The organism is Psychroserpens sp. BH13MA-6 (assembly GCF_052983595.1).
Genome location: NZ_JBRJGE010000003.1, coordinates 57,672 through 115,342 on the forward strand (window position 1 = coordinate 57,672; position 57,671 = coordinate 115,342).

The following is a 57,671-nucleotide window of genomic DNA, read 5'->3' on the forward strand; positions in this document are numbered from 1 at the left end:
TGGAAATTGTTCTCACACACGATGATTTCTGCATCGTTTTCAGAGATCCCCTTGACTTCATAAGCCCATTTTCTACAGATTTTTAAAGCTGTCTCTACAGCTTCAGCTCCTGTATTCATTGGTAGTAACTTGTCAAAATGAAAATATTCAGAAGCGAATTTTTCATATTTCCCTAACATATCGTTGTAGAATGCTCGAGAGGTTAAACTCAAGGTCTTTGCTTGTTCTGTCATCGCATTAACAATCTTCGGATGACAATGTCCTTGGTTAACCGCAGAATAGGCAGAAAGAAAGTCATAATATTTTTTTCCTTCAACATCCCAAACATACACACCTTCTCCTCTACTCAGTACAACTGGTAACGGATGGTAATTATGTGCACCATACTTTTCTTCTAATTCTATCGCTTGTTGCGAAGTTAATTGGTCTAAAACAGCCATTTTAATTTATTTTTATTGTGAATAAAACAACCATTCCTTCATCACCTTTATTCTTTCAGAGAGCCTGAAAAAGCAGCGTGGGAGAGAAATCATCCCTGGAGTTTGCAAATTAATGATTTTAACTAAGGCTTAAAAATCTTATTTCGAAATTTTTCCAGACAAAAATGAAATCTGCAACTCTAAACGTTTGATTTCTCGCACCAAAGCATTCTTGTGAATTTGCATCCAAGCATAGATTTTCAACATGCTCATGGTGAGGAAACAAAAGAAAAAACCGCCAATCCACAGCATCAGGTCATTCGTGTTTTCAACATCAAAAGTTTGTATCAAACAATAAATCATGAACCCGAAGGCAACTATATTTATGATTTGCATAATTACTGTGAGCCACACGTTTTTTCCTTTAAACAATCCACCGAGCATCCCTAAAAAGTTCTGTTCGTCTAAATCATCATAGAATTTTGCCTCTTCTTCAGTTAATGTCTCTTTAATTAATTGATCAATGTCTTCTATTTTATTTTTCATCTTTTTGGTTTTAAATAACAGATTATATTTTGTCAAATTGTGATTTTAAAATTAGTTTCAGTTTTTCTCTTGCATGAAACAACCTAGATTTTGCAGTGCCTATAGATATTTTCAATAAAGCGCTTATTTCCTTCAGCGAGTAATCTTCCGTGTAAAATAGTTTTATGACCTCTTGCTGCTTTTCAGGCAGTTCTTTTAATGCCTTCAATAGCGCCGTTTTATAGTCTTTGAAATCGTCATCTACAGCTACTTCGGAAATTTTAGATGTCACAAATTCCGTCTTTTTCAATCGGATGTGTTGTTGCGCTCTTAAAGCATCCAAAGATTTTGTATACACAATGCGCAATGCCCAACTTTTAAATCGGTTTGGATTTTCTAAAGTATGTAGTTTCATCATTATAATTTGCCAACTTTCCTGAGCAATGTCTTTTGATGCACTCGCATCCTTGACCAACCAAAAGGCCTTTTTACAAAAAACCACATGCCAACGTTTTACAAGAATGGCCATAGCCTTTTTATCACCAGCGAGATAGGCTTCTACCAATTCGGCATCTTTATGTCCTTCTGTTTTCAATGAGATGGGTTACTAATTAAAATTTCGTTTCAAATAACTATTAAAGCGTTACAGCATGCTTTATCGCTCTATTTATTAAGAAAATATTTTGCCTATTTTTCCTATAATGATGACAACACTTACACCTTAAAGACGTGTAAAAATCAAAAAGGTTCATTTTATTTTGAAGTTTTCTAAATATAATTCTATTTACGAACATTTTATCTTTGACGATTATTATTTTTGCATCATGGCAAGACGAAAAAACAAAAGACAAATTTTCGAAAATATCGAGGTCATTGATGCTGGTGCAAAAGGAAAAACGATTGCTAAAGCTCCTGATGGTCGCGTGATTTTTCTTTCCAATACCGTTCCTGGTGATGTGGTGGATGTACAGACCTTTAAAAAGCGAAAAGCTTATTTTGAAGGTAAGGCTATCAAATTCCATAAATATTCAGACCAAAGAACAACACCGAAATGTGAACATTTTGGTGTATGTGGTGGTTGCAAATGGCAGGACATGGCATATGAGCATCAATTAGCTTACAAACAAAAGGAAGTCACTAATAACCTCATAAGAATCGGTCATTTAGATGTACCTGAAGTCACACCTATCCTCGGAGCTCCTGAACCTTTTTTTTATCGTAATAAGATGGAATTCTCTTTTAGTGATAGCCGATGGTTAACACAGCAAGAAGTAGACTCGGATGCCGACTTGGGTGATAGAAATGCTTTAGGGTTTCATATTCCGGGAATGTGGGATAAAATTCTAGATATTAATAAATGTTGGTTGCAAGAAGACCCTTCCAATGCCATCAGAAATTCTGTAAAGTCTTTTGCTGTTGAAAACGGCTTGGAATTCTTCAATACAAGACAACAAACAGGCTTATTGCGCACAATGATGATCAGAACATCGTCTACAGGTGATATCATGGTATTGGTGCAGTTTTTTAAGGATGATAAAGAAAAACGAGATTTATTATTAAACTTTATCGAGACATCTTTCCCACAAATTACATCACTATTATATGTGATTAACGAAAAAGCGAATGATACCATTTATGACCAAGAGGTCGTTTGTTATAGTGGTCAGGATTATATTTTCGAAGAAATGGAAGGCTTGAGATTTAAAATAAATGCCAAGTCATTCTATCAAACAAATTCGGCACAAGCTTATGAACTATACAAAATCACTCGCGATTTTGCTGGACTCACAGGCGAAGAATTAGTGTACGATTTATATACAGGCACGGGAACGATTGCACAGTTTGTGTCGAAAGAAGCGAAACACGTTGTTGGTGTGGAAGCTGTTCCTGATGCGATCTTAGCTGCTAAGGAAAATGCACAATTAAATGGCATTGATAACGTTGACTTCTTTGTAGGTGACATGAAGCAGGTATTTAATGAACAATTTATTTCAGAGAATGGTTTGCCAGATGTGATTATTACTGATCCTCCAAGAGATGGCATGCATAAGGATGTGGTTCAGCAAATATTGAACATTGCTCCAAATAAAGTGGTTTATGTAAGTTGTAACAGCGCGACACAAGCAAGAGATTTAGCCTTAATGAAATCGGATTATCGCATCATCAAAACACAAGCCGTAGACATGTTTCCTCAAACGCATCATGCAGAAAATGTTGTACTTTTAGAAAAAATAACACCGAAAAAATGAATCCCTTGAATTTGAAACAACTGATAGCGTCTCTAGTCTTTATGGCATCTATTACCTTGATTGCCTTTAGTTGTGAGCGCGATGATATTTGTCCGGAGGACGTCTCCACAACACCTCATCTAATTATAAGGTTTTATGATATTGAAAACCAAAATGAATTTAAATCGGTCAGACAATTAAAAATTACTGGGATCGATGAGGACGGCACGATTCTTCCTGAAATCCCTGTAAACCAAACGAATCCCGACTCCATCGTCTTACCTTTACGATTTCAAGAAGAAGCGACATTTACCACAACGCGATTTCAATTGGAAAAAGATTCTGATTTTGCAGAAAATGAAAACCCTAATAATGATTCCAATATTGATATCCTTACAGTCACTTATACACCTGAATTCATCTATGTGTCTCGGGCTTGTGGCTACAAAAGTATCTTTGAGCTAACACCTATATCAGGTGTTTCAAGAGAGAATGACGACGACAACTGGATTTCCAGTGCAGAAATTATTAATCAAACTATAGTCAATGAAACTGAAGCGCACGCCATTATTTATCATTAATATAATATGTGTGATGTTGCTTCCTTTAGCGTTGCAATCACAGAACGATACCAATGAAACCAAAGCTGATACGCTCATCTATAAGCAAAAGTATGGTATTCGACTTGGTGGCGATATTGGAAAAATTGCGCGATCATTAATTGATGAAGATTATACAGGATTTGAAATTAATGGCGACTACCGATTAACGAAAAAGTTATATCTAGCTGGAGAACTTGGCACAGAAGAACGAAGAATTGCGACAGACTATTTAGATGTCACGGCAACAGGGAGTTACTTTAAAGCAGGTATCGACTATAATACATACACGAACTGGTTAGACATGCAAAACATGATTTACACTGGATTTCGAGTAGGTTTATCCAGTTTTAGTCAGCAATTAAACAGCTATACCATTTATAATACAGATCAATACTGGAGTTTGCCATCAACGGCGAATCCTAATCAAGAATTCAACGGACTTTCAGCTATTTGGGCAGAATTGGTGATAGGTCTTAAAGCAGAATTATTCACCAACCTTTATGCAGGATTAAACATTCAATTAAAAAGTATGATTACGCAAGACCAACCCGATGGTCTAGAAAACTTGTATGTGCCAGGATTTAATCGAACCTATGATAGTGGTCGCTTCGGATTGGGATTTGGGTACACCATCTCCTACTTAATTCCTATTTATAAAAAAGATAAAAAAGTGGTGGTTGAAAAAGAAAAGAATTAAGCTTACGCGTTATTATTGTACTTAGCTTTTTTACTGCCTTCATACATCACATATTTGACGAGCCTCGATTCCAGCTTTGCATTAAATAAATGAATTTTTCTCGAAGGTCTTAAGCCAACATGTTTTAAAGCTTCTAGATTGGACGTGATAAACCATGCGTTGGTGCCAGGATACCCTTGTTTCAAGGTATCACCAATAGCTTTATAAAAACTCTCCATATCGATATCCAATCGCTCTCCATAAGGCGGATTGAACAACATGTGCAACTTCTTATCCCCTTCTTTTTCAGTTTTAAAAAAGTCCTCATGAGAAACGCTTATAAATTCTTCCAAATGCGCGTTTTTTATATTTGCTTTGGCTTTGGCAATCGCACTTGGTGACTTATCGTAGCCAATCATTTTATGATGAAAATCTCTCGTTTTTTTCAACAAGGATTCCTCTATCTTCTCAAATAGATCAACATCCCAATCCTGCCAGCGTTCGAAAGCAAATTCCTTCCGCATTAAATTAGGCGGAATATTACAGGCAATCATGGCAGCTTCAGCTAAGATGGTACCACTTCCGCACATGGGATCCATAAAATCGCACTGACCATCCCAACCTGAAAGCATCACTAATCCAGCGGCTAAAACTTCATTAATTGGAGCGATATTAGTGGCCGATTTGTAACCGCGTTTATGTAGCGATTCTCCTGAAGAATCCAAAGAAATCGTACAAGTTTGTCGGTCTATATGAACATTAATTTTTACATCTGGAAAGCGCAAATCAATATTAGGGCGTTGACCATCTGTATTTCTGAATTTATCGACAATCGCATCCTTGGTTTTTAAAGCGACGTATTTCGAATGCGTAAAATTCTTTGAATGTACCGTGGCATCAATAGCGAGGCTTCCCGTAGGTTTTAAGTATTTGTCCCAAGACATTTTATAAACTTGATCGTAAAGATCTTGTTCAGTCATAACGCGGAAAGATGTAATAGGCTTTAATATTTTTATAGCAGTCCGTAGCGCCAAATTAGCTTTATACATAAATCCTAAGTCACCCACAAAACTCACGTTACGAACACCTTTTTTGACATCCATTGCTCCTAATTGAATGAGCTCTTTTTCCAATAAATCTTCAAAACCAAATAAGGTTTTGGCTACCATTTTATAATTATTCTCCATGCTGTACAACCAATAGATTGCAAAAATAAAGTATTTTTGTGGCTTATAAGAAGAATTGAAAATGAGTTTCTTCTGATTCAGGATTTTAAAATGACAAAACAAGCGAAACAATGGTATGCCTCCTGGTTTGATACACCATTCTACCATATGTTATATAAAGATAGAGACCATAATGAAGCACAGCAATTTATGGATAATCTCACCGAGTATTTGAACTTGCCAGAGCATGGAGAAATATTAGATCTAGCTTGCGGTAAAGGACGACATTCTATATATCTCAATAGCTTAGGCTACAATGTTACAGGCGTTGACTTGTCGGAAAACAGTATAGCTTTCGCAAAGCAATTTGAAAATGAAACTTTACATTTTGAAGTCCATGATATGTGTCAACCTTACAGCAAGCAATTTGATGCTGTATTTAATCTGTTTACAAGTTTTGGCTATTTTGACGATGAAACGGCAAACCTCGAAACGATTAAAGCCATAAGCGCTAATTTAAACGATTTTGGATTTGGGGTCATTGATTTTATGAACAGTGATTTTGTAATTGATCATCTCGTTGTGGAAGATTCAAAAACTGTAGATGGTGTCACCTTTCATCAAAAAAGACGCTTTGAAAACGGGTATATTATAAAAGATATTAAATTTAATGCCGATGGTGAAGACTACGAATTCACAGAACGTGTTAAAGCATTTAGCCTATCAGATTTTGAAACGCTATTTGAAAAAGCAAATGTTCACCTATTAGACGTGTTTGGCGATTACAAACTGGGAAAATTTGATTCAAAAACTTCAGAACGCTTAGTCATGATATTTAAATAATGCAGTCCTATCTATTACCCATATTAGCTGTTATCATTGGTATTTTACTGGCACTTAGTACCAAACAAAAAAAACCAATTTACACCAAGCTACTACTTTCTTTTAGTGGTGCTTTTTTATTGGCCCTTACGCTTTTTGATCTCCTACCTGAAGTTTATGAGCATCTGGAAACTAAGAAGACAGGGCTATTCATTATGTGTGGGATTTTACTACAAATCATTTTAGAGTTTTTTTCAAAAGGTGCTGAACATGGTCATGTACACATCCACAAATCGGATACTGCCTTTCCTTGGCTGCTGTTTCTCAGTTTATGCCTGCATAGTTTTCTAGAAGGATTTCCCATTCATGAGCATAACGATATGGTATATGGTGTTTTGATTCATAAAATTCCTATTGCTGCTCTAGTCGCTACGTTTTTACTACAATCTAGTTTCAATAAAATGCAGATTATTGGATTTCTGTCTGTTTTTACGATAATGACACCTTTGGGTACCTATATTTCCAATGCAACACATATTCCAGAAGATTATCTTACGATGATTAATGCTTTAGTGATTGGAATCTTCTTTCATATTTCAACGACCATATTGTTTGAAAGTAGTGAAGGCCATAAATTTAACCTTTCAAAACTTGTGGCCATTATATTAGGTATTATGATAGCTTATATGATTTAACGATGTTTTCTAAAGAAGAGAGCCGCATATTACGACAAGAATTCTGGACCAGTTTTGGCAAATCGTTTCCTAGAAAATGGATTCTTTATGATACGAAGATCAAAGGGTTCTCTTTCAAATTTCATTTTGACACAAAAAAAGCGCTTGTGGCCTTAGATTTAGAAGATGACTTGGACAACCGGATCACCTATTGGGAAAAACTGACGGCACTTAAAACCATTATCACCAACGACTATTTGCCTGAGGCTATTTTTGAAGAGGAATACTATTTAGAGAATGGAAAGGAAATCTCTAGAATATATGTCCTTTTAGATGAAAAGGTCTCCATTCACAATAAAAATACTTGGCAAAAGGTGATGGTTTTTTTTAACGAGACCATGACTAAGTTTGAAGATTTTTACGATTCATACCGTGACTATTTAGACACGTAACATTTTTGAATAAATAAGAGACAACAACTAGAAGAATTCCAATAAATACTATATATTAGTAAGGAATCAAATTGATAGTCTATAATGAAAAACAGCTTTTACCTTCTACTTTGTTCTCTTATTGTTTTAAGTTGTGTTAACACGGAAGAATCTGAGAGTATTCACGCTGAAAATTGGAGCAAAAGGTATACGGATGTGTCAGTCAAAGATTCCTTGGAATTTGGTAAATCATACCTTTCTATTTATTCCCAAATTTATAGTATTTCTCAGCACAAAACCCACAACTTGACTGCCATGGCTAGTTTAAGAAATGTAAGTGACTCAGATACCATTTATTTGACCAAAGCAGTTTACTATGATACTCATGGGAAGCTACTAAGAACCTATTTTGATCATGCTATTTATTTGGCACCTTTAGAGACCACGGAAATTATAATTGACGAAGTAGATACAGAAGGTGGTACAGGATCCAATTTCATTTTTGAATGGATGATTCCTCAGGATTGCCCTGAACCGCTATTTGAGGGTGTCATGAATTCCACTGTCGGGCAGCAAGGCCTTTCTTTTACAACAAAAGCCGAGCGTATACAATGAAAGAAATTATTGTTTCTGTTTTCTTACTTATTGCTGTGATAGATCCGATAGGAACGGTTCCAGTATATTTAGAAGCCACGAAAGAATTTGATCGCCTTCATAAACGAAAAATTGCACTTCGTGCATCTGTCATTGCATTTATAATTCTATTATTTTTTATTGTCATCGGTCAGATTATTCTTGAAACTATGGAGGTGTCTTTAGAGGCCTTTCAAATTTCAGGTGGACTGATTCTTTTTCTATTTGCATTGACTATGGTTTTTGGAGATGGAAAGCCAGAACGTGAGAAAAGTCAAATTACCGATTTTAAACATGTTACTGTATTTCCTGTAGCAATTCCGTCCATAGCATCACCTGGAGCGATAATGGCTGTGGTCCTAATGACAGATAATCACATCTACACCATCCAACAGCAAACAGTCACGACATTTTTAGTTTTAATAGTGGTTGCATTAACTTGTGTACTATTACTTATCGCTAATACTATTCAAGAAAAAATAGGCAGTTATGGAATTACAGTCATTAGTAAGATTATGGGATTGATATTAGCATCGTATGCCGTGCAAAGTATTTTAAGTGGCATCAGCAATTTCTTTATGAAGTGATTGTAATCCATATTGGATGACATTCAATAAAAGTATAACTTTAAAAATTTTAGATACAATGAAACTTGGTGTGTTTTCAATTAGCTTAGCAGTAAAAGATCTCAAAGCGTCTAAAGCATTTTATGAAACGCTTGGATTTTATGTGTTTGCAGGACAAATAGAGCGTCAATACCTAATCATGAAAAATGATAAAACACTTCTTGGACTTTTTCAAGGTATGTTCGAGAATAATATTTTAACCTTTAATCCGGGTTGGGATGAAAACGCTCAAACCTTAGAAGATTTTGAAGATATAAGAACCATTCAACAGCATTTAAAATCTCATGGACTCAAATTACATTCGGAAGTTAGCGCATCCACTTCTGGGCCAGGAAGTCTAACGGTTATTGATCCTGATGGTAATGTCATTTTGATTGACCAACATGTTTAAATGACATAATAATACACCATAAAAAAGTGGCAAATAGCACCGCCTAACACAAACAAATGCCAAATAACGTGATTAAATGGTATTTTTTCGAAAACATAAAACACAATACCAACAGTATAAAAGGCGCCTCCAGCAAACAATAGATATAATCCATTGTCTAGAAGTCGCTCAGATAAGGTGCCATAATCAAAAACGATCAACCAGCCCATCACCAGATAAAGAAGTGTTGAAAACGTTTCGAATTTTCCCGTAAAGAACAATTTCAAAACCACTCCAAATAAAGCAATTCCCCAGACAGTCCAAAATAAGGTCCAACCCAAACTATCTGGAAGTACAATTAACAATACAGGTGTGTAAGTCCCAGCAATGAGTAAATAAATACTAATATGATCTACAATTCTAAAATAATGTTTTCGCTTTTCACCTGTTACGGCGTGATAAAAGGTAGAAGCCAAAAACAGGGTAATTATTGAAATGCCATACACGATAACACTAAATAAGGCATATGGTGTCTCCTTACTTAAAAAGACAATTAGCAAAATTAATCCGGCAATACCGAGAGCCGCTCCTATGCCATGGCTCCAAGCATTCAAACGTTCTTCTAAAGGGGTTTGTATGCGCATTAATTTTTAGTTTCAGCAGTTTCGCCTTGATATAACCATTTATCACTGAGGTCATAATAATCAAAATCAATTGCAGGTTCTTGACGTATTAACTGACGATTTTGAAAGGCACGCTCCAAGATATCCTCTATGTAAAAATCCTCTTTCACATCCATGGGATTGAATTCCATTTTTAATGAGATATCAAACAAACTTGCCGTGCTATTGAACCAAAAAGCACGCCAACCACTGCGTAACTCTTTAATTAATTGAAAGGTGGTTTTACCTGTTTGTCTATGAATTAGTTTTACCAATATCTGACCTTCCGTTTTGGTTAATTTTTTTAGCTCTGCTGAAAATTCATCCTCAATATACTTTTGAACCATTTTCGCATATTTCTTTTTCTTTCGTTTGCTATCCAAGGATTCCAAACGCTCATTCAAACTAGTGAGTCGTTCTGCTGCCAATTTCGCATACGGATAGACTTTAATGGTCTTTCGTCTTAATATCAAATACTTAATGCGTTCTTCCTTAGTGGCAAATTTCAGTTTATTCAATAATAGAACTTCATCCAAATCTATGGATGTCTTAGGGATAGAATCACCTTCAACATAGATATATTGGACTAAAGTTGAATCCTGCTTAACAGGCCCCTCCTGAGCAAATAAGCCTATAGGCAAACATAGTATCAATCCGAAAAATAATTTCATAGGTAACTGTATATCCAAAACTATTCCAATTCTAATTCAAAATTAATTATTTACACATTCATAACCCTCTATTTCCTGTTAATATTATGTATAAGTCATCATAAATTCTCAAATAGCAAATACAGTGCTTACGAATGCGCTTCCATTCCAATTAGAAATTAAGACGATATTTAGAAAAAGTTCTCTGAAGCCATTAAAATGACAATAAATCCTATTATTTTTACAGAAATAGAAACAAATTATTACAGATGGCAAAAAAAAGTATACTGAATAAAAAATCCCTAGATTTTCTTGAGAAATATTTGAATAACGCATCACCTACCGGTTATGAATGGAGCGGACAAAACCTATGGATGGATTATCTAAAACCTTATGTTGATGAATTCATTACAGATACCTATGGGACTGCGGTTGGTGTTATTAATCCGAAAGCAAAATACAAGGTGGTGATTGAAGGTCATGCAGATGAAATCTCTTGGTATGTTAACTATATTTCAGACAATGGCTTAATTTATGTTATCAGAAATGGTGGTAGTGATCACCAAATTGCACCCAGTAAGATTGTTAACATACACACTAAAAATGGTATTGTAAAAGGTGTTTTCGGCTGGCCAGCCATACACACACGTAATAAATCTAAGGAAGAAGCTCCGAAACCAGATAACATATTTATCGATTGTGGTTGTGCTAATAAAGAAGAAGTTGAAAAACTAGGCGTCCATGTAGGCTGTGTCATCACATATCCAGACACATTTCACATCTTAAATAAAGATAAGTTTGTATGTCGCGCTTTAGATAATAGAATGGGTGGTTTTATGATTGCCGAAGTCGCTAGACTTCTTAAAGAGAATAAGAAAACATTGCCCTTCGGACTTTATATTACCAATTCTGTACAAGAAGAAATAGGATTACGTGGTGCCCAAATGATTACTGAACGTATCAAGCCCAATGTGGCCATCGTGACAGATGTGACACATGACACTACAACACCTATGATTGAAAAGAAAAAAGAAGGTCTACTTGAAATGGGTAAAGGACCAGTAGTGGCCTATGCACCAGCAGTGCAGCAAAAACTGCGAGATCTTATTACGGATACCGCTGAATCTAAGAAAATTCCATTCCAACGCTCTGCCTTATCAAGAGCTACTGGTACCGATACAGATGCTTTTGCGTATAGCAATGGTGGTGTGGCATCAGCACTCATTTCATTACCACTGAGGTATATGCATACCACCGTAGAAATGGTGCATCGTGATGATGTTGAAAATGTCATTAAAATGATTTATGAGACATTGCTACAAATTAAAGATGGTGATACCTTTTCGTATTTTGACTAATTAATAATATGAAAACAGCCTCTTCTGGAGGCTGTTTTTGTCTATGGAAGAACTTATTGACATTGTTGACCATCAGGGGAATCCAACAGGACATTCCGCTCCTAAAACGGAAATTCATGCCTTAGGACACTATCATAATACGGCACATGTTTGGATTTACAATGCAGCGGCTGAAATTCTCTTACAACAACGTGCCGCAACTAAAACCATTTGCCCCTTGCTATGGGATGTATCCGTAGCAGGTCATGTCGATGCAGGTGAAACGATTGAAGCAGCAGCTATCAGAGAAGCTCGTGAAGAAATTGGCATCATAATGGATAGCTCCGAATTAAAAAAAATTGGAACATTCAAATGTTTTCAAAGCTATCCGAATGGTATCAGAGACAACGAATTTCATCATACATTTATAGCAAAAACGAATCTGGCTATTCGTGATATGGTGATTCAAAAAGAAGAAGTTGAAGCACTCAAATTTGTGTCAATTCCTTTATTTAATGAGCTATTGAAAAATAGCAAAACCAATAATCATTTTATTGCCAGTAATAGTGACTACTACAAACAAGTTATTGAAGCGATAACATTGGCTTTAGATTAAAAAAAGACTATTTTTACGACCATGTTGAATCTACTGATTTTAGCTATTGCTCCTATTTTTATCATCGTCACTTATATCTATTTTAAGGATAAATATGATAAAGAACCTATAAAATTATTAATTGCCAATTTCTTATTAGGTGCTGTTGTAAGTATTATCGTTACAACAATTCTTTACTTAGGTTTTGACATACTTCTACCACTAAAAGATCAATTCAGTGTACCACAGCAGTTTGTAAAAGCATTTATAGTAGTTGGGCTCACAGAAGAATTTAGCAAGTATATCATCGTTAGATTCTTTGCTCAACCAAAGAAAGCATTTAATGAACCCTATGACGGTATCATGTATGCTGTCATGGTGTCTATGGGATTTGCCGCCACTGAGAACATATTATATGTGATGCAAGGCGGCTATGCGACAGGTATTTTAAGAGCATTCACTGCTGTCCCAGCACATGCCACCTTTGGCATATTGATGGGTTATTTTATGGGAAAAGCGAAGTTTTCCAAAAACCGAATTAAATTTAATCTTCTAGGCCTATTATTGGCGATTGTTTTTCATGGGTGCTATGACTTTTTCTTATTTATTGATTTTATACCTGGCATTTGGATAGGTGCATTCGTATCCTTAGCATTAGGGATCATCCTTTCTCATAAAGCCATAAAAAGACATCAGAAAGATTCTCATTTTAAGCCTGAAGACTCATAATTTAGAAACAAAATATATAAGTTAGAACTATCGAGATTCGGTATTACGAAAACGTTATAATTTATTACCTTTATAACGAATCTAAAACACGATTAAATGAGTCAATCATTCAAAGTGAATATCAACGAATCCTTTGATTTAGATATTTCAGAAACAGATATTTCAAACCTTAATGCTATTGAGGTTTCTCCTTCCGAATTTCATATATTATACGATAACATATCTTATAGAACAGAAATTGTTACCTCAAATTTTAATGAAAAAACATTTAAAGTAAAAGTTAACAATAATACTTATAACATAAACTTATTTAATGAGTTAGATATTCTAATAAAAGAAATGGGATTTGAGTTAGGGGCTTCGAAATTAGTGGATAACATCAAAGCACCAATGCCTGGCTTAATTCTTGAAATTAACGTGGAGATTGGACAAGAAGTCCAAGAAAATGACAGCCTTTTGATTTTGGAAGCTATGAAAATGGAAAATGTCATCAACTCACCAAGAGATGGTATTATAAAATCGATAGCTATTAAAAAAGGAGATGCCGTTGAGAAGAACCATTTATTAATTGAATTTGAAGCGTAGCACGTTTCTTCTGCAGATGCTTTATCAAAAGCATCCATTCTAAAACTATTTTCTATGAATAAAATTCTTGTTGCTAATCGTGGAGAAATTGCCATTCGAGTGATGCGTTCTGCTAAAAAAATGGGCATTAAAACTGTGGCCATATATTCTACTATTGATAGGCAATCGCCACACGTAAAATATGCTGATGAAGCGGTCCTAATTGGAGAAGCAGCTTCCAGCGAGTCTTATTTAAGAGGTGATAAAATTATTGAAGTGGCTAAGTCTCTAAATGTAGATGCCATTCATCCTGGTTATGGGTTTCTTAGTGAAAATGCAGATTTTGCTGAACTTTGTGAATCGAATGGTGTGACATTTATTGGTCCGAAATCCAAAGCCATTAAGATTATGGGTAGCAAACTGGCCGCTAAAGAGGCTGTAAAAAAGTACGATATTCCAATGGTACCAGGTACAGATGAGGCGATTACTGATATCCCTGAAGCTAAAAAAATTGCCCAAGAAATTGGATTCCCTATCCTAATAAAAGCATCGGCTGGTGGTGGTGGCAAAGGCATGCGTATTGTAGAAAAAGAATCTGAATTCGAATCTCAAATGAATCGTGCCATTAGTGAAGCCGTGAATGCTTTTGGAGATGGATCTGTATTTATTGAAAAATACGTCACATCGCCAAGACATATAGAAATCCAAGTTATGGCAGACACTCATGGAAATACCATTCATTTATTCGAACGAGAATGTAGTATTCAACGTAGACACCAAAAAGTGGTTGAAGAAGCACCATCAAGCGTCTTAACACCAGAATTAAGAGCCAAAATGGGTGAAGCTGCCATTAAGGTAGCTAAAGCTTGTGATTATGTAGGTGCTGGTACCGTCGAGTTTTTATTAGACGATCAACACAATTTTTATTTCTTAGAAATGAATACCCGCTTACAAGTAGAGCATCCAGTTTCAGAACTCATTACCAATACAGACCTAGTGGAAATGCAAATAAGAGTGGCGCGAGGTGAAGTACTTCCCTACTCCCAAGATGATTTATCAATCCACGGACACGCCCTAGAACTTCGCGTTTACGCTGAAGATCCTTTGAATGATTTTCTACCTAGTGTAGGTACACTTTCTACCTATCAACTACCTGTTGGAGAAGGCATACGGGTTGATAATGGTTTTGAGCAAGGTATGGATATTCCAATTTATTACGATCCAATGCTGTCCAAATTAATTACTTACGGAAAAACGCGAGAGGAAGCGATCGGACTGATGCTCAAAGCGATTGACGATTATCATATTGAAGGCATAGAAACCACACTACCGTTTGGCACCTTTGTCTGTGAACATGAAGCTTTCCGAAGTGGTAATTTTGATACGCATTTCGTAAAACGGTATTATGCACCTGAACAATTACTTGAACAGCAAAAAACTGAGGCTAAAATTGCCGCACTTCTCGCAGTCAAAAATTATTTAAAAACACAACAACAACTCCGCGTTCCTAAAAACTAGATAACAACTATGGATTCTAAAATAAAACAACTCAATGATAAATTAGAACAAGCCTATCTTGGTGGCGGACAATCGAGGATTGACAAACAACATCAAAAGAAAAAATTGACGGCTCGTGAGCGCGTCATGTACCTTTTAGATGAAGGGTCGTTTGAAGAAATTGGTGCCTTAGTAACCCATCGAACTAAAGATTTCGGGATGGAAAATCAAAAATTCTATGGTGATGGTGTTGTCACAGGATATGGTACAGTAGACGGTAGGCTTATCTATGTGTTTGCCCAAGATTTTACCGTTTTTGGCGGCTCACTTTCTGAAACCCATGCTGAAAAAATATGTAAGGTTATGGATTTAGCGATGAAGGTTGGCGCTCCAATAATTGGACTTAATGATTCGGGTGGTGCTCGAATTCAAGAAGGTGTGCGTTCCCTTGGAGGTTATGCCGATATTTTTTACCGAAATGTAAGTGCCTCTGGCGTTATTCCACAGATATCTGCCATCATGGGACCGTGTGCTGGTGGCGCCGTGTATTCTCCTGCCATGACTGATTTTACGATTATGGTAGAAAACACAAGTTATATGTTTGTTACAGGACCAAACGTGGTCAAAACAGTCACTAATGAAGAAGTGACAAGCGAAGAACTAGGTGGCGCTAGTACCCATTCAACGAAATCAGGCGTTGCACACAAAACATCCTCTAACGATATTACTTGTTTAGAAGATGTAAAAAAATTATTGAGCTATTTGCCTCAAAATAATACAGAAACTCCTAAAATGCTACCATATGACCTTCAGGATGAAGTTAGAGATACTTTAGCATCTATCGTTCCTGAAAACCCGAATAAGCCGTATGATATGCATGAGGTTATTCAAGGGATTATCGATTCGGATTCCTTTTATGAAATTCATAAAGATCATGCCGAAAATATTATTGTTGGATTTGCACGACTTGGAGGACGAAGCATTGGCATAGTGGCCAATCAGCCTATGTTTTTGGCTGGTGTTCTAGACGTGAATAGTTCCAAAAAAGCCGCGAGATTTGTAAGGTTTTGCGACTGCTTTAACATCCCGCTATTAGTGTTAGAGGACGTTCCGGGATTTTTACCGGGAACAGATCAAGAATGGAACGGTATTATCGTACACGGTGCCAAATTACTCTATGCTTTTAGTGAGGCAACCGTCCCTAGAGTGACGGTCATTACTCGAAAAGCTTATGGTGGTGCTTATGATGTTATGAACTCTAAGCACATTGGAAGTGATATGAATTTTGCTTGGCCTAGTGCTGAAATTGCTGTTATGGGTGCCAAGGGAGCTGCAGAAATTATTTTTAAAAAGGACATCAATTCAGCAGAAGATAAAGAAGGGAAATGGAAAGAAAAAGAAGCTGAATATGCCCAGCTTTTTGCAAACCCTTACAGTGCCGCTGAACGCGGTTTTGTAGATGAAGTGATCCTACCAAAAACCACAAGACGCAAGCTTATCAAGGCCTTTGCGATGCTTGAAGACAAACAAGTACAACGGCCAAATCGTAAACACGGTAACATTCCATTATAATTCAATTTTTAGTACCTTTAGTTGCACAACCAATGAATCATATACAATGAAAAAATTACTCACAACATTTGCTTTACTCCTAGTTATTTGTTCTGTAACTGCACAAAGCAAAGATGAAATGAAAGCGTTAAAAGAAAGTATGACGCCTAGTGAACAGCACGAATGGTTAGCGTCATTTAACGGAAAATGGAGTGCTAAAGTCCAAATGTGGATGGACCCAAGCCAACCGCCTAGCATCTCGAAAGCCACCACCGAAAATGAAATGATTTTAGATGGTCTCTACCAGCGCTCTAGTCACAAAGGAACGATGTTAGAAATGCCATTCCATGGTGAAAGTATTATGGGCTATGACAACATCAAAAAGAAATTTGTATCGACTTGGATTGATAATTTTGGAAGTGGTATTATGATGCTTTCTGGTGACTTTGACAAAGAATCAAAAACCTTAATTCTTGAAGGCTCCATGGCCGATCCAATGACTGGAAAAGATTTGTGGGTTCGAGAAGTGTTGACCAAAATATCGGATGACGAACATAAATTCGAAATGTTCATGGTAACCCCTGAAGGTAAAGAAACCAAAACCATGGAAATTTATTATAAAAGAAAAAAGTAATCTTAAAAAAAGCTCCTTAATTAGGAGCTTTTTTTTCATTTAACTGTAAACGATTCCCTCAAAATTTTGAGTGATCTATTTTATTTATAGAGACATGTGATAATTGTATAGCAGCAATTCCATAGTCGTCCTAATTGAACTATTTTTGCAGCATGCAAAACAAGCCTTCCTTTAAGATTGAATTTATAGCGCTTATGGCATCTTTGATGTCTATTGTTGCCCTATCCATTGATGCCTTACTACCTGCCCTTCCAGAAATAGGTGAATCTTTAGGAGTTACGACCAATCATGATAACCAATTATTGATTACCATGATATTTTTAGGCTTAGGGTTTGGTCAATTAGTTTTTGGTCCTTTATCTGATAGCTTTGGAAGAAAACCAATGGTGTACTTTGGTTTTGGGCTTTTTGTGATTGCTAGTATCATCTGCGTTAATACTAATAGTTTTGAGATAATGATTGTAGGTCGCGTGCTTCAAGGAATTGGATTGTCTTCTCCGAGAACAATCGCAATCTCAATGACGCGCGATACGTATAGTGGTGACTTTATGGCAAAAATTTTATCTATCATCGTGATGTTCTTTATTTTGGTGCCCATTGTAGCACCAACGTTCGGACAATTATTATTAGATTTTTTTGATTGGAAAGCTATATTTAATGCCAACTTAATTATTGGTTTAATCATTGTGCTTTGGTTCTGGAAAAGGCAACCAGAAACCCTAAACGAAAAACATCGTGTAAAATTTAGACCTGCCATTTTCATTACGGGTACCAAAGAATTTTTAAAATATAAGGAAGCTGTGGCTTATACCTTGGTATCTGGTTTTATTACCGGATCATTTATGGTGTATTTGAGCACCTCACAACAAATTTTTCAAGATCAGTATCAATTGGGTGAAATGTTCCCATATATCTTTGCTAGTACAGCATTCTCCGTGGGTTTTGCCACATTTACTAACAGCCGACTCGTTATTAAATTTGGCTCTTTTAATATTGCTTATTATGCAACGATTGCATATGCAGCTATATCATTGCTGTATGTCCTATTGTTTCATACAGGTCAGAACCCAAGTGTTCATGTCTTAGTAACCTTTTTCTTAATGCAATTCTTTGCCGTTGGATTTCTTTTTGGAAATTTGCGTTCCTTAGCCATGGAGCCCTTAGGTCATATTGCTGGAATCGGTGCTGCTATAAACGGCTTCGTTTCCACTGTCCTAGCTGTACCGATAGCGAATTACATTGGAAGTTTTGTAAAAACCTCGGTACTTCCCTTGTTTATTGGGTTCTCTATTTTCGGCATCTTGTCCTTAATTATATTTCTATATTTAAAACAAAGGCGCCACATTTTGAAAGTCACAACCTAGAGCGTAAATAGCATTTACTCTTCAGGAATTAATTGATTAGGAGTTTTACAACGTCAGATTGCTCCAATCGTGCTTCCAATGATCTCACTGCCGATTGTGACAGGTATCGTCCGAATGGAATAAATAACTCATCCTAAAGAAGGAATAAAGTTCTCTCTTAAAGTCTTTCAATTTTAAGACGTGCAATCAAGTTTTTTGAAATGTCATTAGATAATCTATTCATTTTCAAACTAGCCACACTGAGACATAAAGCTATATCATTTTAGCAATTAGATGATAAATCTCAGATCGATTCGTGTAAATTTTCAATACATTAGTAAGATGAAGAATACCATCGCCGAACGTATATTCGATTTTCTTAAAGACTTTCCGCCTTTTGAGGTCTTGACACAAGAGCAACTATTTAAAATTGCCTCGCAAGTCAAGGTGATATATTTAGAAAAAGACAAAGTTGTTTTTAAGGAAAATGAACCTGTTCATGAGGCTTTCTATGTTGTGAAAGATGGTGCCATTGGTGTTTATAGAGACCTTACGCTGGTCGACCAATGTGATGAAGGTGATATTTTCGGATTGAGAGCAATTATTAGAAAAGACACTTATCTACTAGAGGCCAGAGCCATTGAAGAAAGTATCATTTACAGCATTGCCTCCGACGTTTTGGAAGACATCATCATTCATAATACGGAAGCCAATCAATTTTTAATAGCCAGTTTTGCAACAAATACGCGGAATCCTTATTCCAAAGATGATAAAGGCACCTTGTTCGCCAATGAAACCATATTACATTCCGTACAGGATAGCTTTACGGAAGTCCAATCAGCCAACTTCTCCAAAAATCCCATAACTTGCAACAACCATACGCTTATTGAAGATGCCGCCAAAGTGATGTCGAAACATCAAGTGGGCTCTATTGTCATTACTGAAAACAAACGACCCATAGGCATTATCACTGACAAGGATTTGAGACATAAAATCGCGACTGGATTGCACCACATCCACGAACCTGTGGCAACCATTATGTCTCAACCGGTCATCACGTTTCCTGAAAATATAACAGTGGCCGAAGCACAAATTGCCATGCTGCGTTATGGTATTTCCCATTTATGCATTACCAAAGACGGTACGGTACAATCGGAATTGGTTGGTATCCTTTCTGAACATGATATTATTGTAGTTCACGGAAATAACCCTTCCGTTTTAATCAAGGAAATCAAACGTGCGACCTCGGCAGAATACTTGAAGCACATTCGAGAAAAGGCCCAGTTATTACTTCAAAATTATATCACACAACACATCCCCATTTCATTTATCGCAAACATTATTTCAGCCATCAATGAGGCCATCACCAAACGCATCATCGATTTGAGTATTTTAGAAGCCAATCAACAACCTCCAACTACTTTTGCTTGGCTAGCCATTGGAAGTCAGGGTCGAAAAGAACAATTGCTGCTCACCGATCAAGATAATGCCTTGGTTTACGAAGATGCTGCTGATGACGCTATAGCAAAAGCGTATTTTATAAAATTAGCTGAAAACATTAACAAGAAACTCCATGTCGTCGGATTTGAGCTTTGTCCGGCCAACATGATGGGAAGCAACCCCAAATGGTGTTTATCGGTCTCGCAGTGGAAAGCACAATTCAGAAATTGGATAACCCATCCCGATGAGGATAAAATAATGCTCTGCAACATATTTTTTGATTACGACATGGTTTATGGCAACCACGACTTGGTTGAAGATATGTCTGAAAGCATCTTCGATGCGATTGATAGCTATGAAATATTTCTAAATTTCATGGGGCAAAACGCACTTAAGAATCCGCCTCCATTGAGTTTCTTCCGTAATTTTTTAGTGGAAGATTCAGGTGAACACAAAGACCAATTTGATATCAAAGCCAGAGCCATCATGCCTTTAGTGGATGCTGCGCGATTATTGGTGCTTTCCGAAAACATCAAAGACATAAACAGTACAATCGCACGCTATAAAAAAATGGCCGCGCTGGAACCCCAAAACGAAGACCTCTACGAATCCTGTATAGATGCCTTTAGAATTCTCTTACGCTTTAGAACACAACAAGGCCTTAAGCATAAAGACTCAGGTCGGTTTATTGATGTACAACGATTGAGTAAATCTGACCGACTGAAATTAAAAGGCTGCTTTAAACCCGTGAAGGACATTCAAGAATTAATCAAAGTTCGTTTTAAACTCTCCCAACTATTGTGATGCACTGGTTCAAAAATCATAACTATCCCGATTTTTACGAATCCTATTTGGAAACGTTCAAAAGCAAACCAACATCCTTGGAATCGACGAGATTTGTTGTGTTTGACACAGAAACCACAGGCTTAAACACGCAAACAGATCGCCTTCTGTCAATTGGCACTGTTGGGATTACCAATTTCCAAATTGATATTGCCGATCAATTGGAGTGCTATATCAAGCAAGACCACTTCAATCCGAATACTGTAGAAATACATGGCATTCTTAAATCTGGCAACATTACAAAAATTGAGGAATCACACGCAATCAAACACTTTTTGGATCATATTAAAAATGCCGTACTTGTCGCCCACCATATCGCATTTGATGTAGCGATGATCAATGAGGCCCTCAAGCATATGCACCTGCCCAAGCTCAAAAACAAAATAATCGATACAGGTGCACTCTACAAAAAGACCAAGTACTTAAAAGACCACAAACATTACAGTCTTGATGATTTATGTGAGACATTCTATATAACCAAGCACGATAGACATACAGCCTCTGGTGATGCTTTTTTGACAGCGCTTTTGTTTTTAAAACTCGCCGCCAAGCTTAAAGAAAAGAAAGGATCACTGCGCTTAAAGGACTTCTTTGACTGGATATGACGTTTATTTTAAAAAAAAAAGCACCAAGAACATTTCTGGTGCCATTTCTTTAAAATTGCTGGCTTCACAGCGCATTGTCCATGATATCCTGCACCACTTCCGGATTCAAAAGCGTACTGGTATCACCAAGATTACTGGTGTCCTTTCCGGCTATCTTACGCAAAATTCGTCTCATAATCTTACCACTTCTCGTTTTTGGAAGCCCCTGAGTAAACTGAATCTTATCCAATTTGGCGATGGGACCAATCTGCTCAGTAATCAACTGATTAATTTCCTTGCGAAGGTTATCGTGATTTCTACTTTCTCCTGTCTCCTTCAATGTGACATAACCATAAAGCGCATTTCCTTTGACATCATGCGGAAATCCGACAATAGCACTTTCGGCCACGGCAGGATGTTCATTAATAGCGTCTTCAATAGGTGCCGTTCCAAGATTATGTCCCGAAACAATAATGACATCGTCTACACGACCGGTAATTCGGTAGTAACCAACTTCATCGCGCAAGGCGCCATCTCCTGTAAAATACTTGTTCTCATATGCCGAAAAATAGGTGTCTTTATAGCGCTGATGATTTCCCCATATCGTTCGCGCCATACTCGGCCACGGAAATTTCACACATAGACGTCCGTCTACCTGATTCCCTTTTATTTCTTGTCCATTTTCATCCATAAGTGCAGGCTGGATACCAATAAATGGTAAAGTCGCATAGGTTGGTTTTGTAGGCGTCGCAAAAGCGATAGGTGTGATCATGATGCCTCCCGTTTCAGTTTGCCACCAAGTATCAACAATAGGTGCTTTTTTCTTACCTACATTATCATCATACCAATGCCAAGCTTCTTCATTAATTGGTTCCCCAACCGTCCCCAAAACCTTTAAGGTGGACAGATCATGTTTTTCAAGATGCTCTACCCCTTCTTTGGCTAAGGCTCTAATGGCTGTTGGCGCAGTATAAAACTGATTGACTTTGTGTTTCTCCACAATTTGCCAGAAACGACCAAAATCAGGATAGCTCGGCACGCCTTCAAACATAACTGTAGTAGCTCCATTACATAGCGGACCATAGACAATATAGCTATGTCCAGTAATCCAGCCAATATCCGCCGTACACCAATACACATCGGCTTCACGATATTGAAACACATTTTTGAACGTATAGGCCGTATACACCATATAACCTGCTGTGGTATGCACCATCCCCTTGGGTTTCCCAGTTGAACCCGACGTATATAATATAAATAATGGGTCCTCTGCATCCATAATTTCTGGTGTGAAGTGTGTATCAGCCTTGTCTAAAAGCGGTTGTAACCAATGGTCACGACCTTCTTTCATCTGTACATCAGAATTGATACGTTTAGCCACCAAAACAGCATTGACACCGTCACACTCCAACAAAGCTTCGTCAACAATTCCTTTCAAATCGATAGTTTTAGCTCCGCGATAAGACCCATCGCTAGTAATGACCATCTTGCAATCGGAATCGTTAATTCGAGTAGCCAAAGCGGTTGACGAAAAACCTGCAAACACGACCGAATGAATTGCTCCAATTCGGGCGCACGCCAAGACAGAAACTGCTAATTCGGGAATCATCGGCAAATAGATGCACACGCGATCTCCTTTTTTAATTCCTTGATTTTTTAATACATTGGCAAATCTGCAAACGCGTTCATGTAAAATCTTATAGCTGATATATTGCGCTTCCTCATCTGGATTATTAGGCTCAAAAATAATAGCCGTTTTGTCGCCACGTGTATATAAATGACGGTCGATACAGTTTTCAGTTATATTCAGTTTTGCGCCTTCAAACCATTTGACTTCGGGTTTGGTAAAATCCCAACTGAGGACATTATCCCATTTTTTTCTCCATAGGAAATGTTCTTCAGCAATTTCCTCCCAAAAAGTTTCGGGATTCCTGACCGATTTTCGATAGACTTGATAGTATTCTTCTAAATGTTTGATATGGTAATTACTCATGATTTAAGTTATTTTAATTATGAATTCCAATATGATGGGTTTGATATACGGCTTTAATTTCATCGATAATTGCAGTATCATCAATCGTTGACGGGATACTATACTGCTGTTCATCGGCGATATGACGCAATAATTTACGAAGAATTTTTCCACTTCGCGTTTTTGGCAATCGATTAACCACCAAAACATCCTTGAAAGATGCTACTGCACCTATTTCTTTGCGCACTTGTTTGATAATGTCTTTCTGAATGGCACTTTCATCCAAAAGCGCTCCAGATTTCAGGACTACGAGTCCGAGTGGTTTCTGACCTTTCAAGTCGCAATGCACACCAAATACGGCGCATTCGGCGACAGCCGCATTTGAAGCCACGACTTCCTCCATTTCCGCAGTAGACAAACGATGTCCGGCCACATTGATGATATCATCGACACGACCTGTAATAAACACATAGCCATCTTCATCCTTATAACCGCCATCCCCAGAAAAATAGTAACCCGGAAATCGCTCTAAGTACCCAGACTTAAAACGATTAGGGTTTCCCCATAAATTTTTAAGCGTGCCTGGTGGCATTGGCAATTTTACAGCCACGTAGCCTTCAACACCATTAGCCACAGGATGCCCTTCTTCGTTTAATATTTGGATATCGTAACCACAAACCGGAAAACCAGCAGAACCAGGTTTTACTTCCTGCAACTCCACGCCAACCATATTTGCCAACATAGGCCAACCACTTTCGGTTTGCCACCAATGATCAATTACCGGAACTTTCAGCTGTTGCTCTGTCCATTTTAAGGTTGCGACATCACAGCGTTCTCCCGCGAGAAACTGATAGGACAAACAACTGAGGTCGAACTGTTTCAACAGCATGCCATCAGGGTCTTCTTTTTTTATGGCTCTGATAGCCGTTGGAGCCGTGAACATAACTTTGACACGATGCTCGCTAATCACACGCCAAAAGGTGGAGGCATCAGGTGTTCTGATGGGTTTCCCTTCAAACAAAATAGTGGTATTTCGATTCAATAATGGTCCATAGGCAATATAACTATGTCCCACAACCCAACCGACATCACTGGCCGCCCAAAAAACGTCCCCTTCATCAACACCATACACATATTTCATACTAAATTTCAAGGCCGTGGCATAACCTCCTGTATCCCTAATAATTCCTTTGGGAGTACCAGTTGTGCCCGATGTATATAATATATACGATGGATGTGTCGACGCCACAGGAAGCGCTTCCGCAGCTGTTGCTGATGCTACGAGTTCGGTATAATCCATATCGTAAGGCATCGAAGGAATCTCTACACCCAATTTCCTGTCGAATACAATGACATGCTCAGGTTTACTTTCCGCTTTCACAATAGCTTCATCAACAAAAGGCTTGTATGGAATGATACGGTCAATTTCTATGCCATTCGACGCCGTTATAATAGCCTTAGGCTTGCAATCATCAATACGAATCGCCAATTCATGTGGTGCAAAACCACCAAAGACTACGGAATGGATAACGCCAATCCTAACACAGGCGAGCATCGCATAAAGCGCTTGTGGAATCATCGGCATATAGATAATACAGGTATCTCCTTTCTCAAGTCCCAAACGTTGTAAGCCACCTGCCAATTTAGCAACCTCGTTATGTAATTGACTGTAGGTGATATGTTGCTTTGTATTAGTAACTGGAGAGTCATAAATAATGGCATTTTGATGACCATAGCCGTCTTGAATGTGCTTATCGACACACAGATAACTCAAATTAAGTTGTCCATCCTCAAACCATTGGTCATAGTCATTTGGATCTTTGGAACATATGGTTTTAGGCATTTGATACCAGTCAATAGCTTTAGCTTGATCCAACCAAAAGGCTTCAGGTTGCTGAATACTTTGTTTATAAAAGGAATGATAGTTCATGACTTCGGTTTTTTAGAATTAAATAAACCGAACCAATTGGGGTTGAGTACCTTGAGCTTGATTAGCGCCCAAATTATAAGGACAAAACACAGACCCATTACTATTGATAGCACAGGACTTATAGGTGTTTGATTTTCAAACTTAAATCTGAGGAATAGTGTGACAACAACGTAGATACTAATGATAATATCAGACGTTAAAGCGTTCATGCGAAGTTTCATGTCTCTTCATTTAAATTAAACATTGTTTGTTTGCACACAAAATCAATATTCAAAAGACTCGAAAGACATTCTTTAAGTCAAGAGTTCCAGAATTTCTGAAACTATTTTTTTTACTGAAAAAGGTTTTGTCAAATATTTATCAGCTCCTAGTTTTAAACCCTTTTCAACATCCGAAGCTTTATTTTTTGCAGTAAGAAATACCACCTTTGTGTTTTTCAAACTGTCATTATTTTTTATATGTTCCAAAGTTTGATAACCATCCACATTCGGCATCATGATATCCAGCAATACAACATCAGGAATTTCATGTTTTAGAATCTCCAAGGCTTCGCTACCATCCCTTGCTATAAACACTTCAAATCCTTGTTTTTTGAAAGTGTATTCCAACGACATCACAATATTTGGCTCATCGTCGACAATTAAAATTTTTCTCTTCATATATTACAGCCTACAATTTACTTAAAAGGGAGCTTAAAAACAAGCGTTGCGCCCTTTTTCACACCTTTTTTTGCCCAAATTTTTCCATTGTGCTTTTCTATAATTTGCTTCGTAATGGCCAATCCCAACCCACTTCCTTGCGGCTTAATGGTATTTTGGTCTTGAGATTGGTAAAATTTATCAAAAATGTACTCGTGATCCTCTGCAGGAATGCCTTTACCATTATCACTTACCGAAACTTCAATGAATTCATTTCCCAATCGGTAATCGACAATAATTTTCCCCGTTTTAGTGTCGCAAAATTTAAGGGCATTCGACAACAAATTTGTGAGTACTTGTTGAATTCTATCTTCGTCATAGGGTAACTTGAAACTGTGCGGATTCTTGTTGATAATCGTCACTTCTTTTTTAGCCGCGACATGACTGAGACTAGAAATAGCCTTGTTAATGCTCTTGGCGATATCATGGGTTGATTTATCGAGATTTAAACGTCCCGTTTCCAATTTTTCGAAGTCGAGAATATTATTAATCAAACGCCCCAACCTATCGGAATCCTGTAAAATATTTTTAAGAAATTGCTGCTTCATTGCCATTGGCATGTCATCCTCCTCATCCATAAGCAATTCTGTAGCTGCTCTAATACCCGTAATAGGTGTCTTCAATTCATGAGCGACGGTGTCTAAAAACTCATCCTTTTGCTTGTCCTTGGAAATGAGTTCCTCATTAGCGTCTCGCAATTGCGAAGACAGCTGAGAAAGCTCTTGGGATTTTTCCAACAAGGCCTTATTACTGACAATATTCTCTTTAGACTCTTCCAATATTTTTAAAACTTCTACCAAACTGATTTGTTCTTCTTTCACCACACTGGCAATCAGAATCTTCGCCGAAGCACTGCCAATGCTTCCTGTGAGTAATTTCTCTGAAAAATTAATCAATCGGGCATCTGCCAATTGTGTGTCTGGTGACAACTTGTACTTTGTAAAAAATATCTTTAGAGCGCGATTAGCTTGCTGCTCGCCCAAAAACCGAACCAATACATTTTTAATATCTGCCACATAAGCCTCGCCTTTCCAAACCAATGCGCTATCTTGAAGTTTCGTGAAGTTATGGCTATCTACAAACATTTCAGCATAATTTCGTTCTCGATAATTTCCCTTGGAGGTGAGTGAAAATATAAGATAGCACAAAACATTGGCACTCATACTCCAGAAGAAGGCATGTGCTGGCGGACTTAAAAAATCGATACCAAACAAGGCATAAGGTTTTAACAAGGCAATACCATTTAAACCGTATTGGACAAAGTCATCGCTTCCCGTAAACGCTTCGAGCACAAACGGCAGCACCAAGGTATACATTGAAATTACCAGTCCTACAAGCATACCGATAATGGTTGCCTTTGAAGAGCCACGATTCCAGTAAAGACCAATAAAAAACGAAGGCGCCAATTGGGAAATAATCACAAATGAAATCAATCCGATAGCGTACAAGGACAGTTCCTTTGAAAAGGACACGTAGAAAAAATAGGCCGCGATAATAATCGTAAAAATAGACAGACGCCGAATATTTTTAATGTATTTGGCATTCCGCTCTGGTTGATTTCTTATGAATTTATCCAGAAAACCATAGGGAATAATCAAGTTATTACTCACCATGGTTGATAACGCCAAGGTCGATACAATCACCATGGAAATAACTGCTGAAAACCCTCCTAAAAATACGAGGGTTGCCAAAAACGAATTGCCTTGTTCAAGTGGTAATAACAACGTGTAATATTCAGCGTTCTGAGAAGTTCCAAAGGTGAGCTTCCCAGCCCACGCAATGAAAATCACAAAAAGATTGAACAGCAAAAGATATAATGGAAACAACCATATCGCTTTTTTTAGATGCTTCTCTCGATTGTTTTCGAGTACTGACACTTGAAATTGTCTGGGTAATAAAAAAATAGCCATAAACGACAAGGCGATCATAAAAAACCAATTGAAGCCACCTTCCAATCCGTTAAGCGTGACAAGTGACTGAAAATTTTCTTCGCTAGAAATTTGAGCATAAATATCAGTTGTCCCATCAAACAAATAAAAGGTAATATAAATACCGATTACCAAAAAGAACAACAGTTTTAATACAGATTCAAATGCCACAGAGGCTATGATCCCTTTGTGTTTTTCGGAAGCGTCTGTTTTTTGGGTTCCGAAGAATGCGGCAAAAACCGCCAGCAATAGGGCCACATAAAATGTAGAATCGTCTATAACTGTCGTGGAAACATAGCTCGTATCGTCAGACATGATTTCGAAGGTTTCGGAGACGGCCTTCAATTGTAAGGAGATATACGGCAATGTTCCAAATAAACAAATCACTGTTACCAATGCCCCTAGAAAACGATGATTTCCGTAGCGCAAGGAAATAAAATCAGCAATCGATGATATTTTGTGTTGTTTGGAAATTCGAATGATCTTCCTGAGCACGACAATCCATAATGGTGCCGCGATTACGGGTCCTAAATAAATAGGCAGAAAGTTAATGCCTGAATTGGCTGCAATTCCAATACTTCCATAGTAAGTCCATGCCGAACAATAAACCGCAAGAGACAAGGTATAAACGTAGGGATTATTAACCCATTTACTTTGACGCTTTTTCTCAGCGAGAAAGGCTAAGTAAAACAATACCGCCAAATAAATAACGATGATGACTACTAACGCATAATTACTCATAATGACGTTTTAGCACGATGTATGAAATTACAACCGACAAAATCCAAACGGAAAACACCAAAAAGTAAAACATTGGCACTCCAAAAATCTGTCCGTTAACATTAAAGACCAACACGAACGGCACATTGAAGACAAGGAACAACGCGATGGATAGAATAATTAATTTTTGTTCGTGACGTTTCTTCATTTTAAAAAAGTTATACTAATATAAGGAAAATCAGCACTACTTAAAGTAATGCTGACTTAACTAACTAAATTAAAAATGTCCTTTTACATTTAAATTAAGAACAAACTTTTAATGGGATGAGGCCTCTCCTGCTCCCGATGGAATTCTAATACTTTCTACAATATCTTGGACGCTTTGAGGTGGTGCCGGCGTCAATCGAGACACAACCACAGAAACAATCACATTGACGATCATAGCGACGGTTCCAAAACCTTCAGGCGATGTTCCAAACCACCATTCACTAGCAGGTCTTGGATCCATTACGCCTATAAGACCTGTTTTGTAACGAATCATATAGAACAGCATTAATACAATTCCAACAATCATTCCTGAAACGGCTCCTTGACGATTCATTCGTTTATCAAAAATCCCCAAAATAATAGCGGGAAAGAACGAGGCTGCTGCCAATCCAAATGCCAGCGCCACTACGGCCGCTACAAAACCTGGAGGATAAATACCAAACAAACCAGCAATAACGATCGCTATGAAAATAGAAATACGCGCTGCTAATAATTCGCCTTTTTCTGAGATATTTGGCTTTAGCTGCTTTTTAATCAAATCATGAGAAATCGATGTCGAGATCACTAAAAGCAATCCTGCTGCCGTTGATAATGCAGCCGCCAGACCACCAGCCGCTACTAAGGCAATCACCCAATTTGGCAATTTGGCAATCTCAGGGTTAGCCAATACCATAATATCCCGATCCACATACAACTCATTTTCTGCAGAACTTGCATTTGATATCAAGCGTTCTCCATGAGCACCTCGTGCTTCTGTATACACTGGTTTTTTACCATCAAGAGCGCTACCAGCCACATATTGAATCTTACCATCACCGTTCTTATCGGACCAAGCAATCAATCCCGTATTTTCCCAATTCTTAAACCACTCTGGAATTTCAGTATATTCCTGATTACTTACAGTTTCTATTAAGTTGGTTCTTGAGAATACTGCAATAGCTGGAGCAGTCGTATATAGGATAGCGATAAAGAGTAATGCCAAACCGGCCGATTTACGCGCATCCTTCACTTTAGGAACCGTAAAGAAACGCACAATAACATGCGGTAATCCTGCAGTTCCAACCATTAATGCCAAGGTAATAGCGAACACATCCCAAGTAGATTTAGTGCCGCTGGTATATTCATTAAAACCTAGTTGGGTATGCAACGTATCTAATTTATCTAAGAGAAAGGCGCCGCCTTCTACTTTTCCACCCATGCCAATTTGTGGTATGATATTTCCGGTCATTTGCATTGAAATAAAAAATGCTGGTACCATAAATGCAAAAATCAACACACAGTATTGAGCTACTTGTGTATAAGTGATTCCTTTCATTCCACCGAGGAAAGCGAAAATCAAAACCACGGTCATACCGATGACCACACCGACATTAATATCTACTTGCAGAAATTGCGAAAAGACAATTCCCACACCGCGCATTTGACCGGCTACGTAAGTAAACGACACAATCAATGCACAGATAACAGCTACTGTTCTAGCTGTGTTTGAGTAGTAGCGATCTCCGATAAAATCGGGTACTGTAAATTTTCCAAATTTCCGCAGATAAGGTGCCAAAAGCAATGCCAGTAACACATAACCGCCAGTCCAACCCATCAAAAACACAGAGCCATCATAACCCATAAATGAGATTAATCCCGCCATACTTATAAAAGATGCGGCACTCATCCAATCGGCTGCTGTTGCCATTCCATTGGCCAATGGTGACACGCCTCCACCAGCGACATAAAATTCTTTAGTTGATCCCGCTCGGGCCCAAATTGCAATTCCAAAATATAGGGCGAAAGTAACCCCTACCAATATCCAAGTCCACGTTTGTACGCTCATAATATTATTTTTTAAGTTAAGGGTTACTCGTCGAAACCGTATTTTTTATCCAATTTATTCATCAGTCTTACGTATACGAAAATGAGAATTACGAATACATAGATGGAACCTTGCTGTGCAAACCAGAATCCTAGTTTAAAACCTCCTAATCGAAACTCGTTCAGTTCCTCTCTAAATAAAATTCCGCAACCATAGGATACAATGAACCAAATGGCCAATAAAATACTGAGGTATTTTATATTTTCTTTCCAATACGCCGTAGCGTGTTTTTGTTTTTCACTCATAATTGATTGGTATTATAGATAAATCATAGCCTGAAGCGATAAGGTATTAGCATCTAACTCTCCAAATTTTTGATTTTTATATTCTAATGTTAATTTTGAATTATGACCACTCATGTAGGCATTGACACCAATACCAAGTGTGTTTCTATTGTCATCGACAGCATCATAACTATGTGTTCCGTAGCTGACATAAGGCTGGTATCTAGTTTTGGCAGCATCACCTGCAAAGACATAGCCTACATGGGTATAGACCATACTTCCTGTACCATATGCACTAAACAAATAATCTTTGCCATAATCGTTGGACTGGAAAACGGCATAAGCCGTTAAAGCACTACCATCTTCACCGATAGGCGCATCATAAAATGCATCCACCGCGAAAATTGAGACATTCTCTCCTTTGATATCGGGAGCGACATCTGTGCCTTCGTCAATTACTGCGCCATTGGGATGCATAAAAAATCCTGCACCCACATTGAATACTTTTTTACCTCCTAGGTAAGAGCCTACCTTATAGGGCAGGAAATTTGATTCTTGATCTAAAAAGTGATAGTCAAAATATCCGGCAAATGTTTTACCGGCATCCTTTGAACCAAGCATTGAACGACCATTATAAACTGCAGCGCCATCGGCTACTGCTGCACGATTGTCTAAGGTTGCCACAGCGGCATCATTGATTGCTACACGATACTGAAGTTTTCCAAATTTTCCTTTGGCAAAAACCCCTAAGTGTCGTGCAAATTGATCGGAAAGTCCGATAGTCGCCCAAGATTGACGATGGTTATCGAGGGTCATCATATTTAAGGTACTTTGGTTGTTGAGCCTTGAAATACCATTGAAATAATGAAGTCCACCACCAATCGTGTGATCCTCTCCCAGGTTGTATTGGGCCCACACGTCATGAAAGAACAATTGAGAGCCATCTCCTTTTCCAGTTGGACTCAGGGTGGTACTCGTTAAGCTGTTCAAACCGAAATGTGTTAAAATGAGGAAGTCTTTGTTAATTTGTGCAAACATCAAAACACGTGCGCGACGTAAGTTGAAATTCAACTTACCGTTTTCATTGCCATTGGCATCAAAGGACTCCTCCATGTCATAATTGGCTTGAACTTGTGCCCAAGATATCAATCGGAGGTATTTTGTACCGTCTTCATTGAGCTTGAATTTCAAACCTCCAGTATAATCCGGAGATCCTTGAGCATTCATAAATTGAACGGTACTGATTAGGAGTCCGATCAACAAAAAGATGCGTTTTCTCATAGTTTAAAAGATTAGTTAGTAATAAAATTGATTTTGTGTGCACTACTAAGCTCTTAAAAACCACGCCTTAACAAAAAAATACTATATTTTTTCGTTAATTTAATATACTAATCTTTAAAACGCTCCCATTTTATAAGCATGAATTTATCCCCTAGCTCGGTGACGACAACACCCGCTCCTTTGATATTCTCTGGTTTTTGAAAGAAATTTCCGAGTTCGGAAGTACTTAAAATTTTATAGGTAGGATGGTAATTCGAATTATAAGGACGTTTGATATTGTACTTCTTCACCCAATTCATAATACTGACATGCGAAATCCCCAATATTCGCTCAATTTCACGATAGGTCAAACCTTCGAGATACAGCTGCAATGACTTGTTAACATAATAATCGTCAATTTTTTTTCCCATCTTATTGACAGAAAAATAATACTGGCATTTTTTACATTTATAGCGTTGTCTGTCGTTGACTATACCACTCTTGATGTATCGATCTGAACCACAATTAGGACATAAATCTATCGTCATATATATTTATTTAGCATAAATATATCAATTTAGCAAAAAATAAAAAAATAAATCAAAAAAAGTAACATAGAAAAAGGAATAGAAAAGACTTCAGAATGTCTGACACTGCTTTTAATTCTAGATTCAATAATACGAGCTATTTCAAAAGGTAGTTCAAAAAGATGGAACTCATGACGCCTCAGGAATTCAAAGCTTCAATTACTAAACAATCTGCTTTTTCATATCATTAAATCAAACTTAGCAGTAAGCTGTCGGATATTTAGGTCGTAGCGCGATAAAATTTCAAAAATCCAGTCGAATTATTTTCAGTTTTAAATCATAATAATATATTGCGTCTTTAACACCCTATTATGACTAGATTTATACTGAGCGCTTTACTTCTAGTAATGCTCCATGTCTCCAGTTTTGCTCAAAAACGGATAGACCCTACAGATGAAGATCGTGCAAAAGCCTTACAACTAAAAGAACAATTTCCTGATGATGATATCGCACTCATCAGCAGTAAGGATGTCATTACTTTTGACTTCGACAATCGTGAAGATAAAGTGACTGTAAAACACGTCATGACGGATAACATGATTAATATCGTCCCTAGAGCTGATATCCAAAAATATTGTTTTTACGATGGCGAGTCATCTATAGAAGCATTTGATATTGAATTTAGAAATGGCAAGGACGCCAATTTTTATATCAAGGATGAAGCTTACAAAAGTGATGATTTGTTTCATCATGACAGTCGTGTCAAATACACCAATATGGATTTTGCACAACTTGGTTACCGTTATATCACCATGATTGAAAAGGATTACAAAGACATTAAATATTTCACGAAACTCTATTTTAATAACGACTATCCGGCAGCCTTAAAAACCATTTCCATAGAAATTCCAAAATGGCTTGATATAGAATTGAAAGAGCTGAATTTTGAAGGATATGACATTGATAAAAAGCAAAGCGAAAGCCGTAATGGGAATGCCACCATCCACGAATATACTTTAAAAAATGTATCAGGCATGTACAAAGATCATAATGCTCCAGGTCCAACCTATGTTTATCCGCATATTCTCATCTTGGCGAAATCATATAAACAAAACAACACACGTGTCAATATTTTTGAATCGACACAAGATCTTTACAATTGGTACAAATCATTGGTCAATAGTCTTGAAAATGATAATTCCAAGATTAAGGATAAAGTGAAGGAACTCACTGAAAATGCCACAACTGATGAAGAAAAGATAAAAAACATCTATTATTGGGTTCAAGATAACATCAGGTATATTGCCTTTGAAGACGGTATTGCTGGCTTCAAGCCAGATGAGGCTTCCAGCGTATTTGAAAAACGCTACGGTGATTGTAAAGGTATGGCGAACCTGACTAAGCAAATGTTAGTGGAAGCTGGATTTGATGCGCGACTTACATGGATTGGCACCAAACATATAGCCTACGATTACTCAACGCCTAACTTATCTGTAGATAACCATATGATTTGTACACTTTTCAAAGATGGTGAGCCCATATTTTTAGATGGCACTGAAAAATTCAATGCCTTCGGTGAATATGCCGACCGCATTCAAGGGAAACAAGTACTTATTGAGGATGGCGAAAACTTTATTTTAGAGCACGTGCCTAGTGCGTCTGCCGAATTTAATAAAGAACAGTTTATCTATAACTTGACCCTTTCTGATGACGTTATTACCGGAAAAGTTGATAAATTGTTCAAAGGTGAAAGCAGGTCTGGTCTCCTCTATTATTTCAATACTATTAAAAATGATAAAAAAGATGAATTTCTAGAACGCTACCTAAGTAAAGGTGACAGCAATATAAAAGTATCTAATATTGAAACGTCCGATTTATTAGACCGCGACGAAAACATCAATATTGCTTATGATGTTGCCATTAAAAATGCCGTGTCTTCTTTTGATAATCAAGTTTATATAGATTTAGATTTAGAAAAAGAACTCTCTAATTTCGTCATGGAAGAACGTCACACAGACTACGTTTTCAATTCTAAGAAAGATCTAGAATCGATTACTAATCTCACGATTCCAGCAGGTTACAAAATTTCTCATTTACCAGAAGCCATTGAAATTTCGAACCCTAATTTTGATATGAAGGTTGGTTTTTCTAAAACAGGAAATAAAATTGTTTACAAAAAATCCTTTCAAATTAAGAATGCCAAAATTGAAACTACAGATTTTGAAGCATGGAATGAATTTATTAACCAGCTCAATACCATCTACAACGAACAAATTATCCTAACTAAAGACTAATATTTCCACTATGCGTAACCTCTTATCACTATTAGCGCTGCTAATCACTTTCTCGTCAATATCACAATCTAAGGAAGCTCTTGAAGCAAAAGAGTTTTTTTGGGGAGCCAATGACGCTTATAAAAATGCCACCGAAATTCCTGAAGAATGGCACAACGAATCTGCTGTGATCATTTATAAAAATGAAAACTACGATTTTCATAAGTTCGGAAAAAACGTCACCTATACCACCTCGATAAGAAAGCGATTTAAACTTTTAGATAAAGCCGCACTTGAAGAGTTTTCAGAATTTTCATTTCGAAAGCGTTTTTATTCGTCTAAAGGTCAAATTAGTTGGTTGTCTAGAAAAGGTAACACCTTAGTAGGCATAAAAATCGTAAAACCTGATGGCACCGAAATAGAAATTGATGTCGATAAAGAAGCGGTTGAAGTCGATGGAGAAACAAAATTAGCCATTTCAAATCTTGAAGTTGGTGATATAATTGATTATTACTACTACAAAAGAGAACCTTTTAAAAGTACTTATGCTTTTGGTTTTGATCCTGTAGAAAAGCCTTTAGCAGAAGATTACCCAATCATGGAATACAAGTTATTCTTTGAAACCGAAAATGACTTTTTCATCAATTTTAATTCGTTTAATGGCGCTCCAGATTTAAAGGAAATTCCAACCGAAAAACGCAATATGAGACGCTATGAACTCACGGAAAATAATATTCCGAAAAGTGAGTATACAAGATGGTTCTATCCTTTAGTTGAGCTACCTTCCTATAAATTCCAGGTGTATTTTGCGCGATCAGGAAAATTTGAAGATCGTGCTTTGGCATTTCTTCCTGAAAAAGAAGACATCATAAAAACGAAGGTGTCCAAAGAAGAAGTACTTGATCTTTACGATAAGCGTTTTAAACCCGATGGCGATGTTGGTGATGTCAAAGATTATTTTAAAAATAAAACATTCAATAACGATAGTGAGAAAGTCAAAGCGGCTTACTACTACATGAGACATTATTATCTCACACGTTACATCGAAGCTTTTTATGCCAAAGAGGCTTCTATCGCTCCTTATTCTTTTATGGTTTATGGGAATGACGTTATTTTTATTCAGAATCAGAAACAGTTTGTTCGTCATTTTACAGAGTTTTTAAAGCGTCAAAAGATAGATTATGATATCGTTGTTGGTAAAAAACGTTATGACGGCACCATGGATGAATTGCTTATTGAAAAGAATGTGGAAGTCCTTATTAAAGTCAATACCGCTACTCCATTATATGCCAAGTTTTTTAGTCCGCACACCAATATCAATGAATTCTCTCCTTTAATGGAAGGTACCGAGGTATTCTTATTGTCCTCGGAGAAAACCAAGCGCATCATTGATGTCGTAGAGAATGGTAAGCTTCCAAGCTCGACCTATAATGATAATGAGACCAAGAAAGTGGTTACGGTTACATTGAACGATGATTTTTCTGGAGTTGCAATCGAGTCTGTCAACAGTTATAAGGGGCATGAAAAAACGGATCAGTTGTATGACCGACTTATTTTCAGTGATTATGTTTATGAGGATTATAAAAAATATGAGACTGAGACATGGATTGATCTGGTGAGAAAAAAGCACAAAGAAAAATATCAAACGGAAATAAACGCTTTAATTGATAAGTTAAAAACCAAACAAAAGGAAAGCTTTGAAAATGCCACAAAAGGCGAATACGGTGTCGAAAATATAGAAGATTACGCTTTCAATATTAATGAGAACGGTCGTTTTAGTTTTGATGATTACTTTACATTTACTGAAAGTTTTAGTGCGAAGGATGGATTGATAAAAAAAGCTGGACCAAATGTGATTGTTGAAATCGGGCAATTAATTGGTGGTCAAATCGATTTAAACGAGAAAGAGCGACAAAGAACTGCAGATATTCACATGCCTTACCCTAGAAGCTTTAATTATACTATAAAGCTCAATATTCCTGAAGGCTATACCGTTTCTGGTTTGGAAAACTTGACGAAAAACGTCGACAATGAAACAGGAGCATTTATTAGTTCTGCGACCATGGAAAGCAATCAACTTATTGTGAAGACGTCTAAACAGTACAAACACAATTTTGAACCTAAAGAAAACTGGAACAAAATGATCGCATTTTTGGATGAAGCGCATCAATTTACAGAAGAAAAGATTTTACTGAAAAAACAGTAAAAGCACCAACCTTGTTATATTGGCATCAACGGATACTAAGTGTCTGTTGATGCCAATCTATTTTTATAAGCTTTAATTTCTCGAACCACTCGAGGTGCCATGATAATCGTTGCTATCATCGTAGGTATTGCCATGAGCGCAAATACGCCATCTATAAAATTGATCATAACTTCAAATTGCGTAGTTGCCGCTAGATAAATACTCAAAATATAGAGGTAATTGTACCAATGCTTACGCTCTGCTCCTATCAAAAAAGACAGGCATTTCTTTCCGTAGTAGGCATATGAGAATAAAGAGGACACACTAAAGATGCAAACACATACCATCAATAAATACTGACCAAATCCAGGCATGGCCTTTTGAAATGCAGAAGCTGTCAAACTCACCCCATTATCACTGGTTGTTTCCCAAACGCCTGTCACTAATATAGCCAAAGCCGTGAGTGTACAAACCACCAAGGTATCAATGACAGGACCTAGCATTGCCACTAAACCTTCTCTAACTGGTTCATCTGTTTTAGCCGCGCCATGTGCCATTGGTGCTGTTCCGATTCCCGCTTCATTTGAAAATGCACCACGCTTTATTCCTTGAATGATTAAGGCTCCTAAAACCCCTCCAAAAACAGCGTCGCCTTTCATATAATGAGCTTCAAAAGCATCTGTTACTATTAAGAGCAAATACCTAGGCACCTGATCGTAATGAATCCCTAAAACAATCAACACCAAAATAAAATATAAGATCACCATTGACGGCACCATTTTGGAAGCGATATTGCTAATTCGTTTCAAGCCACCTAAAATGACAATAGCTGTAACAGCCATAAGCACGATCGCAATAATTATATTAGATGTATGACTTACTTCTACTCCATTTGGAATCAATACAATATCATTAATGGCTTGCTTTAATTGATTCACATTAACAACAGGCAATGCGCCTAACATCCCGAATACAGAAAACATAATAGCCATAAATTTCCATCGTTTCCCAAGTCCTTCTCTAATAAAATACATCGGACCACCTTGTAGTTCGCCTGCACTGTCTTTGCCACGATACATGATCGCCAAAGTGGATGTGAAAAACTTTGTTGCCATACCAACAATGGCACTTACCCACATCCAAAACATAGCACCTGGCCCTCCTACAGATATGGCTAAAGCAACACCTGCGATATTTCCCATACCAATAGTTGAAGACAAGGCCGTAGTTAATGCCTTAAAATGGCTAATCTCACCTGGATCATTGGGATCATCATAGGTGCCTTTTAAAACTTGTATGGCGTGCCGAAAAAAACGAAAAGGCAAAAAGCGAGATCTTACGAGTAAATAAAGTCCGCCTCCAATAAGCAGCACTAATAATGGAAAGCCCCAAGCCAATGACGAAAATGCCGCAGTAAATTCTTTTAGTTGCTCCATTAATGGTATAGAATGATGGGTCTAAGATATTAAACTTCGTGTAGCTTAAAAATTAATCTTTTATTTTTACGCCAAACTGAACACCTTTTGAAAGCCAACCGACTCTATTTTATTGATGCTGTTCGCGCCTTCGCCATCCTCATGATGTTGCAAGGGCACTTTATAGACACACTCATTAATCCTATTTATAGAGATGAAATCAATAAGCTATACCAGGTGTGGTCATATTTTAGAGGCATAACAGCGCCCACGTTTTTTACAATTTCAGGATTAGTATTTCTGTATTTACTACTTCGTGCCAAAACCAAAGGTGAAGACTATAAAAGAATTCGAAAAGGATGCTACAGAGGTTTATTACTCATTGGCATCGGTTATCTCTTGCGTGTTGATGTATTTGGTTGGTTTCGAGGCGAATTTAATAGTTATGTGCTTGTTATAGATGTCTTACAATGCATAGGTCTTTCTCTCTTACTATTGATTGGCTGTTATGTCTTACTTCGGAACCATGTACGCTGGCTATCACTATTATTATTGATAGTAGGTTGCTTATGTTTTGTTACAGAGCCTCTATATCGGACATTGGATTTAAAACAGGTGCCCTTAGTTTTTGCGAATTATATGACCAAAGCAAATGGCTCAATTTTCACCATTTTGCCTTGGTTTGGTTTTACAGCGTTTGGTGGCTTTTTGGCAACGGTATTTTTTTCACATGTGCATCGTTCGCGATTTCGAATTGTCACCATCCTATCATTTTTTGTCGTCGGGTGGCTACTCATCGAATACTCCTCTTGGGGACTAATGACATTGTATCATTGGACCGATACCGAACTTTTCAAATCGGCTGCTTATTATAACTATCTATTTACACGCTTCGGAAATGTCCTATGGCTATTTGGTGTATTTTATGCTGCCGAACCCTTTTTAAAACAATCCATTATTAGTAAAATCGGACAAAAAACCTTATCGATTTATGTGATTCACTTTATCATTATCTTCGGAAGTTTTACAGGTTTGGGATTGAAGCATTTTTATGCAAAATCCTTAACGCCTGCTGAAGCTATTATTGGAGCTATCGGTTTTATGGTAATTGTGTGTTTCATATCATTCCATTATGCCAAAACCAACGCTTTTATTTATAATGGTGTTAGGTCAATTGTGAGAGCTATTAAAAACAAGAAGAAGCATCGCGTAGACCACTAAATTTAGTTGTGATCACTTGTTATCATCCTATCTTTAATTATCTGGACAGGTTATTTCTTTTCCGATAAGTTGCCCTGAGCTATTTACCTGATAGCGATAACACTTACCGTCTTGCGATTTCAAAATCACACCGCGATAAGGATTATTTAAAAAGATATCTCCATCGGCAATTTCTAATATTGAATGCGGATTTGTTGTACCTATACCAACACCTCCATTATCCGAGCCCGTATTGAGTCCAACATCATTCTCACACACATCTCCAATGCCATTATTGTTCGTATCGATTTGGGTAGCATTTGCCACATTTGGACAATTATCACATGCATCTCCAACGCCGTCGCCATCAGAATCTGTTTGTGCTGTGTTGGCAGTATTAACACAATTATCTTCAGAATCTAAAATGGTATCCGAATCTGTATCCAATCTTGAGTTGGAGCAACTAAGAACAATATCATATAATGACGAACAATTTACAGCATTATTATTAATAGTTATTGCTCCTAAAATAGATAATTGACCAGTTCTAATGTCATCAAGAATACAACAATCATTAAGCTGTGGATTAGCTTGTAATGTAAATTCACTTCCAACCAAATTGAGAGTCTCTAGAGCAGAAATATCTGTAAGTACAGGATTTGAAAGTATCACTACAGATTTTGGTGCACGCTCTATATTATTCAATCCCTCTAATGACACAAGACTATTATTTCCTATAATTCTAATACTTGAAGTAGTCCCACCACCCAAGGAGGTTAATCCTTCAAAACCAGATAAGTTAACTATATTTGGGTTGCTTTCGACAAATATATAACTTGAAACGCTGACTATGTTTGATAATGCCGACAGTGTAGTTAAAGATGCATTATACCTGATGTCAAGAAAACTTCCAATCGTTGTGAGGTTCTGAAGTCCATTCAAATTTGTTAACAACGGATTGTTTACGATTCTCAAGTAACTTACAACTGTGGTTAAAAAGTTTACACCAGAAAGATCTGTAATATCTGCTCCTATAATATATAGACTATTAACGGTATCACAACTACCAGAATACGTAGCTACAAAAGTGTCAACCTCGGCTTGAGTTGTGAGTGTAAAGTTTCCTGTTCCACAGGTTTGAGAAAACACTTGAGTAACTGAAATTAAAAGTAATGTACAAATATATCTTTTCATCTTACAATAGTTAAAAGAAAGCCGCTCCCTATATATGACTTTCGGTTGCAATATAATGAAATTAATATTTTATCATATATTAAACAAACTCTATCTTGACCACCAACAACCATATTATCAATAACTTACAGTGTGATTGAATATTCTACAGCAACCATTTACATTGTACCATTATCAGCAAAATCGGACAAAAAACCTTTTACATTTACTTCATTCACCTCATTATTATCTTCGGAAGTTTTACAGGTTTGGGACTGAAGCATTTTTATGCAAAATCCTTAACGCCAGCTGAAGCTATTATTGGAGCTATCGGTTTTATGGTAATTGTGTGTTTCATGTCATTCCATTACGCTAAAACGAACGCTTTTGTATATAATGTTGTACGAAAATTGATCAAAAGGTTCAACAGAAAAAACTAACTTTACGTTTTTCGGAATGCATTACAACTTTGACGTATTTCACTACCAGTCACCAAACTATTGTAAGCATCTTTGTAAAAACAATTAAATCAAATTATATGTCAAAACAACAAATCGCTTTAATCACAGGAGGAAGTCGTGGACTCGGTAAGGATATGGCTATCAAACTAGGAAAACAAGGAATTGATGTCGTGATCACTTACCATTCAAATGAGGCAGCTGCAGATGCTGTTGTTTCAGAAATCAAAAGCATGGGACAGCAAGCATTTGCCTTGCAGTTAGATACTGGAAAGACAAACACCTTTGACGCTTTTTTTGAATCGTTATCCAAAAACTTATCGTCTAAAATGCAGGCTTCCAAGATTGATTTTTTAATCAATAATGCTGGTATTGGTATTTATCAGCCGTTTACCGAAACCACTGAGGCACAATTTGACGAACTAATGAACGTGCATTTTAAAGGCGTCTATTTTCTAACTCAAAAGGCGCTACCATATCTTGCTGATGGCAGTCGAATTATCAATATTTCATCAGGTTTGGCGCGATTTACGCTTCCTAATTCTTCAGCCTATGGTTCCATGAAAGGTGCTGTGGATGTGTTTACTAGGTATTTAGCAAAAGAATTAGCTCATCGAAAAATAACGGCGAATGTCGTAGCACCTGGTGCTGTAGCTACCGATTTTGGTGGCGGTGAAAACAAAACCAATGAAAAGAAGCGTGCCATCATTTCCAATGCCACTGCCTTGGGACGTGTTGGTGAACCTGACGATATCGGTGGGATTGTTGCTTTTTTATGTTCAGAAGATGCCCATTGGATCAATGGTCAGCGTATTGAAGCCTCAGGAGGTATATTCTTGTAAAACTCACCTGTCAAATAGTGTCATCAAGTCAATGCGCCCTTAAATAGGCTAACACATTAGTTTCGATGCGTTCTTGAATATTGGATACATCTGCTTTTTCAAATGGTTCGCCCATAATATTCTCGTACAATTCGATGTAGCGCTCACTTACTGTATCTATATACGCGTCGCTCATTTCTGGAACTTTTTGACCTTCCAACCCTTGAAAATTGTTGGAGATGAGCCATTGTCTGACAAATTCTTTAGACAATTGTTTTTGTGGTTCACCTTTATCTTGACGTTCTTGATAACCATCGGCATAAAAATACCGCGACGAATCTGGTGTGTGAATTTCGTCAATAAGCACAATTTTGCCATCTTTTGTTTTTCCGAATTCATATTTGGTGTCAACTAATATGAGTCCGCGTTTTGCAGCAATCTCAGAACCACGTTGAAATAACTTTCTAGTATAATCTTCAAGGACGACATAATCCGCCTCAGACACAATGCCTCTTTTTAGAATATCCTCTCGAGAAATATCCTCGTCATGATCACCCATTTCAGCTTTTGTGGCAGGCGTAATAATAGGTTCAGGGAATTGATCATTTTCCTTCATACCCTCTGGCATAGCAACTCCGCATAACAAACGTTTTCCTGCCTTATATTCTCTTGCTGCATGACCAGACATATAACCACGTATTACCATTTCTACCTTAAACGGTTCACATAGGTGTCCGACAGCCACATTAGGATCGGGTGTCGCCGTTAACCAATTAGGCACTAAATCTTCAGTGGCTTTCATCATACTGGTCGCAATCTGATTAAGGATTTGCCCTTTGTAGGGAATGCCTTTAGGCATCACCACGTCGAATGCGGATAAGCGATCGGTGGCGATCATGACAAGTTCTTGGTCATTAATATTGTAAACTTCGCGAACTTTCCCTTTATAGACACTTTTTTGGTTGGGAAACTTGAAGTTTGATTCGGTGATGGTATGCTTTTGGTTTGCCACGAATAATTAGGTGTTTTGTGATGATCTAAACCCTAGCCCAGATGGAGGCTTTGTTGAAGCTCCTCAACGAGAGCGACTGCCGACAGCTGGAATAAGCTTCTAAAAAAAATTAATCTCTATTCTCTATACTTTTATAAGCCTCAATGACTTTCTTCACTAATTTATGACGAATGACATCTTTGTCGTCCAAGTAAATCATGCCAATACCTTCGACATTTTTCAAGACCAGCAGCGCCTCTTTTAATCCTGAAATCGTACGTCGTGGTAAATCGACTTGTCCTGGATCTCCTGTTAGTAAGAATTTAGCATTTTTACCCATACGTGTCAAAAACATTTTCATTTGGGCGTGTGTGGTATTCTGCCCTTCATCCAAGATCACAAAAGCGTTGTCTAAGGTTCTTCCTCGCATAAAGGCCAATGGTGCAATTTGAATGGTACCGTTCTCAATGAAATGCGCCAATTTCTCGGCAGGAATCATATCGCGTAACGCATCGTATAATGGCTGCATGTACGGATCCAATTTTTCCTTTAAATCCCCAGGAAGAAACCCAAGATTTTCACCTGCCTCTACGGCTGGACGCGTAAGAATGATACGCTTAACCTCTTTGTTTTTTAAGGCCTTTACTGCAAGAGCAACGCCAGTATACGTCTTTCCTGTACCGGCAGGACCAATGGCAAAAACCATATCATTTTTACGCATACTCTCAACCAGTTTTCGTTGGTTCACAGTTTGCGCTTTTATAATACGACCGCTAACGCCATGAACGATAACTTCACCACTCTGATCTGATGTGGTATAATCGTCACTACTCTGACTGGTAAGCACTCGTTCTATCACGTTTTCATCTATTTTATTGTATTTCCCAAAATGCTCCATAAGCATGTTCATACGACGGTCAAACTCTTCGAGTAAGTCTTCATCGCCATAGGCTTTTATACTATTGCCTCTCGCGACAATTTTAAGTTTGGGAAAATATTCTTTTAGTACTTTGATATTGGCATTCTGGGCTCCAAAAAATTCTTTAGGAGTAATTTCTTCTAGTTCTAAAATAAGTTCGTTCAAAAGCGGTAAGAATTATAAATTAATCTGTTTTCTTTTATTAGTTTTGTGATGAAACAAAATAGCGATGTTTTCATAACATTACAATCAAAAATAACTAAACTATTTAATTCTTAAGGTGTCCTTAAGGTTAAAATATGATTAGTTTTTAACAGTTTTGTTTCATTTAAAAAAAGAGCTTAAATCACCCTTAAAATTTCTGCAAGTAATACATGGCAATCATCACATTAACAACCGATTTTGGCGAGAAAGACCACTTTGCTGGCGCCATCAAGGGAGCGATTTATAGTGAATTGCCGGATGTGAGAATTGTTGATATCTCTCATTCTGTAGCGCCTTTTAATGTTCCTGAAGCCGCCTACATTATTCAGAATGCTTACAGTAGCTTTCCGAAAGGCACTATTCATGTGATTGGTATTGATTCTGAACTCAACCCTGAAAATAAACACATTGCCGTAAAATTAGATGATCATTATTTTATTTGTGCCAACAATGGGATTATGAGCATGATTTGTTCTGAAATCGCGCCGCAAAAAATTGTAGAAATTAATATTCACGATCGTGTAGGTACCAGTTTTCCTGTATTGGATGTCTTTGTGAATGTCGCCTGCCACATTGCACGTGGTGGCACTTTGGAAGTCATTGGTAAACTGATAGATCATATAAAACCTATCAAAAACTTAAACCCTTTTGTGAATGATGAAAAAAATCAAATAATAGGTAGCGTCATTTATATTGATAACTATGGCAATGTTATTACAAATATTAAACGCAAATTTTTCGAGAGTGTTCAAAAAACGCGCGACTATGAAATTTCAGCGCGCAGTTATAAGTTTAAAACCATTTATGATAAATACAGCGACGTGATTAATTTTGATATTCCTGAAGATAAACGCTATGATGAAGGCAAAGGATTAGTGGTTTTCAATAGTTCGGGATACTTAGAGATTGCGGTTTATAAGAGTGATAATGCGAGTGTAGGAAGTGCTTCTAGTCTCATGGGTTTAAAAGTTAGAGACACCGTCACTGTTAATTTTTCAAAACTATAATATAGATGTTTGTAAGAATTGTTAAAATGAGTTTCGAACCTTCCAATATTACCACTTTTCTTAATAATTTTGAGGCTAATAAAGACGCAATTAGAGCTTTTGATGGCTGTGAATTTTTGGAACTCTATCAAGACAAAGAGCATTCGCATGTGTTTTTTACATATAGTTATTGGCAAAATGAAAGTCGGTTAGAAGCCTATAGACAATCAGATTTGTTTAGACACATCTGGTCCAAGACCAAACCTTTGTTTAACGCAAAACCAGAAGCCTGGAGTGTTGATAAGCTACATAGCTTGTCGTAAAAAACGGTATCATGACCTACGAAGAAAGAAAATACCTAAAAAAAGAATCAATAACTCCGGTTATCGTATGGATGATTCTGTTTGTTATTGCATTACTTTTTAATCGCTTAGGTACTAAAAAACCGACGTCACAAACCGTGAGTTTTTTTGCTAGCGTATTTAGCTTTACATTTATTGTCTTCTATGGTATCAAATGGATAAAATTTAAAACTCATATCAAAAAGAAACGTCACCACTAATGTTCGCCATTTTAAAAAAAGAAATTAACACCTTTTTCGCCTCACCCATTGGGTATTTGGTGATTGCTGTGTTCCTATTATTAAACGGACTCTTTCTTTGGCTTTTTAAAGGAGAGTTTAATATTCTAGACAACGGATTTGCGGATCTTTCTAACTTTTTCCTATTAGCACCTTGGATACTTATATTCCTAGTACCTGCAGTAACGATGCGTAGTTTTGCAGACGAAAAAAAACAGGGCACCTTAGAATTATTACTCACCAAACCCATTAGCCATTTTAAAATTGTGATGGGTAAATATTTTGGGGCGTTCGTACTGATTGTGTTGGCCTTGATTCCTACATTGTTGTATGTATACACTATTTCCAAATTAGGAAACCCTGAAGGAAATCTTGACATTGGTAGTGTTATGGGCTCGTACTTCGGACTTTTATTTTTGATCGCCTCTTACACAGCCATTGGTATATTTTCATCCAGCTTAACCGATAATCAAATTGTGGCGTTTATCGTGGCTGTTTTTATCTGTTTTATTTTTTATTTTGGTTTCGAAGGCTTATCTAATTACAACCTATTTGGAGATGCTTTTTACCTAGAGAAGTTAGGCATGGAATCGCATTTTAAGAGTATGAGTCGTGGTGTGTTAGACACTCGAGATATTGTGTATTTTCTGAGTATGACAGGCTTCTTTATAGTTTTAACGAGACTCAATCTAAAACAGACGAAACAATGATTATTACCATCCCTTTAGTCATAATCATGTGTGTGGTGTTTGCCTTGGTTTTCCTTTTTGTAAAAACCATAGACCGACGGAAGTGGCTTACCATCTTGGTCAGTCTAGTATTAACACCGCTCGTTTATTTTTATGCAGTGTATCCCATGATAAATATTTTTACGAACTTCCATCATCAAAAACATTTTACGATGGAATTATGGCAAGAGGCACCTGCACTGCGTTATGAACTATCGGACGACTTAATTTCGTCGGAAAAACTTATAGGAAAGACAAAAGAAGAGATTAAAAATCTCTTAGGAAAGGCCGAATGGCTTTCGTGGAATGAAGACGCCAAAGCACATAACGAGAACAAATGGAATTATAGCTTGGGTATTGAACCAGGCGCCTTTAATACAAAAAAGGAATGTTTGGAAGTTGTTTTTACAGACGGCCTCGTCACGATTGTTAATCCCTATAAAGAAACTATAACTTTCGATGCTAAAGAATAAAAAAAATATAATGATCATCGCTGCCACATTGGTTATCATCGTTGTGGTGAATGTGATATCAAGTGGACTTTACCAACGCTTTGATCTTACACAAGATCGTCGGTATACGCTTTCAGAAGCTGCCTTAGAAACGATTTCGGACGTCGAATCTCCCATCGTAATCGATGTGTTTTTAGAAGGCGAATTTCCTTCCGAATTCCGAAGGTTGCGCGATGAAACCCAGCAATTACTTGAGGAATTCAAGGTTTATAATGACAACGTCATTTTCGAATTTATCAATCCTTTAGCCGAAGAAGCGACGCGTAACCAAAACTTACAGCAATTAGCGCAGCGTGGCATGCAACCGTTCCAAATTAATATTAAGGAGAATGGAAAAACAAGTCAGGAGGTTATCATCCCTTGGGCATTGGCTAGTTATAATGAGCAGACGGTCGTTGTTCCACTTATAAAAAATAAAATTGGAGCGACAGATCAGGAACTCGTAAATGGCTCCATACAAAATTTAGAATATGCTTTTGCAGAAGCCTTTAAAAAGTTGATTCGACCGAAGCAAAAGAAAATAGCCATTTTAAAAGGTAACGGTCAGTTAAGTGACATTTATGTGGCTGACTTATTAAAAAAGTTAGGACAGCATTACTTTTTGGCTCCATTTACCTTGGATAGCGTTGCCTCTAATCCTCAAAAGACCTTGAAGGACATCGAGAATTATGACTTGATTATTTCAGCAAAACCGAGTGTTGCCTTTACAGAAGAAGAGAAATACGTTTTGGATCAATATACCATGAACGGTGGGAAAAGTCTTTGGCTTACCGAAAGTATCATTATGGATCGCGACAGCTTAATGAATGAGTCAGGGAAAGGATTTGCCGTGATAAAAGATTTGAATCTCAATGATTTTTTCTTTAAATATGGTGTAAGAGTAAATCCAGTCATTGTCAACGACATGTACTCTGCTCCCATTACACTCGCTATAGGAGAAGGCAGTAATTCCCAGTTTCAACCTTTAAGATGGCCCTATTCGCCCTTAGCGGCTAGCAATCCAAACCATCCCATTACTACCAATCTCGACCCTGTCAAATTTGATTTTGCGAGTCAGATAGACACGTTAAAAAACGGCATTGACAAAACCATCCTGTTACGAAGTTCTCAACTAACAAAACTAGAGGGTGTTCCTCGAGAAATTAGTTTAGACATTGTTACAAAAGAGCCGAATCCAGAGACTTATAAGGAACCCTATCAGACTTTAGCCGTCCTGCTTGAAGGCTCTTTTACATCTGCTTATGATAAGCGCATAAAGCCTTTTAAAATTTCTGATGACAAAACTCAGAGTACACCAACTAAAATGATTATCATCGCTGACGGTGATGTTATCAAAAATGAAGTGATACGCAATCAGCCACAGGAATTAGGCTTTGAGTTTTTAAGTAAACGAAAATTCGGAAATAAAGAGTTTCTCGAAAATGCTGTGAATTACCTTTTAAATGATGACGGACTTATAAACATTCGAACAAAAGAGGTGAAATTAGCCTTTTTAGATACTGAAAAAATCGAAGATGAAAAATCGACTTGGCAAATGGTCAATATCGCAATACCGCTTATATTATTAGGGGTTTTTGGTTTTGTATTTAACTTCTTCAGAAAAAAGAGGTATACAAAATAAGGTGAATATACGCGTAAATTCAGAATTTTTTAAAGCGTTAATTTGTTAATAAGTTTGTTTTATAAAACAATCCCTTTGGGATATATTTGTATTGCGTAATTTGTTATCGCAACATTGAAAAAAATCAATTATCACACATGAAATTTATAGTATCTAGTACCTATCTTCTTAAGCAATTACAAGTTTTAGGAGGTGTCATAAATAGTTCTAACACCTTACCTATTTTAGATAATTTTTTATTTGAGTTGAAAGACTCAAAATTAACCGTATCTGCTAGTGACTTAGAAACGACTATGTCGTCTACCTTGGATGTAGAAAGCGATAATGATGGTAGTATTGCCTTACCAGCTCGTTTGTTATTAGATACCTTAAAAACATTTCCTGAACAACCGCTTACTTTCGTTGTGGAAGACAATAACACGGTTGAAATCAGTTCGAATCATGGTAAGTATGCCTTAGCCTATGCTGATGGCAATGAATTTCCGAAAGCTGTGGAATTAGACAACCCAAGTACCACAACCATTTCTGGAGACATCTTGGCTACTGCGATTAGCAAAACTATTTTCGCAGCTGGCAACGATGATTTACGCCCAGTAATGAGTGGAGTGTTTTTTCAATTTTCTACCGAAGGTTTAACCTTTGTAGCTACAGATGCTCATAAACTAGTAAAATATACTAGAGAAGACATTAAAGCGAATCAAGTCGCTGAATTTATTATGCCTAAAAAACCGTTAAATCTTTTAAAAGGTATTTTAGCGGCGAATGATGACAATGTTACGATCGAATACAACGATTCCAACGCGAAGTTTACGTTTGAAAATAGCGTATTGGTATGTCGATTGATCGACGGAAAATATCCAAATTACGAAGCCGTGATTCCAAAAGAGAATCCAAACAAATTGACTATAGATAGAACACAGTTCTTGAATTCTGTGCGTCGTGTTAGTATTTTTTCAAACAAAACAACACATCAAATTCGCTTAAAAATAGCTGGAGCAGAATTAAATATTTCTGCAGAGGATATCGATTATTCTAATAAAGCTGAAGAACGTCTTACTTGTGATTACCAAGGTGATGATATGCAAATTGGCTTTAATTCGCGTTTCTTGACTGAAATGTTGAATAATTTAAATGCTGATGACGTACAATTAGAAATGAGTTTACCGAATAGAGCTGGTATCCTTACGCCTATTGATGGTTTAGATGATGGCGAACATGTGACCATGTTGGTGATGCCTGTGATGTTGAACAGTTAATCCATGGTTAAGAAAATCATCGGCTATTTCTTGTTGCTGCTAGGCGTATTCTCCATTTTGAGTATTCTTGGAAATGTTGTGAAACTTATACTTGGTTCAAAACGTCTATCTAACCCAGAACCTTCTGAACTTGTTATGGCTATTGTTTTTGCCATGTTTCTCGGATTTATTTGCTTTAAATATGGCATCAAATGGACCTCAAAAAAGAAAGCTATTAAGGATGATATTGACGCTATAGGAAACGAACAGAATTCATAATAACATTAAAAAACGCTCACTTTTCAGTGAGCGTTTTTATTACCTCTTGATATAAAAATAACTAACTAATAAAATTAAGAGATAAAGGATATTTAGGTGTTTCTCCATGACTCGCTTTGATCGCGTTGATGATAGGAAATATAAAGGATAAGAGACATAAAGCCAATAATCCAAAGATTCCTACCAATACAAAAACTAAAGGAATACAGATTAAACTATAGACAAGTATACTCAATTGAAAATTGACAATATTTTTGCCTTGCTGATCCATTTGATAAACTTTTTCTTTCTGTGTGGCCCAAATCACAAGCGGCACGATCAATCCACCAAAGCCAGTAATAAATGTCAACAGCTGACTTAAATGGGTCAACACAATAAGTTGATTATCTTGTTTCATGATCTGATTATTTTGATTGAACACCTATAGGACGTAAACTCAGTCCAATTGTTACAAAATTTTTCAATTTTTTTAAATAACTCCTGCGAATCGAGCATCTCCCTTAATTTTCAAACGAACAATACTTAAAAAAGGAGCGCTCATAAAAAGCGCTCCTTTTAACTAACTAATAAACAGACATTACTCCGTTGTATCGGTTTTATTTTTATCACCACTGGTCATAAACTTTATCAAAAACCCAATGAGTATTAAACATATGAATCCAAATATGGCTACCATAATCACTGTAATATTTGAACTGTATAAAGCGATATTCTGACCAATCATAATAAGAAACTTAAATAAGTATTAATCAACTTGTGTAAAATTACAATACAACGTTTCTTAGAAATATGACAATTGTCATGAACTGATCTTTTTTTAGAATTATTTTTTTTGAAGGTTAACAAACAGTTCTCTACCAGATCTAGATGGATGCGAATTATATGCCATGTCCATGACTTTAATTTGAAAATGAGGCGTAAATCGCTCGATATATTCACTCTTAGATCCTCCAAAAGGTGGTTGATCATCATTTAGTGGCACATTAAAAAAAAGGCCTACCAATTGTCCGTTTTTCTTTAAAATCGCTTGCATCTTTTCGACATATTTCGATCGTAATTTAGGGTCTAATGCACAAAAGAAAGTCTGTTCAATAATAAGATCAAATTTGAGGTCAAGATTAAAAAAGTCCTTGTGTAATAGCTGCCTTTCGGGAAATTCTGGAACTCTTTTTTTTAAATTATTTAATGCTGTTTTGGAGACATCGGCGACATACACCTGTTTAAACCCTTTTTTAAATAAGTATTCGGCTTCATAAGCATTTCCGGCACCTGGAATTAAAATTTTAAGGTTTTTATCCTCCAATTGATCAACATAGGCTTTTAAGGGTGGCGATATTGATCCTAAATCCCATCCTATATTCCCTGAGGTATAACGCTCCTCCCAATATGACTTATCGAGTCGTACCACGAAGAACAATATTAGTTCGGATAGTTTTAGTAATTGGCTGAGAAACGCCTTTATTGTTAATGCGATCTATTAATAAAGCCACAGCATTCTTTCCGATTTCCAAGGTGTGTTGTGATACGGTAGAAAGTTTTGGATTTGTAAATTTTAGAATGTTTTCATCGGAAAAACCAATAACGGATAAATCTTCGGGAACGTTTCTTCCCAATTTCAACGCTTTATGAAGCGCAATTACACCAGAAACGTTATCAATAGCAACGATACCATCAATCGAGTCATCGTCTTGTAAGGTTTTCTCAATGACGGCTTCGATAGCATCATCTGATTTTAGAATGATCGTTTTTGGTTGGCGACCATAATCATCAGCTTCACCTAATGCTTCTGTATAACCGTTGGTTCTGAGTTTACCTACGCTGAGATCTTCAATATCGCTAAAGAGAACAATGTTTTTTCTACCCTCCGAAAGCAGATGCTTTGTCGCTTCATAGGCAGCTCCAAAATCATCAATAATCACTTTGTCACAGGCGATGTTTTCTGAAACTCTGTCAAATAAAACGACCGGAATATTTTGCTTAGCTAGTATATTGATATGATCAAAATCATTCGCCACTTGAGTTTCTTCAGCGATGGACATAATGAAGCCATCTACACTCCCATTAGATAATAACTGAAGACTTTCAATTTCTTTAGATTGCAACTCATTAGACACACAAGTAATAATGTTATAACCCTTGTCTGATGCTTCTTTCTCAATAGCATACAATGCTTTCGCAAAAAAATGATTTAAAATATTTGGTATAATCACACCAATGGTATTGGTCTTGCTACTTTTTAAACTAACCGCTAATTTATTGGGTTTATAATTTAAAAGTTTAGCTAAGGACTTCACTCGTTCAATCGTATCAGGACTTATTTCATCACTATCGTGTAAGGCTTTAGAGACCGTTGATACGGAAACATTCAATTGTTCAGCGAGTTGTTTCAGTGTAACCATGTGCTTTATAAGATAAAAAAGAGTGTACTTGTATAAAAATACACTCTTTTATTCTTATTTTAAAAAGCTATTCCTACTTTTTAATTAATTTTAATGTTCTACCGCCATTTGCTGAACGGATTTTAGCAAAATACAATCCTGTTTTTAAAGTTGATGCATCAATTTCTACCATTGTTGAGCTCGGATTAATGAGTAATACTTGCTTCCCAAGTACATCGTAAATTTCTATAGACGATAAGATACTATTCGAATTCAAGATCCAATGATTCTCCGAAGGATTTGGATATACGGTCATATTATTCAATTCCAAGTCTGTGACACTAAGATTTGTTCCTGGATTCACTGAGAAATAGAGATTATCAAAATACGCAATACCTGTATTTAGATCAGATTCGGTTCCAATTTTAAATTGGAAAAATTTATCAGTACTAAAACCCTGGTTTGTGAAGAAACTCAAGGGAATATCTACACTGGTCCATGTATCAAACACAAAGGCTTCTTGTGTAGGTAATTCATAAAAATATTCGAAAACGCTTCCATCTTCTTCAATCAAAATCATACGAATTTGAGTCGCATTGGATGTCCAATAATCGAAATGAAAGTAATTGTACGCACTCACATCGGTCACTGTGCCAGGATTAGTTCCTTCACCATAACCTGCAACTGAAAAATCCATTTTTAAGGTATTATTGACAGCAGCACTCGGATCTGTATCAACGACAGTGGTGACTCCAAAACTGTAATCACTGGTCCATATATTCGTGAAACCTCCTGTATCTCCATAGATACTCAATACTTCATTATCGGGTGTTGTAGGTGTTGGAGAGGGTGTCTCAAGTTCTGGAACTGGCGTGACATTCGTTCCACCAGCAAAATCGTCCACTAAATAAGTACCGACATCATTGTTATTAAAATCTGGAAAAAACACCATCAAACTATAATCTCCAAGTCCGGCACCATAATCTAAGGTGATAATCTGCCAGTCGGTTCCAGAAGTTGTAAATGATAATTCGGTATCAGGTCCTGTACCAGCTTCAAATTTTAACAAATGTGTTCGAGTTCCATAGTCTGCGAGTGGTTTCATTCTAAAGGTTATGGTATTGTTAGCGTCATCAGATAAGTCCAGATTTTCAGCTAAGTTTAATTGTGCTGTATCATAGAGTAATCCGCCACCAGCTATAGAGCCAACGGGATTACCGCCATCATCTGCTATTGTGAACGAGCAGTCAAAACAATTCATGGCATCTGAAGGGTCAGAAAAATCTATTGGCATGACCTGCCCAAAAGAGCAAATAGCGAATAGCATAACGAGTAATTGGGCAGTTGTTTTCATAATAAAATAGTATTAAAATTTAATGGAAATAAAAATGCCGCATTTGCTACAAGCAAATGCGGCATCTGTTTGTTGTATTAATAAAGGACTATTCCTTTACCAACTTAAATGTTTTAATCGCGTCTTCCGATTGGATTCTTGCGATGTAAACACCTGTTTTTAAAGCTGTCGCGTCAATGGTCACTTGATCAGAATTGACTTGTTTTGATATGACTTGTTTACCTAAGACATCAAATACTTTAACTGAACTCACAGGTGAAGTAGCTTTGATGTTCCAAACCTGAGATGTTGGATTCGGATAGATAGAGAACTCAGAAGCCGCTACCTCATTGGCACTAAGTGTCGCTGGCTGAATCACAATACTACCTAATGCATCATAAGCGGCATCAAAACTTGGATCTAAATTAATATTTGGGCCAATCATTTGGAAACCATATTGAATGTTTTCCAAACCTGTATACCCTGTAGCATCCATGGTTAAAGTGAAATCACCAGAAACCGTTGATAAATCAACAATATCAGAAGCGAGAACCGTTCCAAAATCTGCTGAAAACACTTTAATAAATGCCGTAAATTGAAAATCGTAAGGTGCAATACCTGTGTTGTTCAAAGTATTTGAACTCACAGAACCGCTAAACGTAAAATTAGTACCATTTAAAGCAGGATCTTGAATGTATAAGTTAGCATCCATGATTTTGTTCCCTCTTAATTGGGTTCCATCACCTTGCCAATAAGGGGCTGGATCTCCTATTCTATTTGGTTTAAGTGTTAACGTATTTCCACCTGTATCCAAAATAGCAATAAGATCTGGAATTCCCCATGGTGAACCAAATTCGTAAGCACCATTTCCATCTGGAGCAGGCAAGTTGCTTACGTTCATAAAACCCAAACCTGTACCGGTTGGATCAGGACTAAAGCTAGTAGCATCAAAATTAATGTTGGTCTGTGCAATTAATGGCGCAAAAGTCAACATCAGAATAGTCATAAAAATGTAGTTTTTTTTCATAGTAAAATATATTTGTTAATCATTAATAAATTAATAAATGTAGACATAATCTACAATAAATTCTTTAGGAAAAATGCTATCATCTACTTCAGGTCCACCGAAATTTCCTCCAATAGCCATGTTCAAAATCACATAAAATGGCTTATCAAAAGGCCATGTTTTATCATCCTTCATTTCTGGAGAAAACGTGTAAACCAATTCATCATCAATATAAAATTTGATTGCGGCTTCATTCCATTCACATTTATAAACATGAAACCCTTCTTCTATTGTTTCGATAGTGGTTACTTTGGTGTTTTTTGATTGCCCGTAACTATCTGCCGTGTGCAACGTTGTATGAATTTCATGTGGTGCCTTGCCTACGTATTCCATGATGTCTATCTCTCCACAAGCTGGCCATGTTTTGTCGTCAATATCATTGCCTAACATCCAGATAGCAGGCCATAAACCGCTACCTTCAGGTAACTTTGCTCTAACTTCTATGGTTCCATATTGGAATTCCGATTTATCCTTAGTAGTGATTCTTCCAGAATAATACGATGAAGAATCCTTGGTAGCTGTTATTATTAATTGTCCGTTCGCTACCTTAACATTGTCTTTTGTATATGTTTGTCGCTCATTATTTCCCCAACCACAAAGATTTGGACAACCATCTCCTAACTCATAATTCCAGATGGATTCATTGAGATTTGTCCCATTAAAATCCTCTTTTAAAATGAATGTTTTTTCTGACTTGCAAGAGGCAAAACACAGTATTGAAAATAATATAATTAGCGACTGTTTCATTATTTAAGATTAAATGTTTTTTCTAGCTGCGTATCTGAACTTCCACCTATAAAAACTTTGAATTCACCAGGCTCCAGTATAAATTCACCTTGATTATTGTAAAAACCTAATTCTTTTTTCGTCAATGTCATTGTTACTTCCTTTGACTCATTAGGCGCTAATTCTATCAACTCAAATCCTTTCAATTCTTTTACAGGTCGCGTCACACTAGCATACATATCGTTAATATATAATTGTGCCACTTCTTTACCTTTCAGCTTGCCAGTATTGGTTAATTTGAAAGTCACTTTAACCTCATCAGAAGCTACTACATCAACAACCAAATCAGCATACTCAAATGTGGTATAACTTAAACCATGACCAAACGGATATAATGCTGTATTTTCTACATCCTGAAAATGCGACCAAAAAACCACATCGGGACCTGGTAATGATGGTCTTCCTGTATTTTTGTAGTTGTAATATATGGGTACTTGTCCTACGCGTCTTGGGAAAGTCATTGGTAACTTCCCACTTGGATTATAGTCACCGTATAATACTTGAGCAATGGCATTACCACTTTGTGTTCCTAAGTGCCAGGCTTCAACTATAGATGGGATATGTTCATCTGCCCAAGTGATTGTTAAAGGTCTTCCATTGTTTAAGACTAAAACGATATTCGGATTTACTTTGTATACTTCTTCTAAGAGCTCTTGCTGAACACCAGGTAGCCCTAATTCAGTTCGGCTTCGCCCTTCTCCACTCTGCAATCCATGTTCTCCAAGAACCATCACTACCACATCAGATGCTTTAGCAATTGATATCGCCTCAGAAAAACCGCTTTTGTCCGTGGTGTTAATAGTAAGTTCAGTTGCAAATTCAGTTTTACCAATACTCACATCAGCGCCTTTGACATAGGTCAATTTATTACCAATGTATTGCTTCATCCCTTCTAAAACAGAAACCGCAGTACTGTCATCAGCACCAATTCTCCAACTTCCTAACGGACTTGTTTTATCGCTGGCCAATGCACCGATTAAGGCAATTTTTTGACCTGACTTCTTCAATGGCAACAATTGTTTGTCATTTTTAAGAAGTACAATCGATTTTTTAGCAACATCGAGAACAGCGTCATGAAATTTCTGCTGACCAGTAACTGTCTTCTCTCGTTCTTCATCTAAATATTTATAAGGATCATCAAAGAGTCCTAATTCAAATTTCACTCTTAAAATTCGAGTCACCGCATCATCAATAAGTGCTTCATCAACTTTTCCTTCTTTTACGAGTCCAGCTAATTTTTCAACATATAAGTAAGATTCCATGTCCATATCAGATCCTGCATTCACCGCTATCTCGGCAGCCTGAACACCATCTTTAGCATGACCATGAGCAATCATTTCTGTAATAGAACCCCAATCTGAAACTACAAAACCATCAAAGTTCCATTTTTCCTTTAAAATATCCCTTTGCAAGTATTTATTTCCGGTAGCAGGTACGCCATTTAATTCATTAAATGAATTCATAAAAGTTCGAACACCTGCTTCTTTAGCAGCAATAAAAGGTGGAAAAATAATATTGTTTAATGTGGATGTACCCA

The 57,671-nt window shown here is 37.0% G+C and carries 55 protein-coding genes (2 of these 55 cut by a window edge); 30 read left to right on the forward strand and 25 right to left on the reverse strand.

Translation table 11 applies throughout. The annotated features are described in order from the left end of the window. The 3 genes from rocD to ACU8DI_RS07330 all read right to left on the reverse strand — a co-directional run. Positions 1–440, reverse strand: partial view of an ornithine--oxo-acid transaminase gene (gene rocD, locus ACU8DI_RS07320; protein ID WP_447112115.1) — the 5' end (the start) only. Its footprint begins 841 nt before the window's first position; 440 of the gene's 1,281 nt are visible here — the first part of the coding sequence; the start codon lies at positions 438–440; its stop codon lies beyond the left edge, outside the window. A gap of 138 nt (positions 441–578) precedes the next feature. Continuing rightward, positions 579–965: a DUF6768 family protein gene (locus tag ACU8DI_RS07325; protein ID WP_447112116.1), complete on the reverse strand. Its 387-nt coding sequence runs from the start codon at positions 963–965 to the stop codon at positions 579–581. A gap of 22 nt (positions 966–987) precedes the next feature. Next, positions 988–1,539 (reverse strand): RNA polymerase sigma factor, encoded by a 552-nt coding sequence (locus ACU8DI_RS07330; RefSeq protein ID WP_447112117.1) that lies wholly within the window; start codon positions 1,537–1,539, stop codon positions 988–990. Positions 1,540–1,768: 229 nt separating this feature from the next. Between ACU8DI_RS07330 and rlmD the strand changes: the two genes are divergently transcribed. From rlmD to ACU8DI_RS07345, 3 genes are read left to right on the forward strand one after another with little or no spacing between them, the layout of a single operon-like run. After that, positions 1,769–3,193, forward strand: a complete 1,425-nt coding sequence (rlmD, locus tag ACU8DI_RS07335; RefSeq protein ID WP_447112118.1) for a 23S rRNA (uracil(1939)-C(5))-methyltransferase RlmD — start codon at positions 1,769–1,771, stop codon at positions 3,191–3,193. Continuing rightward, entirely contained in the window at positions 3,190–3,753 is a 564-nt protein-coding gene (locus ACU8DI_RS07340) for a DUF6452 family protein (protein ID WP_447112119.1), read from the forward strand. The genes rlmD and ACU8DI_RS07340 overlap by 4 nt, the downstream gene beginning before the upstream one ends. Beyond that, the gene (locus ACU8DI_RS07345; protein ID WP_447112120.1) at positions 3,719–4,471 is read left to right on the forward strand and encodes a DUF6048 family protein; all 753 of its coding nucleotides are present in this window, start codon (positions 3,719–3,721) and stop codon (positions 4,469–4,471) included. Before ACU8DI_RS07340 ends, ACU8DI_RS07345 begins: the two co-directional genes overlap by 35 nt. 2 nt (positions 4,472–4,473) lie before the next feature. Here the strand turns inward: ACU8DI_RS07345 and ACU8DI_RS07350 are convergent, their stop codons facing one another. Beyond that, positions 4,474–5,637, reverse strand: coding sequence for a THUMP domain-containing class I SAM-dependent RNA methyltransferase (locus tag ACU8DI_RS07350; protein ID WP_447112121.1), 1,164 nt, complete (start codon positions 5,635–5,637; stop codon positions 4,474–4,476). A 90-nt stretch (positions 5,638–5,727) separates the two neighbouring features. Here ACU8DI_RS07350 and ACU8DI_RS07355 point away from each other — a divergent pair, with 90 nt between their 5' ends. The 6 genes from ACU8DI_RS07355 to ACU8DI_RS07380 all read left to right on the forward strand — a co-directional run bounded on the left by ACU8DI_RS07355 (position 5,728) and on the right by ACU8DI_RS07380 (position 9,193). Continuing rightward, complete coding sequence (locus tag ACU8DI_RS07355; RefSeq protein WP_447112454.1) at positions 5,728–6,459, forward strand: class I SAM-dependent methyltransferase; 732 nt, start codon at positions 5,728–5,730, stop codon at positions 6,457–6,459. Further along, positions 6,459–7,133 carry a ZIP family metal transporter gene (locus ACU8DI_RS07360; RefSeq protein ID WP_447112122.1) on the forward strand — a complete coding sequence of 225 codons (675 nt, stop codon included), beginning with the start codon at positions 6,459–6,461 and terminating at the stop codon, positions 7,131–7,133. Before ACU8DI_RS07355 ends, ACU8DI_RS07360 begins: the two co-directional genes overlap by 1 nt. A gap of 2 nt (positions 7,134–7,135) precedes the next feature. After that, positions 7,136–7,564 carry a DUF4268 domain-containing protein gene (locus tag ACU8DI_RS07365; protein ID WP_447112123.1) on the forward strand — a complete coding sequence of 143 codons (429 nt, stop codon included), beginning with the start codon at positions 7,136–7,138 and terminating at the stop codon, positions 7,562–7,564. A gap of 84 nt (positions 7,565–7,648) precedes the next feature. Beyond that, on the forward strand, positions 7,649–8,158 hold the full coding sequence (locus ACU8DI_RS07370; protein WP_447112124.1) for a DUF3124 domain-containing protein: 510 nt from the start codon (positions 7,649–7,651) through the stop codon (positions 8,156–8,158). Beyond that, the gene (locus ACU8DI_RS07375; RefSeq protein ID WP_447112125.1) at positions 8,155–8,763 is read left to right on the forward strand and encodes a MarC family protein; all 609 of its coding nucleotides are present in this window, start codon (positions 8,155–8,157) and stop codon (positions 8,761–8,763) included. The genes ACU8DI_RS07370 and ACU8DI_RS07375 overlap by 4 nt, the downstream gene beginning before the upstream one ends. Positions 8,764–8,821: 58 nt before the next feature. Then, entirely contained in the window at positions 8,822–9,193 is a 372-nt protein-coding gene (locus ACU8DI_RS07380) for a VOC family protein (protein WP_447112455.1), read from the forward strand. Here ACU8DI_RS07380 and trhA read toward each other — a convergent pair. Next, positions 9,190–9,816 (reverse strand): PAQR family membrane homeostasis protein TrhA, encoded by a 627-nt coding sequence (trhA, locus tag ACU8DI_RS07385; RefSeq protein WP_447112126.1) that lies wholly within the window; start codon positions 9,814–9,816, stop codon positions 9,190–9,192. The two genes, ACU8DI_RS07380 and trhA, sit on opposite strands and share 4 nt — an antisense overlap. After that, positions 9,816–10,505 (reverse strand): DUF4294 domain-containing protein, encoded by a 690-nt coding sequence (locus tag ACU8DI_RS07390; RefSeq protein WP_447112127.1) that lies wholly within the window; start codon positions 10,503–10,505, stop codon positions 9,816–9,818. The genes trhA and ACU8DI_RS07390 overlap by 1 nt, the downstream gene beginning before the upstream one ends. Positions 10,506–10,753: 248 nt before the next feature. On the opposite strand from ACU8DI_RS07390, the gene ACU8DI_RS07395 reads away from it, so the two are divergent. The 10 genes from ACU8DI_RS07395 (at position 10,754) to ACU8DI_RS07440 (ending at position 21,622) form a co-directional block, all read left to right on the forward strand. Beyond that, complete coding sequence (locus ACU8DI_RS07395; RefSeq protein WP_447112128.1) at positions 10,754–11,842, forward strand: M42 family metallopeptidase; 1,089 nt, start codon at positions 10,754–10,756, stop codon at positions 11,840–11,842. 43 nt (positions 11,843–11,885) lie between these two features. Beyond that, the gene (locus tag ACU8DI_RS07400) at positions 11,886–12,437 is read left to right on the forward strand and encodes an NUDIX hydrolase (RefSeq protein WP_447112129.1); all 552 of its coding nucleotides are present in this window, start codon (positions 11,886–11,888) and stop codon (positions 12,435–12,437) included. Between the two features lie 24 nt (positions 12,438–12,461). Beyond that, positions 12,462–13,145 (forward strand): PrsW family intramembrane metalloprotease, encoded by a 684-nt coding sequence (locus tag ACU8DI_RS07405; protein ID WP_447112456.1) that lies wholly within the window; start codon positions 12,462–12,464, stop codon positions 13,143–13,145. 96 nt (positions 13,146–13,241) lie between these two features. Then, positions 13,242–13,730 (forward strand): biotin/lipoyl-containing protein, encoded by a 489-nt coding sequence (locus tag ACU8DI_RS07410; RefSeq protein WP_447112130.1) that lies wholly within the window; start codon positions 13,242–13,244, stop codon positions 13,728–13,730. Between the two features lie 54 nt (positions 13,731–13,784). Next, entirely contained in the window at positions 13,785–15,227 is a 1,443-nt protein-coding gene (gene accC / locus ACU8DI_RS07415) for an acetyl-CoA carboxylase biotin carboxylase subunit (protein WP_447112131.1), read from the forward strand. A gap of 9 nt (positions 15,228–15,236) precedes the next feature. Beyond that, entirely contained in the window at positions 15,237–16,778 is a 1,542-nt protein-coding gene (locus ACU8DI_RS07420; protein ID WP_447112132.1) for an acyl-CoA carboxylase subunit beta, read from the forward strand. A 46-nt stretch (positions 16,779–16,824) separates the two neighbouring features. Next, positions 16,825–17,391: a DUF1579 domain-containing protein gene (locus ACU8DI_RS07425; RefSeq protein WP_447112133.1), complete on the forward strand. Its 567-nt coding sequence runs from the start codon at positions 16,825–16,827 to the stop codon at positions 17,389–17,391. Positions 17,392–17,543: 152 nt separating this feature from the next. Continuing rightward, positions 17,544–18,755, forward strand: a complete 1,212-nt coding sequence (locus ACU8DI_RS07430) for a multidrug effflux MFS transporter (protein ID WP_447112134.1) — start codon at positions 17,544–17,546, stop codon at positions 18,753–18,755. A 321-nt stretch (positions 18,756–19,076) separates the two neighbouring features. Beyond that, complete coding sequence (locus ACU8DI_RS07435; protein WP_447112135.1) at positions 19,077–20,978, forward strand: DUF294 nucleotidyltransferase-like domain-containing protein; 1,902 nt, start codon at positions 19,077–19,079, stop codon at positions 20,976–20,978. Then, positions 20,978–21,622, forward strand: a complete 645-nt coding sequence (locus ACU8DI_RS07440; RefSeq protein ID WP_447112136.1) for a 3'-5' exonuclease — start codon at positions 20,978–20,980, stop codon at positions 21,620–21,622. The genes ACU8DI_RS07435 and ACU8DI_RS07440 overlap by 1 nt, the downstream gene beginning before the upstream one ends. Positions 21,623–21,686: 64 nt before the next feature. On the opposite strand, the gene acs is transcribed toward ACU8DI_RS07440, so the two are convergent. The 8 genes from acs to ACU8DI_RS07480 all read right to left on the reverse strand — a co-directional run bounded on the left by acs (position 21,687) and on the right by ACU8DI_RS07480 (position 33,012). Then, entirely contained in the window at positions 21,687–23,594 is a 1,908-nt protein-coding gene (gene acs, locus ACU8DI_RS07445) for an acetate--CoA ligase (protein WP_447112137.1), read from the reverse strand. A 13-nt stretch (positions 23,595–23,607) separates the two neighbouring features. Then, on the reverse strand, positions 23,608–25,503 hold the full coding sequence (locus ACU8DI_RS07450; protein ID WP_447112138.1) for an acetate--CoA ligase: 1,896 nt from the start codon (positions 25,501–25,503) through the stop codon (positions 23,608–23,610). A gap of 293 nt (positions 25,504–25,796) precedes the next feature. After that, positions 25,797–26,162 carry a response regulator transcription factor gene (locus tag ACU8DI_RS07455; protein WP_447112139.1) on the reverse strand — a complete coding sequence of 122 codons (366 nt, stop codon included), beginning with the start codon at positions 26,160–26,162 and terminating at the stop codon, positions 25,797–25,799. A 17-nt stretch (positions 26,163–26,179) separates the two neighbouring features. Continuing rightward, positions 26,180–28,870, reverse strand: coding sequence for an ATP-binding protein (locus tag ACU8DI_RS07460; RefSeq protein WP_447112140.1), 2,691 nt, complete (start codon positions 28,868–28,870; stop codon positions 26,180–26,182). Between the two features lie 295 nt (positions 28,871–29,165). Beyond that, on the reverse strand, positions 29,166–30,941 hold the full coding sequence (locus ACU8DI_RS07465) for a sodium:solute symporter family protein (protein ID WP_447112141.1): 1,776 nt from the start codon (positions 30,939–30,941) through the stop codon (positions 29,166–29,168). Between the two features lie 23 nt (positions 30,942–30,964). Next, complete coding sequence (locus tag ACU8DI_RS07470; RefSeq protein WP_447112142.1) at positions 30,965–31,225, reverse strand: DUF4212 domain-containing protein; 261 nt, start codon at positions 31,223–31,225, stop codon at positions 30,965–30,967. Between the two features lie 12 nt (positions 31,226–31,237). Further along, positions 31,238–32,485, reverse strand: coding sequence for a hypothetical protein (locus ACU8DI_RS07475; protein WP_447112143.1), 1,248 nt, complete (start codon positions 32,483–32,485; stop codon positions 31,238–31,240). A 107-nt stretch (positions 32,486–32,592) separates the two neighbouring features. Continuing rightward, positions 32,593–33,012 carry a transposase gene (locus tag ACU8DI_RS07480; RefSeq protein WP_447112144.1) on the reverse strand — a complete coding sequence of 140 codons (420 nt, stop codon included), beginning with the start codon at positions 33,010–33,012 and terminating at the stop codon, positions 32,593–32,595. A gap of 350 nt (positions 33,013–33,362) precedes the next feature. Here ACU8DI_RS07480 and ACU8DI_RS07485 point away from each other — a divergent pair, with 350 nt between their 5' ends. Next, on the forward strand, positions 33,363–35,285 hold the full coding sequence (locus tag ACU8DI_RS07485) for a transglutaminase-like domain-containing protein (RefSeq protein WP_447112145.1): 1,923 nt from the start codon (positions 33,363–33,365) through the stop codon (positions 35,283–35,285). A 10-nt stretch (positions 35,286–35,295) separates the two neighbouring features. Then, a complete protein-coding gene (locus tag ACU8DI_RS07490; RefSeq protein ID WP_447112146.1) occupies positions 35,296–37,470 on the forward strand; it encodes a hypothetical protein in 2,175 nt (724 codons plus the stop codon). 35 nt (positions 37,471–37,505) lie between these two features. On the opposite strand, the gene ACU8DI_RS07495 is transcribed toward ACU8DI_RS07490, so the two are convergent. Next, positions 37,506–38,885 (reverse strand): alanine/glycine:cation symporter family protein, encoded by a 1,380-nt coding sequence (locus ACU8DI_RS07495; RefSeq protein ID WP_447112147.1) that lies wholly within the window; start codon positions 38,883–38,885, stop codon positions 37,506–37,508. An 87-nt stretch (positions 38,886–38,972) separates the two neighbouring features. On the opposite strand from ACU8DI_RS07495, the gene ACU8DI_RS07500 reads away from it, so the two are divergent. Further along, positions 38,973–40,085 carry a heparan-alpha-glucosaminide N-acetyltransferase domain-containing protein gene (locus ACU8DI_RS07500; protein ID WP_447112148.1) on the forward strand — a complete coding sequence of 371 codons (1,113 nt, stop codon included), beginning with the start codon at positions 38,973–38,975 and terminating at the stop codon, positions 40,083–40,085. Positions 40,086–40,118: 33 nt separating this feature from the next. On the opposite strand, the gene ACU8DI_RS07505 is transcribed toward ACU8DI_RS07500, so the two are convergent. Then, positions 40,119–41,258, reverse strand: a complete 1,140-nt coding sequence (locus ACU8DI_RS07505; protein WP_447112149.1) for a thrombospondin type 3 repeat-containing protein — start codon at positions 41,256–41,258, stop codon at positions 40,119–40,121. A 517-nt stretch (positions 41,259–41,775) separates the two neighbouring features. Here ACU8DI_RS07505 and ACU8DI_RS07510 point away from each other — a divergent pair. Continuing rightward, complete coding sequence (locus ACU8DI_RS07510; RefSeq protein WP_447112150.1) at positions 41,776–42,537, forward strand: SDR family oxidoreductase; 762 nt, start codon at positions 41,776–41,778, stop codon at positions 42,535–42,537. Positions 42,538–42,565: 28 nt separating this feature from the next. On the opposite strand, the gene ACU8DI_RS07515 is transcribed toward ACU8DI_RS07510, so the two are convergent. Further along, positions 42,566–43,528, reverse strand: coding sequence for a phosphoribosylaminoimidazolesuccinocarboxamide synthase (locus ACU8DI_RS07515; RefSeq protein ID WP_447112151.1), 963 nt, complete (start codon positions 43,526–43,528; stop codon positions 42,566–42,568). Positions 43,529–43,637: 109 nt separating this feature from the next. Further along, positions 43,638–44,591, reverse strand: a complete 954-nt coding sequence (locus tag ACU8DI_RS07520) for a PhoH family protein (RefSeq protein ID WP_447112152.1) — start codon at positions 44,589–44,591, stop codon at positions 43,638–43,640. A gap of 209 nt (positions 44,592–44,800) precedes the next feature. Here ACU8DI_RS07520 and ACU8DI_RS07525 point away from each other — a divergent pair, with 209 nt between their 5' ends. The 7 genes from ACU8DI_RS07525 to ACU8DI_RS07555 all read left to right on the forward strand — a co-directional run bounded on the left by ACU8DI_RS07525 (position 44,801) and on the right by ACU8DI_RS07555 (position 50,571). Then, positions 44,801–45,637 carry an SAM hydrolase/SAM-dependent halogenase family protein gene (locus ACU8DI_RS07525; protein WP_447112153.1) on the forward strand — a complete coding sequence of 279 codons (837 nt, stop codon included), beginning with the start codon at positions 44,801–44,803 and terminating at the stop codon, positions 45,635–45,637. A gap of 5 nt (positions 45,638–45,642) precedes the next feature. Further along, entirely contained in the window at positions 45,643–45,939 is a 297-nt protein-coding gene (locus ACU8DI_RS07530; protein WP_447112154.1) for a putative quinol monooxygenase, read from the forward strand. A gap of 238 nt (positions 45,940–46,177) precedes the next feature. Beyond that, entirely contained in the window at positions 46,178–46,906 is a 729-nt protein-coding gene (gldF, locus tag ACU8DI_RS07535) for a gliding motility-associated ABC transporter permease subunit GldF (protein ID WP_447112155.1), read from the forward strand. Further along, positions 46,903–47,397 (forward strand): hypothetical protein, encoded by a 495-nt coding sequence (locus ACU8DI_RS07540; protein ID WP_447112156.1) that lies wholly within the window; start codon positions 46,903–46,905, stop codon positions 47,395–47,397. Before gldF ends, ACU8DI_RS07540 begins: the two co-directional genes overlap by 4 nt. 10 nt (positions 47,398–47,407) lie before the next feature. After that, entirely contained in the window at positions 47,408–49,057 is a 1,650-nt protein-coding gene (gene gldG, locus ACU8DI_RS07545; RefSeq protein ID WP_447112157.1) for a gliding motility-associated ABC transporter substrate-binding protein GldG, read from the forward strand. Between the two features lie 137 nt (positions 49,058–49,194). Further along, on the forward strand, positions 49,195–50,313 hold the full coding sequence (gene dnaN, locus ACU8DI_RS07550) for a DNA polymerase III subunit beta (protein WP_447112158.1): 1,119 nt from the start codon (positions 49,195–49,197) through the stop codon (positions 50,311–50,313). A 3-nt stretch (positions 50,314–50,316) separates the two neighbouring features. Further along, a complete protein-coding gene (locus ACU8DI_RS07555) occupies positions 50,317–50,571 on the forward strand; it encodes a hypothetical protein (protein WP_447112159.1) in 255 nt (84 codons plus the stop codon). A 61-nt stretch (positions 50,572–50,632) separates the two neighbouring features. On the opposite strand, the gene ACU8DI_RS07560 is transcribed toward ACU8DI_RS07555, so the two are convergent. From ACU8DI_RS07560 to bglX, 7 genes are all read right to left on the reverse strand, one after another. Then, positions 50,633–50,968, reverse strand: coding sequence for a DUF4870 domain-containing protein (locus ACU8DI_RS07560; RefSeq protein WP_447112160.1), 336 nt, complete (start codon positions 50,966–50,968; stop codon positions 50,633–50,635). Positions 50,969–51,394: 426 nt separating this feature from the next. Beyond that, entirely contained in the window at positions 51,395–51,979 is a 585-nt protein-coding gene (locus tag ACU8DI_RS07565) for a methyltransferase domain-containing protein (protein ID WP_447112161.1), read from the reverse strand. Beyond that, positions 51,963–52,970, reverse strand: a complete 1,008-nt coding sequence (locus ACU8DI_RS07570) for a LacI family DNA-binding transcriptional regulator (protein WP_447112162.1) — start codon at positions 52,968–52,970, stop codon at positions 51,963–51,965. Before ACU8DI_RS07570 ends, ACU8DI_RS07565 begins: the two co-directional genes overlap by 17 nt. Before the next feature lie 73 nt (positions 52,971–53,043). After that, entirely contained in the window at positions 53,044–54,303 is a 1,260-nt protein-coding gene (locus ACU8DI_RS07575; protein WP_447112163.1) for a T9SS type A sorting domain-containing protein, read from the reverse strand. Between the two features lie 88 nt (positions 54,304–54,391). Then, entirely contained in the window at positions 54,392–55,309 is a 918-nt protein-coding gene (locus ACU8DI_RS07580) for a T9SS type A sorting domain-containing protein (protein WP_447112164.1), read from the reverse strand. A 30-nt stretch (positions 55,310–55,339) separates the two neighbouring features. Continuing rightward, complete coding sequence (locus ACU8DI_RS07585) at positions 55,340–56,095, reverse strand: glycoside hydrolase family 16 protein (protein WP_447112165.1); 756 nt, start codon at positions 56,093–56,095, stop codon at positions 55,340–55,342. Beyond that, on the reverse strand, positions 56,095–57,671 hold the 3' portion of the coding sequence (bglX, locus tag ACU8DI_RS07590) for a beta-glucosidase BglX (RefSeq protein ID WP_447112457.1). The gene runs 643 nt beyond the window's last position; only the last 1,577 of its 2,220 coding nucleotides appear in the window; the start codon falls outside the window, past its right edge — the gene reads right to left on this strand; it ends in the stop codon at positions 56,095–56,097. Before bglX ends, ACU8DI_RS07585 begins: the two co-directional genes overlap by 1 nt.

Coding starts and splice junctions, on each gene's coding strand:
- ACU8DI_RS07540 (WP_447112156.1), top strand. CDS start 46,903: ATGATTATTACCATCCCTTTAGTCATAATCATGTGTGTGGTGTTTGCC.
- ACU8DI_RS07370 (WP_447112124.1), top strand. CDS start 7,649: ATGAAAAACAGCTTTTACCTTCTACTTTGTTCTCTTATTGTTTTAAGT.
- ACU8DI_RS07485 (WP_447112145.1), top strand. CDS start 33,363: ATGACTAGATTTATACTGAGCGCTTTACTTCTAGTAATGCTCCATGTC.
- ACU8DI_RS07360 (WP_447112122.1), top strand. CDS start 6,459: ATGCAGTCCTATCTATTACCCATATTAGCTGTTATCATTGGTATTTTA.
- ACU8DI_RS07425 (WP_447112133.1), top strand. CDS start 16,825: ATGAAAAAATTACTCACAACATTTGCTTTACTCCTAGTTATTTGTTCT.
- ACU8DI_RS07395 (WP_447112128.1), top strand. CDS start 10,754: ATGGCAAAAAAAAGTATACTGAATAAAAAATCCCTAGATTTTCTTGAG.
- accC (WP_447112131.1), top strand. CDS start 13,785: ATGAATAAAATTCTTGTTGCTAATCGTGGAGAAATTGCCATTCGAGTG.
- ACU8DI_RS07450 (WP_447112138.1), bottom strand. CDS start 25,503: ATGAACTATCATTCCTTTTATAAACAAAGTATTCAGCAACCTGAAGCC.
- ACU8DI_RS07560 (WP_447112160.1), bottom strand. CDS start 50,968: ATGAAACAAGATAATCAACTTATTGTGTTGACCCATTTAAGTCAGCTG.
- ACU8DI_RS07475 (WP_447112143.1), bottom strand. CDS start 32,485: ATGAGAAAACGCATCTTTTTGTTGATCGGACTCCTAATCAGTACCGTT.
- ACU8DI_RS07410 (WP_447112130.1), top strand. CDS start 13,242: ATGAGTCAATCATTCAAAGTGAATATCAACGAATCCTTTGATTTAGAT.
- rlmD (WP_447112118.1), top strand. CDS start 1,769: ATGGCAAGACGAAAAAACAAAAGACAAATTTTCGAAAATATCGAGGTC.
- ACU8DI_RS07480 (WP_447112144.1), bottom strand. CDS start 33,012: ATGACGATAGATTTATGTCCTAATTGTGGTTCAGATCGATACATCAAG.
- ACU8DI_RS07355 (WP_447112454.1), top strand. CDS start 5,728: ATGACAAAACAAGCGAAACAATGGTATGCCTCCTGGTTTGATACACCA.
- ACU8DI_RS07455 (WP_447112139.1), bottom strand. CDS start 26,162: ATGAAGAGAAAAATTTTAATTGTCGACGATGAGCCAAATATTGTGATG.
- ACU8DI_RS07510 (WP_447112150.1), top strand. CDS start 41,776: ATGTCAAAACAACAAATCGCTTTAATCACAGGAGGAAGTCGTGGACTC.
- ACU8DI_RS07505 (WP_447112149.1), bottom strand. CDS start 41,258: ATGAAAAGATATATTTGTACATTACTTTTAATTTCAGTTACTCAAGTG.
- acs (WP_447112137.1), bottom strand. CDS start 23,594: ATGAGTAATTACCATATCAAACATTTAGAAGAATACTATCAAGTCTAT.
- ACU8DI_RS07530 (WP_447112154.1), top strand. CDS start 45,643: ATGTTTGTAAGAATTGTTAAAATGAGTTTCGAACCTTCCAATATTACC.
- ACU8DI_RS07390 (WP_447112127.1), bottom strand. CDS start 10,505: ATGAAATTATTTTTCGGATTGATACTATGTTTGCCTATAGGCTTATTT.
- ACU8DI_RS07465 (WP_447112141.1), bottom strand. CDS start 30,941: ATGAGCGTACAAACGTGGACTTGGATATTGGTAGGGGTTACTTTCGCC.
- ACU8DI_RS07470 (WP_447112142.1), bottom strand. CDS start 31,225: ATGAGTGAAAAACAAAAACACGCTACGGCGTATTGGAAAGAAAATATA.
- ACU8DI_RS07365 (WP_447112123.1), top strand. CDS start 7,136: ATGTTTTCTAAAGAAGAGAGCCGCATATTACGACAAGAATTCTGGACC.
- ACU8DI_RS07585 (WP_447112165.1), bottom strand. CDS start 56,095: ATGAAACAGTCGCTAATTATATTATTTTCAATACTGTGTTTTGCCTCT.
- ACU8DI_RS07575 (WP_447112163.1), bottom strand. CDS start 54,303: ATGAAAACAACTGCCCAATTACTCGTTATGCTATTCGCTATTTGCTCT.
- ACU8DI_RS07340 (WP_447112119.1), top strand. CDS start 3,190: ATGAATCCCTTGAATTTGAAACAACTGATAGCGTCTCTAGTCTTTATG.
- dnaN (WP_447112158.1), top strand. CDS start 49,195: ATGAAATTTATAGTATCTAGTACCTATCTTCTTAAGCAATTACAAGTT.
- ACU8DI_RS07580 (WP_447112164.1), bottom strand. CDS start 55,309: ATGAAAAAAAACTACATTTTTATGACTATTCTGATGTTGACTTTTGCG.
- trhA (WP_447112126.1), bottom strand. CDS start 9,816: ATGCGCATACAAACCCCTTTAGAAGAACGTTTGAATGCTTGGAGCCAT.
- ACU8DI_RS07345 (WP_447112120.1), top strand. CDS start 3,719: ATGAAACTGAAGCGCACGCCATTATTTATCATTAATATAATATGTGTG.
- gldF (WP_447112155.1), top strand. CDS start 46,178: ATGTTCGCCATTTTAAAAAAAGAAATTAACACCTTTTTCGCCTCACCC.
- ACU8DI_RS07555 (WP_447112159.1), top strand. CDS start 50,317: ATGGTTAAGAAAATCATCGGCTATTTCTTGTTGCTGCTAGGCGTATTC.
- ACU8DI_RS07430 (WP_447112134.1), top strand. CDS start 17,544: ATGCAAAACAAGCCTTCCTTTAAGATTGAATTTATAGCGCTTATGGCA.
- gldG (WP_447112157.1), top strand. CDS start 47,408: ATGATCATCGCTGCCACATTGGTTATCATCGTTGTGGTGAATGTGATA.
- ACU8DI_RS07375 (WP_447112125.1), top strand. CDS start 8,155: ATGAAAGAAATTATTGTTTCTGTTTTCTTACTTATTGCTGTGATAGAT.
- ACU8DI_RS07420 (WP_447112132.1), top strand. CDS start 15,237: ATGGATTCTAAAATAAAACAACTCAATGATAAATTAGAACAAGCCTAT.
- ACU8DI_RS07440 (WP_447112136.1), top strand. CDS start 20,978: ATGCACTGGTTCAAAAATCATAACTATCCCGATTTTTACGAATCCTAT.
- ACU8DI_RS07435 (WP_447112135.1), top strand. CDS start 19,077: ATGAAGAATACCATCGCCGAACGTATATTCGATTTTCTTAAAGACTTT.
- ACU8DI_RS07570 (WP_447112162.1), bottom strand. CDS start 52,970: ATGGTTACACTGAAACAACTCGCTGAACAATTGAATGTTTCCGTATCA.
- ACU8DI_RS07325 (WP_447112116.1), bottom strand. CDS start 965: ATGAAAAATAAAATAGAAGACATTGATCAATTAATTAAAGAGACATTA.
- ACU8DI_RS07380 (WP_447112455.1), top strand. CDS start 8,822: ATGAAACTTGGTGTGTTTTCAATTAGCTTAGCAGTAAAAGATCTCAAA.
- ACU8DI_RS07350 (WP_447112121.1), bottom strand. CDS start 5,637: ATGGAGAATAATTATAAAATGGTAGCCAAAACCTTATTTGGTTTTGAA.
- ACU8DI_RS07495 (WP_447112147.1), bottom strand. CDS start 38,885: ATGGAGCAACTAAAAGAATTTACTGCGGCATTTTCGTCATTGGCTTGG.
- ACU8DI_RS07525 (WP_447112153.1), top strand. CDS start 44,801: ATGGCAATCATCACATTAACAACCGATTTTGGCGAGAAAGACCACTTT.
- ACU8DI_RS07460 (WP_447112140.1), bottom strand. CDS start 28,870: ATGAGTAATTATGCGTTAGTAGTCATCATCGTTATTTATTTGGCGGTA.
- ACU8DI_RS07400 (WP_447112129.1), top strand. CDS start 11,886: ATGGAAGAACTTATTGACATTGTTGACCATCAGGGGAATCCAACAGGA.
- ACU8DI_RS07490 (WP_447112146.1), top strand. CDS start 35,296: ATGCGTAACCTCTTATCACTATTAGCGCTGCTAATCACTTTCTCGTCA.